The 57,671-nt window shown below is 45.5% G+C and carries 51 protein-coding genes and 1 rRNA gene (2 of these 52 running past the window's edge); 30 read left to right on the top strand and 22 right to left on the bottom strand.

Annotated elements, in window-relative coordinates; all coding sequences use genetic code 11:
* Positions 1–256, top strand: the end of a protein-coding gene (locus E4N65_RS07555; protein WP_253672579.1) for a tetratricopeptide repeat protein. 1,829 nt of this gene lie to the left of the window's left edge; the window shows 256 of its 2,085 coding nt (coding positions 1,830–2,085); its start codon lies beyond the left edge, outside the window; its stop codon occupies positions 254–256.
* Complete coding sequence (locus tag E4N65_RS07550; protein ID WP_253672577.1) at positions 253–2,067, top strand: S1C family serine protease; 1,815 nt, start codon at positions 253–255, stop codon at positions 2,065–2,067. The genes E4N65_RS07555 and E4N65_RS07550 overlap by 4 nt, the downstream gene beginning before the upstream one ends.
* 241 nt (positions 2,068–2,308) lie before the next feature.
* On the opposite strand, the gene msrB is transcribed toward E4N65_RS07550, so the two are convergent.
* The 3 genes from msrB to E4N65_RS07535 all read right to left on the bottom strand — a co-directional run bounded on the left by msrB (position 2,309) and on the right by E4N65_RS07535 (position 6,526).
* Positions 2,309–3,406: a peptide-methionine (R)-S-oxide reductase MsrB gene (msrB, locus tag E4N65_RS07545; protein ID WP_044015814.1), complete on the bottom strand. Its 1,098-nt coding sequence runs from the start codon at positions 3,404–3,406 to the stop codon at positions 2,309–2,311.
* Between the two features lie 137 nt (positions 3,407–3,543).
* A complete protein-coding gene (locus E4N65_RS07540) occupies positions 3,544–4,401 on the bottom strand; it encodes an SPFH domain-containing protein (RefSeq protein WP_253672575.1) in 858 nt (285 codons plus the stop codon).
* Between the two features lie 22 nt (positions 4,402–4,423).
* The gene (locus E4N65_RS07535; RefSeq protein WP_253672573.1) at positions 4,424–6,526 is read right to left on the bottom strand and encodes a methyl-accepting chemotaxis protein; all 2,103 of its coding nucleotides are present in this window, start codon (positions 6,524–6,526) and stop codon (positions 4,424–4,426) included.
* 434 nt (positions 6,527–6,960) lie between these two features.
* Here E4N65_RS07535 and E4N65_RS07530 point away from each other — a divergent pair, with 434 nt between their 5' ends.
* From E4N65_RS07530 to E4N65_RS07455, 16 genes are all read left to right on the top strand, one after another.
* On the top strand, positions 6,961–7,956 hold the full coding sequence (locus E4N65_RS07530) for a 2-hydroxyacid dehydrogenase (RefSeq protein ID WP_253672571.1): 996 nt from the start codon (positions 6,961–6,963) through the stop codon (positions 7,954–7,956).
* A gap of 51 nt (positions 7,957–8,007) precedes the next feature.
* The gene (gltS, locus tag E4N65_RS07525) at positions 8,008–9,216 is read left to right on the top strand and encodes a sodium/glutamate symporter (protein ID WP_253672569.1); all 1,209 of its coding nucleotides are present in this window, start codon (positions 8,008–8,010) and stop codon (positions 9,214–9,216) included.
* 156 nt (positions 9,217–9,372) lie between these two features.
* Positions 9,373–9,684 carry an OadG family transporter subunit gene (locus E4N65_RS07520; RefSeq protein WP_253672567.1) on the top strand — a complete coding sequence of 104 codons (312 nt, stop codon included), beginning with the start codon at positions 9,373–9,375 and terminating at the stop codon, positions 9,682–9,684.
* Positions 9,685–9,706: 22 nt separating this feature from the next.
* Entirely contained in the window at positions 9,707–10,105 is a 399-nt protein-coding gene (locus E4N65_RS07515; protein WP_253672565.1) for a biotin/lipoyl-containing protein, read from the top strand.
* 10 nt (positions 10,106–10,115) lie between these two features.
* A complete protein-coding gene (locus E4N65_RS07510; RefSeq protein ID WP_253672563.1) occupies positions 10,116–11,258 on the top strand; it encodes a sodium ion-translocating decarboxylase subunit beta in 1,143 nt (380 codons plus the stop codon).
* 125 nt (positions 11,259–11,383) lie between these two features.
* Entirely contained in the window at positions 11,384–12,349 is a 966-nt protein-coding gene (gctA, locus tag E4N65_RS07505) for a glutaconate CoA-transferase subunit A (RefSeq protein WP_044015830.1), read from the top strand.
* 1 nt (position 12,350) lies between these two features.
* Positions 12,351–13,151: a glutaconate CoA-transferase subunit B gene (gene gctB / locus E4N65_RS07500; RefSeq protein ID WP_044015831.1), complete on the top strand. Its 801-nt coding sequence runs from the start codon at positions 12,351–12,353 to the stop codon at positions 13,149–13,151.
* A 383-nt stretch (positions 13,152–13,534) separates the two neighbouring features.
* The gene (locus tag E4N65_RS07495; RefSeq protein WP_253672561.1) at positions 13,535–15,292 is read left to right on the top strand and encodes an acyl-CoA carboxylase subunit beta; all 1,758 of its coding nucleotides are present in this window, start codon (positions 13,535–13,537) and stop codon (positions 15,290–15,292) included.
* Between the two features lie 223 nt (positions 15,293–15,515).
* Complete coding sequence (locus tag E4N65_RS07490) at positions 15,516–16,766, top strand: sodium/glutamate symporter (RefSeq protein ID WP_253672559.1); 1,251 nt, start codon at positions 15,516–15,518, stop codon at positions 16,764–16,766.
* Positions 16,767–16,886: 120 nt separating this feature from the next.
* Positions 16,887–17,681: an acyl-CoA dehydratase activase gene (locus E4N65_RS07485; protein ID WP_044015835.1), complete on the top strand. Its 795-nt coding sequence runs from the start codon at positions 16,887–16,889 to the stop codon at positions 17,679–17,681.
* 108 nt (positions 17,682–17,789) lie between these two features.
* Entirely contained in the window at positions 17,790–19,115 is a 1,326-nt protein-coding gene (locus E4N65_RS07480; RefSeq protein WP_253672557.1) for a 2-hydroxyacyl-CoA dehydratase subunit D, read from the top strand.
* An 11-nt stretch (positions 19,116–19,126) separates the two neighbouring features.
* Positions 19,127–20,275 (top strand): 2-hydroxyacyl-CoA dehydratase subunit D, encoded by a 1,149-nt coding sequence (locus E4N65_RS07475; protein WP_253672555.1) that lies wholly within the window; start codon positions 19,127–19,129, stop codon positions 20,273–20,275.
* 12 nt (positions 20,276–20,287) lie between these two features.
* Positions 20,288–20,881 carry a leucine-rich repeat domain-containing protein gene (locus E4N65_RS07470; protein ID WP_253672554.1) on the top strand — a complete coding sequence of 198 codons (594 nt, stop codon included), beginning with the start codon at positions 20,288–20,290 and terminating at the stop codon, positions 20,879–20,881.
* Between the two features lie 235 nt (positions 20,882–21,116).
* Positions 21,117–21,521: a Fur family transcriptional regulator gene (locus E4N65_RS07465; protein ID WP_044015842.1), complete on the top strand. Its 405-nt coding sequence runs from the start codon at positions 21,117–21,119 to the stop codon at positions 21,519–21,521.
* A 109-nt stretch (positions 21,522–21,630) separates the two neighbouring features.
* A complete protein-coding gene (locus E4N65_RS07460) occupies positions 21,631–22,590 on the top strand; it encodes a hypothetical protein (RefSeq protein ID WP_253672552.1) in 960 nt (319 codons plus the stop codon).
* Between the two features lie 3 nt (positions 22,591–22,593).
* Entirely contained in the window at positions 22,594–23,310 is a 717-nt protein-coding gene (locus E4N65_RS07455; RefSeq protein WP_044015847.1) for a LysM peptidoglycan-binding domain-containing protein, read from the top strand.
* A gap of 64 nt (positions 23,311–23,374) precedes the next feature.
* On the opposite strand, the gene E4N65_RS07450 is transcribed toward E4N65_RS07455, so the two are convergent.
* On the bottom strand, positions 23,375–23,941 hold the full coding sequence (locus tag E4N65_RS07450) for an NUDIX hydrolase (protein ID WP_044017285.1): 567 nt from the start codon (positions 23,939–23,941) through the stop codon (positions 23,375–23,377).
* A 63-nt stretch (positions 23,942–24,004) separates the two neighbouring features.
* On the opposite strand from E4N65_RS07450, the gene E4N65_RS07445 reads away from it, so the two are divergent.
* From E4N65_RS07445 to radC, 8 genes are all read left to right on the top strand, one after another.
* Positions 24,005–24,826 (top strand): cytidylate kinase-like family protein, encoded by an 822-nt coding sequence (locus tag E4N65_RS07445; RefSeq protein ID WP_253672550.1) that lies wholly within the window; start codon positions 24,005–24,007, stop codon positions 24,824–24,826.
* 122 nt (positions 24,827–24,948) lie between these two features.
* Positions 24,949–25,437: a ferritin gene (locus E4N65_RS07440; RefSeq protein WP_144389683.1), complete on the top strand. Its 489-nt coding sequence runs from the start codon at positions 24,949–24,951 to the stop codon at positions 25,435–25,437.
* Between the two features lie 54 nt (positions 25,438–25,491).
* A complete protein-coding gene (locus E4N65_RS07435) occupies positions 25,492–26,430 on the top strand; it encodes a PhoH family protein (RefSeq protein ID WP_253672548.1) in 939 nt (312 codons plus the stop codon).
* Between the two features lie 54 nt (positions 26,431–26,484).
* A complete protein-coding gene (locus E4N65_RS07430) occupies positions 26,485–29,007 on the top strand; it encodes an HD family phosphohydrolase (protein ID WP_253672546.1) in 2,523 nt (840 codons plus the stop codon).
* 1 nt (position 29,008) lies between these two features.
* A complete protein-coding gene (gene ybeY / locus E4N65_RS07425; protein ID WP_044015857.1) occupies positions 29,009–29,470 on the top strand; it encodes an rRNA maturation RNase YbeY in 462 nt (153 codons plus the stop codon).
* Positions 29,471–29,472: 2 nt separating this feature from the next.
* Positions 29,473–30,243 (top strand): hemolysin family protein, encoded by a 771-nt coding sequence (locus E4N65_RS07420; RefSeq protein ID WP_044015859.1) that lies wholly within the window; start codon positions 29,473–29,475, stop codon positions 30,241–30,243.
* A gap of 10 nt (positions 30,244–30,253) precedes the next feature.
* A complete protein-coding gene (locus E4N65_RS07415; RefSeq protein ID WP_044015861.1) occupies positions 30,254–32,248 on the top strand; it encodes a tetratricopeptide repeat protein in 1,995 nt (664 codons plus the stop codon).
* A 366-nt stretch (positions 32,249–32,614) separates the two neighbouring features.
* The gene (radC, locus tag E4N65_RS07410) at positions 32,615–33,283 is read left to right on the top strand and encodes a RadC family protein (protein WP_044017289.1); all 669 of its coding nucleotides are present in this window, start codon (positions 32,615–32,617) and stop codon (positions 33,281–33,283) included.
* Between the two features lie 57 nt (positions 33,284–33,340).
* Here the strand turns inward: radC and E4N65_RS07405 are convergent, their stop codons facing one another.
* The 4 genes from E4N65_RS07405 to metG are packed head-to-tail and all read right to left on the bottom strand — an operon-like array spanning position 33,341 to position 36,633.
* Positions 33,341–34,369, bottom strand: coding sequence for an alpha/beta hydrolase family protein (locus E4N65_RS07405; RefSeq protein WP_253672544.1), 1,029 nt, complete (start codon positions 34,367–34,369; stop codon positions 33,341–33,343).
* Positions 34,366–34,959 carry a CYTH domain-containing protein gene (locus E4N65_RS07400; protein ID WP_044015865.1) on the bottom strand — a complete coding sequence of 198 codons (594 nt, stop codon included), beginning with the start codon at positions 34,957–34,959 and terminating at the stop codon, positions 34,366–34,368. Before E4N65_RS07400 ends, E4N65_RS07405 begins: the two co-directional genes overlap by 4 nt.
* A gap of 36 nt (positions 34,960–34,995) precedes the next feature.
* A complete protein-coding gene (locus E4N65_RS07395) occupies positions 34,996–36,225 on the bottom strand; it encodes an FprA family A-type flavoprotein (protein ID WP_044015867.1) in 1,230 nt (409 codons plus the stop codon).
* Positions 36,226–36,282: 57 nt separating this feature from the next.
* Positions 36,283–36,633 carry a methionine--tRNA ligase subunit beta gene (metG, locus tag E4N65_RS07390; RefSeq protein ID WP_016523396.1) on the bottom strand — a complete coding sequence of 117 codons (351 nt, stop codon included), beginning with the start codon at positions 36,631–36,633 and terminating at the stop codon, positions 36,283–36,285.
* Positions 36,634–36,855: 222 nt separating this feature from the next.
* Here metG and E4N65_RS07385 point away from each other — a divergent pair, with 222 nt between their 5' ends.
* The gene (locus tag E4N65_RS07385) at positions 36,856–37,530 is read left to right on the top strand and encodes a hypothetical protein (protein ID WP_044015870.1); all 675 of its coding nucleotides are present in this window, start codon (positions 36,856–36,858) and stop codon (positions 37,528–37,530) included.
* 110 nt (positions 37,531–37,640) lie between these two features.
* On the opposite strand, the gene E4N65_RS07380 is transcribed toward E4N65_RS07385, so the two are convergent.
* Together E4N65_RS07380 and E4N65_RS07375 are read right to left on the bottom strand one after the other, a co-directional pair.
* Entirely contained in the window at positions 37,641–39,065 is a 1,425-nt protein-coding gene (locus E4N65_RS07380; RefSeq protein WP_044015872.1) for an AMP-binding protein, read from the bottom strand.
* Positions 39,066–39,120: 55 nt separating this feature from the next.
* Positions 39,121–40,785 carry a Na/Pi cotransporter family protein gene (locus tag E4N65_RS07375; RefSeq protein ID WP_253672542.1) on the bottom strand — a complete coding sequence of 555 codons (1,665 nt, stop codon included), beginning with the start codon at positions 40,783–40,785 and terminating at the stop codon, positions 39,121–39,123.
* A gap of 204 nt (positions 40,786–40,989) precedes the next feature.
* Here E4N65_RS07375 and ppdK point away from each other — a divergent pair, with 204 nt between their 5' ends.
* Positions 40,990–43,752 (top strand): pyruvate, phosphate dikinase, encoded by a 2,763-nt coding sequence (gene ppdK, locus E4N65_RS07370; protein ID WP_253672540.1) that lies wholly within the window; start codon positions 40,990–40,992, stop codon positions 43,750–43,752.
* Between the two features lie 415 nt (positions 43,753–44,167).
* On the opposite strand, the gene E4N65_RS07365 is transcribed toward ppdK, so the two are convergent.
* From E4N65_RS07365 to E4N65_RS07325, 9 genes are all read right to left on the bottom strand, one after another.
* Entirely contained in the window at positions 44,168–44,524 is a 357-nt protein-coding gene (locus E4N65_RS07365) for a hypothetical protein (RefSeq protein WP_253672538.1), read from the bottom strand.
* Positions 44,525–44,592: 68 nt separating this feature from the next.
* Positions 44,593–45,018, bottom strand: a complete 426-nt coding sequence (locus tag E4N65_RS07360; protein ID WP_253672536.1) for a hypothetical protein — start codon at positions 45,016–45,018, stop codon at positions 44,593–44,595.
* Positions 45,019–45,086: 68 nt separating this feature from the next.
* Complete coding sequence (locus E4N65_RS07355) at positions 45,087–46,121, bottom strand: S66 family peptidase (RefSeq protein WP_253672534.1); 1,035 nt, start codon at positions 46,119–46,121, stop codon at positions 45,087–45,089.
* A gap of 292 nt (positions 46,122–46,413) precedes the next feature.
* On the bottom strand, positions 46,414–46,989 hold the full coding sequence (locus E4N65_RS07350; RefSeq protein ID WP_253672533.1) for a histidine phosphatase family protein: 576 nt from the start codon (positions 46,987–46,989) through the stop codon (positions 46,414–46,416).
* A 14-nt stretch (positions 46,990–47,003) separates the two neighbouring features.
* The gene (locus E4N65_RS07345) at positions 47,004–48,038 is read right to left on the bottom strand and encodes a S66 family peptidase (protein ID WP_253672531.1); all 1,035 of its coding nucleotides are present in this window, start codon (positions 48,036–48,038) and stop codon (positions 47,004–47,006) included.
* 32 nt (positions 48,039–48,070) lie between these two features.
* Positions 48,071–48,535: a hypothetical protein gene (locus E4N65_RS07340; RefSeq protein WP_253672529.1), complete on the bottom strand. Its 465-nt coding sequence runs from the start codon at positions 48,533–48,535 to the stop codon at positions 48,071–48,073.
* Positions 48,519–49,160 (bottom strand): HEAT repeat domain-containing protein, encoded by a 642-nt coding sequence (locus E4N65_RS07335; protein WP_253672527.1) that lies wholly within the window; start codon positions 49,158–49,160, stop codon positions 48,519–48,521. Before E4N65_RS07335 ends, E4N65_RS07340 begins: the two co-directional genes overlap by 17 nt.
* A 20-nt stretch (positions 49,161–49,180) precedes the next feature.
* On the bottom strand, positions 49,181–50,098 hold the full coding sequence (locus E4N65_RS07330; protein ID WP_253672525.1) for a DUF4349 domain-containing protein: 918 nt from the start codon (positions 50,096–50,098) through the stop codon (positions 49,181–49,183).
* Positions 50,099–50,189: 91 nt separating this feature from the next.
* Complete coding sequence (locus E4N65_RS07325; RefSeq protein WP_253672523.1) at positions 50,190–51,233, bottom strand: threonine aldolase family protein; 1,044 nt, start codon at positions 51,231–51,233, stop codon at positions 50,190–50,192.
* A gap of 143 nt (positions 51,234–51,376) precedes the next feature.
* Between E4N65_RS07325 and thrS the strand changes: the two genes are divergently transcribed.
* Positions 51,377–53,137 carry a threonine--tRNA ligase gene (gene thrS / locus E4N65_RS07320; protein WP_253672521.1) on the top strand — a complete coding sequence of 587 codons (1,761 nt, stop codon included), beginning with the start codon at positions 51,377–51,379 and terminating at the stop codon, positions 53,135–53,137.
* A 210-nt stretch (positions 53,138–53,347) separates the two neighbouring features.
* Here the strand turns inward: thrS and E4N65_RS07315 are convergent, their stop codons facing one another.
* From E4N65_RS07315 to E4N65_RS07305, 3 genes are all read right to left on the bottom strand, one after another.
* A complete protein-coding gene (locus E4N65_RS07315; protein WP_253672519.1) occupies positions 53,348–53,710 on the bottom strand; it encodes a DUF1667 domain-containing protein in 363 nt (120 codons plus the stop codon).
* 11 nt (positions 53,711–53,721) lie between these two features.
* A complete protein-coding gene (gene pgk / locus E4N65_RS07310; RefSeq protein ID WP_253672517.1) occupies positions 53,722–54,978 on the bottom strand; it encodes a phosphoglycerate kinase in 1,257 nt (418 codons plus the stop codon).
* A gap of 216 nt (positions 54,979–55,194) precedes the next feature.
* The gene (locus tag E4N65_RS07305) at positions 55,195–55,806 is read right to left on the bottom strand and encodes an HAD family hydrolase (RefSeq protein ID WP_253672515.1); all 612 of its coding nucleotides are present in this window, start codon (positions 55,804–55,806) and stop codon (positions 55,195–55,197) included.
* Positions 55,807–56,642: 836 nt separating this feature from the next.
* Between E4N65_RS07305 and E4N65_RS07300 the strand changes: the two genes are divergently transcribed.
* Positions 56,643–57,671 (top strand): 16S ribosomal RNA (locus E4N65_RS07300) (it continues 521 nt past the right edge of the window).

The raw sequence follows: 57,671 nt of genomic DNA, 5'->3' as shown, positions 1-57,671 counted from the left end.
CGGCAAAACAAGTATGCCGCTGATAAAAGATCCTTCATATAATGTATACTGGCTCGAAATGCGCCCCTCTTTCTCGGATAAGGTCGCTGAAAAACTGATAGAGTTGTTTAAGAATACCGATTCCGATGTAGAAGGGCGGACGATGATAATCGGAAGCTATGAGCTCTATGCCGTCCGTTCCGAAGGCGCCGTGTTCGTTCAAATGTTGCGCGTTCCCGTTCGGGCAGCTCCTGTAACAGCTGAGGGGCAAAAGTGAGATTGAGCCGGTTTTTGTATAACATATCCGCGCTGATTGTACTTTTGGTTACTTTCGGCGCCTGTACCTCCGTTACTCCCTCTTTTTCTCAAAGCGTCAATTACACGGACGGACGCAGCGTGATACGGGAGATTGAAGCTGTCCGCGGTCTTATTGCAGAAAAACCGCTCGATGCCCTATTGCGGGCAAAGCGTTTAACACTGTATACCGAACGTACCGATGAAATAAATACGTTGTATCAAGACTCCAAGAGTGCTGTCGAAAAGCTTTTTTTTGAGGCTGTCGAAAACGGTACATGGGATGAAGCGCTCAAAATATTCCGGTCTCTCACCGCATTAGGGCATATACCTGCACAGTGGAGTGAGCAAAAACTTATGTCGGCGCAGCGGGATAAATGGAAGGAAAAGAAATTTGATGCGTTGATTCAGGATACTGCTCGATTCTCCGATGGCGTAAATGATGCGCCGTCGTTGGAAACGGTTCGAAAGATGATGAAAGGAACCGTAACGGTGTGGGTTGACCGCGGTATGACGATTGAAAAAGGGTTGGGGAGAGCCGACCGGATGATCGGTTCGGGCTTTTTTATCGACGCTAACGGCTATCTAATCACAAACTATCATGTTATTCAAAGCGAAGTTGATCCAGAATATGAAGGGTTTTCCCGTGTGTACATCAAGCGTGCGGAAAACCCTACGGTACGGATACCGGCAAAGGTAGTCGGCTGGGATACGACATTCGACCTCGCACTTCTTAAAACGGAGATTAATCCCGAAGTGTATTTTCAGCTTGGATCTTCGGAAGACTTAAACATCGGCAGTAGAATCTATGCGATCGGCTCGCCCGCCGGATTGGAGCAGACGCTTACTTCCGGTATCGTGTCGGCGCAAAATCGGCGTCTTCTGTCTTTAGGCAGCGTATTGCAGATTGATGCGCCTGTTAATCACGGCAGCTCAGGCGGGCCGATTATCGACGAGGCGGGCAGGGTACAGGCAATTGTGTTTGCCGGTCTTGAACGCAACGAGGGCTTAAACTTTGCGATACCGGTGGAACTGCTGCGGCTTATCCTCCCACAGCTCTATGCAGGCGGTGAAATCGTCCATGCTTGGATGTCTTGCTATGGCGTTTCCGTGAAGGAATCGCCGCAGCAGGCGGCAGGAACGGAACTGGTCTATGCAGTGCCGGGTTCCTCCGCGTCTGTTATTCCCGCCGGCGCCGTTATTACTCATCTGAATGGGCGGGCGGTTCCCAGCTTGGAAGCACTGCAGGCCGAGCTGATGCGGTTGAGCGCCGGTACTATCATTAAGGTTTCAGGCTATGCGCCCCTGCATACTCCTGCCGCGAATGCCGCTCGTACTACCGGTTCGGGTACCGATACAGCAGGCACTACCGAAAATGCAAATGCCGGCACTATGCCTGATGCAATCGGCAATATGGGCGGGGCGGAACAAGGCGAGCACCGTTGGGAAAAAATGCGGCAGGATTGGTACGTACAGCTGGAAGCCCGTCCCAAACAGCCTGCCGAGCTGGTGTATCGTAAGGATAGCCGTGCGCGGGCTATGCTGCCGGTGTATGGTATGTATCTTGAAAGTGCCGGCGGAAGAAAGGCTTTCAGGATAACGGAAGTTATTCCCGGCAGCTACGCCGATGAAACAGGCTTTTCCGCCGGAGATTATCTTGAAATCCGTGATATGGAAGTACAAAAAGCCGAGGATGCGCTGTTCACCCGGATTTATACCAAACGCCGGAAATCCGCTTATCTCGATACCTTTATGAACATCTGGGCATACCTAGACAATCCGTCATATTTTTAGAAATAAAAGCAACCGCATGAGAAATATTTAAAGCGATTGCTTTCTTCTTATGCTTTATGCGAAATTTTATCCAAAATTTCGCATTTTTTTCAACAGATGGGAAAACACATCAGGCAGAGTAAATCGGAATCGCAGAAGAATTGAGGCTGTGAGACCATTTGAACCGCGAAGAGGTTCAACTCTGGTTGAACAGCCTCAATTCTTCTGCGGGGTTGCTAAAAAACAGCCTAATGTGTTTTCCTTAGTCGGTTACGTATTGTTTATAGTCTCCGTAGCCGGCGGCATCCATTTCTTCGTAGGGAACAAATCGTAACGAAGCTCCGTTGATACAATAGCGCAAGCCTGTTTTATCCTGCGGGCCGTCGTCAAAAACGTGACCTAAATGCGCGCCGCCGGTTTTTGAGGTAACTTCAATCCGTTCCATACCGTGGCTGCTGTCGTGCGTAAAATCAACCGCCTGCGAGGTAATCGGTTTGGTAAAGCTCGGCCATCCGCAGCCTGCATCGTATTTATCGCTCGAAGAAAAAAGCGGTTTTCCCGTAACAACATCAACGTAAATTCCCTTTCCTTCAAACTTATCATACTCGCTGGTAAAGGGACGTTCGGTTGCTTTCTCCTGTGTTACACTGTATTGCAGCGGTGTCAGCCGTTCCTTAATCTGTTTTGCATCCGGCATTTTGAACTTCGCTTCGTCATGCAGGGGTAGGGAGGCAAGGCTTAAATTGATATGACAGTACCCGTTGGGATTTTTTTCAAGATAATCTTGATGATAGTCTTCCGCCAATACGAAGTTCCGCAGAGGTTCCGTTTCTACTGCAAGCGGGCGTGCATATTGTGTCTGCATCCGTTTTAAAAAAGCTTGAATAACCGGTACATCTTTCTTATCGGTGTAGTAAATGCCGGTACGGTATTGCCTGCCGACATCATTTCCCTGCTTATTTACGGAAAGCGGGTCAATGATGCGGAAATAGTGTTCCAATAGTTCTTCGAGTGCGATAACGCCGGTATTATAGGTTATCTTGACGGTTTCGGCATGATCGGTGCCGTGTATTTGCTGATAATTCGTCGTATCGGTAGTGCCGTTCGCATATCCCGTATCGGTTTCGACGACACCTGCGATACGGCGGAAGTATCCTTCAACACCCCAAAAGCAGCCTCCCGCCAAATAAATCTCTTTTATATTCCCCGCCGTTACCATAGCTGTTCCTCCGTTTTTGTTTTCATTCTGCAGTCTATGCCTTTCCCCTGCTTGTGCTTTCATACAGCTGCAGAGAGTTAGAGCAATGCAGAGCGGCAGTGCTAAATGAATACGTTTATAAATCATTATCTTGCTTTTCAGCTCCTTGTTATACCCAAGAGGGGGTATCCGATCGAAGAATGGTATGCCTTGGGGATGTCTTAAAAGTTGGTTACTTTTTCGATATCCCCAAAAGACAAACTAATTTTTTATAGTAGATAAAAAGCTGTAATACCGGGTTATTCTTGTTTTTTCTCCAGCGACTTTAAAGCATTGAGCGCCGCTTTGGAATCCTGCTGTGCAACAGCAATCAGTTCAATGATGTGCGGGTATTTTGCCAAAAAGTCTCCCCATTTTGTCAGCCGGTCTATCTGGAATTGTTCCGAAGCTGCGTATTGTGCTTCTTTTGCCGCAGTTTCTGCCAAAAGCATTTCGCGCTTCTGTTCATACGTGTTATAAGCCTGTTCTGCAATCTTATAAGTATGAATATCGGGGATGGTGAGTTTGGTTAAGGTAACGGCTTCGACAGAAAAGTCTTCACCGGTTGTTTTTATGAGTTCGTTTTTGAGCTTTTCCGAAAGTGTATGATAATCGGTTTTTACTTGCTGATATTCGTAGGGATTGTCGATCAGTTCCGAAACATACCGGTACATAATTGTCTGCAACGCCGCGCGTATATGCGAATCGATATACGAGTCAAGGGCTTCTTGCGTCTGTATGGTGTTTTTTTCGATAATTGATACCAACTTTTCAGGTTTCAGCGTAACGAGGGCATCGATACCGAATGCCCACGAAAAATTATCTTTTGTATTCAATATTTTAGCGTATCGGTCTGCCGACGGGAGCGAACCGTCCGCCGCGTAATTTACTTGCCGGGGCGTTAGGTCAAATACCAGTATCTGTGCATTCGTAGGAACAATCCGCTCCCATCGCCAGGTAAAATTTCCGGGCATAATCGCTTGGGGGTAATAGCCTCCCGACTTTGACAGCATGACACCGTATTTTCCCGCAGGAACTGAGAATTGCGTCCATCCGAAAAAGAACACTGCTCCTGCACACGCGAGTACAATTACTGTAATAATACTTACCTTTTTCATAGTCATCATCCTCTACAGCCGGCTAGACTTTAAACTTGCCGACTTCATCCGTTAAGTTTTCGATACTTCGTTTATTCTTCTGCGTTATGTTATTGACTTCTTGAACGGCGTTATTGATCTGCGCCGCTCCTATCGCCATTTCGTTCATGCCGTCGGTAATGATGCGGGTAAGATCATCCAGTTTTCGCATCTCTTCAGCAACGCTTTCCCCGCCTTTTAGCATCTCTTCGGAGCCTTCTTGTACTTCTATCGTTACCGTATTGATGTTCTTGATGGCGGTTAATACTTCTTTACTGCCGTTTTCCTGTTCACGCATTGCATGGGTCAGGCTATTGCTCATATCCTTCACTTGTCCTGCTAGGTTAAATATGGTATTGAATTTTCCTTCTACGGTCTTGGAAGATGCTGAAAGTGTTTCGATTTCTCCGCTGAGCATTTTAAGGGTCTTTGTAATATTTTTTCCTTGAGCCGCGGAATCTTCTGCCAATTTGCGGATTTCATCCGCGACAACAGCAAAACCTTTTCCCGCCTCGCCTGCATGAGCGGCTTCGATGGCCGCATTCATTGCGAGCAAGTTTGTTTGGGATGCAATATGCTGAATAACGCTCGATGCTTCCATCAGCGAGCCAGATTCTTCGGCTATTTTTTGTGTTACGGTATTCGAGGTTACAAGCGTTGCTTTACCGTCGTCGGTTGCGGTTGTCAGGCTTTTTACTGCACCGTTTGCCTTTTCGAGTGTATCGGTAATGGAGGCGATGTTGGCCACCATCTGCTCAATCGAAGATGAAGACTGTGCAACGCTTGCCGCTTGCGTTTGGATACTGGTGTTCAGCTGCTTAATAGTACGGACAATTTCCTCAACGGTTGCTGCCGTTTCGGTCACACTTGCCGCTTGGGTTAAAGTCTGCCGCTTTACACCTTCGATATTGACACTGATTTGATTCACTGCACTTGCGGTTTCTACCATATTATCTGCGAGTTCATTGCCAATCGTTTGCATCTCAGCGCTATTGGTCCCGATCGATTTTATTGCATGAGCGATCTTTTCAATGGTTTGGTTAAAAAATTCGGACAAATCGGTAATTTCATCATTTCCTGTAACCGGCAGTCTGACTGTCAAATTACCTTCGCCTTGTGAAATATCTTTTAATGCATATACCGCCGTTTGAATAGGTTTGACTAGTTTAGCGGCCACAAGATAAACGATGACCAGTGCTCCGAGGAGTATAACGAGCCCTATTGTTACCATAGAAACGGTCATCGAATTGACTGTCCCCATAAACTCCTGATATGGCGCATTAATAACAATTATCCAGCCTGATATCTTGCTTTTGGCGTATGATGCTATTTTTGAAATTCCTTTGTATTCATAATATCCGACAGCAGGCGTTTGCGCTTGTAATGCGATTTGTTCGAATGTACCAAGGCTGGTAAAATTCGAATCTGTTTTTCCCAATTCGGAGGCATTGAAAAAGTTTTCTACCAAAGAAGTGTCTCTATCGGCGATGGTGGTTCCCGTTAAACCGATAACATAGCAGACACCGCTTTTGCCCACGACAATATCTTGAATATTTTGCGTAAGCAGCAATCCGTTGACATCGGCGGAAAGAACGCTGTGTATATTATGATTTTCATCGAAGATCGGGACAGCAAGCGTGATAACAAGTGTTCCTCTCGCCCGTTCTCTATACGGCTCTGAAATAAACGGCGTCCCCGAAAGCGCTGTCCGGAACCATTGTCTGTCGCTTACCTGAACGGTATTTCCTACATAATAGAATGTACCGTCGGGAGCGGTTATATCCAGTTCAATGATCTTACTGTTTGCAGCAGCTTCTTTTTCCAAGAGGACAACCCGTTCTTGGTATGAATATGCAGGATCCGTTAAAAAAGGCATACGGGCAATACCGTTAAGAAGTTGAAAAAGTGCGGTTATTCTTCCGTCGATGATGTTTGCGACATCTACTGCTTTGTCCGTTAAATGCGTTTCGACTTTTTCGGTTACCGCTTTACGTGCAATCCAGTTTGCCAGCACTGCTTCGGTAATACCGGCAAACATGACAAGAAGGCCGAAAACAAGGATGAGTTTATAGCGGATTGAAAACCGTTTCGGTGTTGTTTTTGCCATAGTGCTAAGACTCCTTTCCAAACACGGATTTTATTTTTTTAACCGATTACAAATTAACGGGGTCTCACGGTAAAATTATTATCCGTCCGGCTCTATACTATCTATACTGTATAATAGTAGATGTATTCTAGTCCTTTTGCTTATCACTGTCTACGCTCCGCATGGTAATCTGCAGCGTAAAGACCTAAAACATGCGTGATTTATGTACCCGTTGTCCTGTAAAAATAAAAATAAATTTATTTATTTATTTTCTTGACAACACGGTAGAGGCATTGTAGGATTAAATAATACTGGAATGAGTATGAGCGTTATAGGCCAATATATCAATTATACAAGCAGTTATTATGTATACTTAGATAAGTGCTTGTATTGTTGGTTTGGTGCTGTTTTCGACTCTATTTTCAGGTTTATGTAATTTAAGGAGGCACTGTAGAATGAAAATTATTTTTTACGGCGTGCGCGATGTCGAAGTTCCTATCTTTGAAGCGGTAAATAAGAAATTCGGGTACAAAATGACCTTAATCCCCGAATATCTGACCGATGAGGCGACTGCGAAAAAAGCTGCAGGGCATGACGTAGTCGTATTGCGCGGAAACTGCTTTGCGACAAAAGAGCGGCTGGATATTTATAAAGAGCTCGGCATTAAATATGTATTAACCCGAACGGTAGGGGTTAATCACATCGATATCCCGTATGCAAAAGAATTAGGATTTAAAATGGCATATGTGCCGTTTTATTCTCCGAATGCGATTGCGGAATTGGCGCTGACGTTAGCGATGACTTTGTTGCGCAATGTTACGTATACCGGCAACAAAACAAAAGATAAGAATTTTATCGTTGATAAGCAGATGTTCTCGCGTGAAGTACGGAATTGTACGGTCGGCGTACTCGGTCTGGGACGAATCGGTATGACAGCCGCTAAACTGTTTAAAGGTTTAGGCGCGAATATTATCGGATTTGATATTTTCCCGAAAACCGGTGTGGAAGACATCGTAACACAGATGCCGATGGATGAAGTGCTTGCAAAATCCGATATTATCACGCTCCATGCTCCGTATATCAAAGAAAACGGTAAGATTATCACCAAAGAAGCAATTGCAAAGATGAAGGATAATGTCATCCTCATCAATACCGGGCGCGGTGAATTGGTCGATACCGATGCGTTGGTAGAAGGACTTGAAAGCGGAAAGATCTACGGCGCGGGTATCGATACCTTGGATAATGAGGTAGAAATCTTCTTTAAGGATTTTAAAGGAAAGACCTTGCCTGTTCCTGCATTTGAGAAGCTGATCAATATGTACCCGAAAGTCATTATTACGCCGCATGTCGGTTCTTATACTGATGAAGCCGCTCTTAATATGATCGAAACAACCTTCGATAATGTAAAAGAATATCTTGACACCGGAGATTGCAAAAATAAAATTCAATAATTGACTGCTAGTGTGCAACAGTAAATGCATCTTATGAGGAGGTAATGAAAGATGTTTACATTTACGTTTGATATGTATCTAACGTTGGGGCTTGCTATTATACTGTACCTGTTGGGAAGCGGTATTAAAGCAAAAGTTGGACTTTTTCAGAAGTACTACATTCCTGCGCCGGTTATCGGAGGAACACTGTTCTCAATTGTAATGTTAGTAGGCCATAATATGGGGCTGTTTACATTTACATTTGACGGAAATTTGAAGAATTTCTTCATGGTTGTGTTCTTTACCAGTGTCGGTTTCTTGGCAAGTGTTTCGGCATTGAAAAAGGGCGGTATTGCAACACTTCTGTTCTTGGCCGCAGCAGCGGTACTCTGTGTTGTACAAGACGGTGTCGGTATTGCCTTGGCAAAGGTGTTCGGGCTTAACCCCGGTATCGGTTTGGCTGCAGGTTCTATCCCGTTGACCGGTGGACACGGTACATCAGGTGCCTTCGGTCCTTATTTGGAAGAACGGGGAGTTTCAGGTGCTACCGTTGTTGCAATTGCTTCGGCAACCTACGGGTTGGTATCGGGGTGTTTACTCGGCGGTCCGATTGCAAAGCGTTTAAAGGATAAGCACAACCTCGTGTGCAAAGAAGTCAACGCAAAAGATGCTCAACAGCAAGCTGAAAACGAAGAGACCCTTGCTCAGAAAGCTACCATGACTGAGAAATCCTTCTTTAAAGCAGCCTGTATGATCGGTATTTCAATGGGTGTCGGCGGCCTTATCACTCCGCTTATTAAAAAAGCAGGACTGTCTTTACCGGCATATCTCATCCCGATGCTCATCGCCGCTATTATGCGTAACGTTGTCGATAAGACTGAAAGCAAAACTCCGATCGATGAAATCGGTATTATCGGAAGCGTATGTCTGTCCTTCTTCTTGGCTATTGCATTAATGTCGATGAAGCTGTGGGAATTGGCAGACTTGGCAATTCCTCTTATCGTAATCCTGTTGGTACAGACCGTCGTTATGGGATTGTTTGCCTATTTTGTAACCTTCAATATTATGGGACGGGACTACGATGCTGCGGTTATGGCGACCGGTCACTGCGGCTTCGGTATGGGCGCTACCCCGAACGCTATCGCAAACATGGAAGCGTTCACCTCGGTAAACGGTTTCTCGACAAAGGCTTTCTTAGCTGTTCCGCTCGTAGGTTCACTGTTTATCGACTTTGTTAATGCGTTTATTATTCAGGCATTTACCAGTATCTTTGTCGGCTGATTTTGAATAAAACAGATTTGCTACCATATCTCAATACTATCTAAAAATAGCTAAAAAAGTGCTTTGCTGTCTCGACAGTAAAGCACTTTTTGTATTATGATAGGACTATTATCCAGGATGCTTTTTCAAGCTATTTATTCCTTATAGGAGGTATGAATGATTACAACAGAGTACATAAGCTTTGTTACAAGCTTGTTGTCATCTCTGCTTGGGCTTGGCATTGTGTTTTTATCTCTAATCTTCTTAGCGATTTACGTTATGATCGTTTCGAAAATTATTTCAGGCTTAGAGAAAAAATTACCTGCCAAACCTCAAGCAGCCCCTGCGGCAGCGGCATCTACAGCCGTCAATGCGAAGCCTGCAGCGGGTACCGAAGCGGTAAAGGTTGCGGTTATTGCGGCCGCAATCAGCGAAGAAAGGCGCGAGCCTTTAAATTCATTCGTAATTACGAATATTAAGAAACTATAAATCACATAAAGGAGTGTTTAGTATGAACTATGTAGTCACTGTGAATGGTGAAAAATATGAAGTTGAAGTCGAGAGAGTCGGCGGCGGCTCTTCCTCTTTGTCCAGACGCCCCCCTGAGCGGGTATCCCACACTGTTCAAGCTGTCCCCGCAGCTCAGCCTGCAGTTGCTCCGCCGCCTGCTGCCCCGGCACCTGCAGCTTCGGGTTCTGCCGGTTCCGTTGTCAGCCCGATGCCCGGTACCGTTCTTGATGTAAAAGTGAAAGAGGGCGATGCGGTTGCCGTCGGTCAAGTGGTCGTTATTTTGGAAGCCATGAAGATGGAAACCGAAATCGTATCCGAAGTTGCCGGTTCCGTAGCTGCTGTCAGGGTAAAGAAAGGAGATGCCGTCGATACTGATACCGTACTGGTAGAGGTTAAATAAGGGGCACCGCATGGAATTCATTAAGGTTATAGGGACGATGATGCAACAATCAGGCTTTGCTGCGTTGACATGGCAGCAGCTTGTGATGTTTGTCATCTCGTTCGTTTTAATTTATTTAGCAATCGTCAAACAGTTTGAACCGTTGCTGCTGTTGCCGATTGCTTTCGGTATGTTTTTGACGAATTTACCGTTAGCGGATTTGATGAAGGAAGCGGATCCTTGGTATACGTCCGGTGTACTGCGGATTATCTATAGCGGTATCAAAAGTAACCTCTTCCCGTGCTTAATATTCATGGGAATAGGCGCAATGACTGATTTCGGACCGCTTATCGCCAACCCCATCAGCTTGCTGCTCGGAGCGGCAGCGCAGTTTGGTATCTATATTACCTTTATGGCTGCCAGCGCCTTACCGATTTTTACGGCGAAGCAGGCTGCCGCTATCGCTATCATCGGCGGAGCTGACGGTCCTACTTCTATTTATATTGCAAACAACTTGGCGCCCGAACTGCTTGCACCGATTGCCGTTGCAGCGTATTCGTACATGGCGCTGATTCCGTTGATTCAGCCGCCGATTATGAAGCTGTTAACCACCAAAAAAGAGCGGGCGGTTAAGATGAAGCAGCTGCGGAAGGTGAGTAAGACCGAAAAGATCGTATTCCCGATCGGAACCGTTCTATTTACTGCGCTGTTGCTGCCATCGGTTGCTCCGTTGCTCGGTATGCTGATGTTGGGCAATATCTTTAGAGAGTCCGGTGTCGTACAGCGCTTGTCCGATACGGCACAAAACGCTTTGATTAACATCGTTACGATTATGCTCGGCGTTACGGTTGGTGCTACCGCTAACGGAGAGCTGTTCCTGCGGGTGCAAACGATTACCATTATCTTTATGGGCTTGTTTGCGTTCTGTATGTCGACCGTCGGCGGTGTTCTGCTCGGAAAGGTGTTGTATGTCGTTACCGGCGGGAAAATTAACCCGTTAATAGGGTCTGCGGGTGTTTCAGCAGTACCGATGGCTGCGCGCGTTTCGCAAACGGTCGGTTCTGCAGAAAATCCTACGAACTTCCTGTTAATGCACGCAATGGGACCTAATGTCGCGGGTGTTATCGGGTCGGCGGTTGCAGCCGGTTATTTTATGCTGATTTTCGGCAAGTAATAATGCAGAGGGAATACCGATGTTATCGGCGTTCCCTCTTTGTATGATAGAATGTATCGCTGAAGAGTGATTTCTGCGATACATTCTATCTCATTAAAGTACATATAGTTGGAAGGAGATGTATTATGAGTAAGGTTATGTCATTGCATGATGCAATCAAAACGTACGTAAAATCGGGCGATGTTCTTTGTTTCGGCGGTTTTACGACAAACCGCAAGCCTTATGCGGCGGTAAACGAGATCTTGCGTCAAGGTTTAGGTGATTTTATCGGTTATTCCGGCCCTGCCGGCGGCGACTGGGATATGCTGATTGGTGAAGGAAGGGTAAAGGCCTTTATTAACTGCTATATTGCAAATTCCGGCTATACGAATGTAGCACGCCGCTTCCGCCACGAAATAGAAAAAAACAAAAAAATGCTGCTGGAAGACTATTCGCAGGATGTTTTAATGCTGATGCTCCATGCTTCATCTCTCGGTCTCCCGTATCTGCCGGTACGGCTGATGCAGGGTTCCGACTTGGTAAACAAGTGGGGAATTAGTAAGGAAGAACGTTCAAAAGATCCTCGTCTTCCTAACGATAAATTGATAGAGATGGACAATCCCTTTAACCCCGGCGAAAAAGTGGTTGCCGTACCGGTACCGCGCTTGGACACCGCAATTATCCACGTGCAGAAGGCTTCTATCGAAGGGACATGCTCTATTGAGGGCGATGAATTCCACGATGTCGATATCGCAATTGCCGCAAAAAAATGTATCGTAACCTGCGAAGAACTCGTAACCGAAGAAGAAATCAGAAGAGATCCCAGCAAGAACTCAATTCCCGAATTCTGCGTCGATGCAGTTGTTCACACTCCCTACGGTGCTCATCCCGCTCAGTGCTATAACTATTATGATTATGATGCGAACTTCTTCAAAATGTACGACAGCGTTACCAAGACCGAAGAAGATTTTAAAGCGTACCTGAATGAGTGGGTATACGGCGTAAAAGATCATAATGAGTATATCGATAAGTTAGGCGCGAGCAGATTGGCGAAGCTCCATGTTGTGCCGGGCTTCGGCTATGCGGCAAAGCTTGTGAAGGAGGATAAGTAAGATGGCGAAGAATTATAAGAATTATACCAATAAAGAGATGCAGGCGATTACAATCGCGAAGACCATTAAAGACGGTCAAATCGTTATTGTAGGGACGGGGCTTCCTTTAATCGGAGCTTCGTTGGCAAAACGGATTTTTGCTCCGAATTGCAAGCTGATTGTAGAAAGCGGTTTGATGGACTGCGCTCCGATCGAAGTACCGCGCAGCGTCGGCGATAACCGGCTGATGGCTCACTGCGGAGTGCAATGGCCGAATGTCCGCTTTATCGGGTTTGAGGCAAATGAATGGCTCAACGATAACGACCGTATGATCGCCTTTATCGGCGGTGCTCAGATTGACCCCTACGGAAACGTAAACTCAACCTGTATCGGCGATTATCATAATCCTATTACCCGGTTTACCGGTTCGGGCGGTGCAAACGGTATCGCAACATATTCCAACACTGTTATTATGATGCAGCATGAAAAACGTCGCTTTATCGACAAAATTGACTACATCACCAGCGCCGGATGGGGAGACGGCCCCGGCGGACGTGAAAGACTCGGTCTTCCGGGAAACAGAGGTCCGATCGCCGTTGTTACCGACCGCGGTATCCTCAAATTTGACGATAAGACCAAGCGGATGTACTTAGCGGGATATTATCCGACTTCTTCCCCCGAGGACGTACTGGAAAATACCGGTTTTGATATCGATGTTTCTAAGGCTGTTCTGCTTGATGCGCCGAGCGAAGATGTCATTAAGATGATTCGCGAGGAAATCGATCCCGGGCAGGCATTTATCAAGGTTCCTGTCGAAGAGTAAGTATCAAGGTAGGGTAAACACATCAGGCTATTTTTTAGCAGCCCCGCAGAATAAGGAGGCCGTTCAACCTTGCCTTTTGAAAATATGCATACCGTTTACGGCGTTGCTGCACAAAAATAAATGCTCAACGTACAACAAGTACGTCTCCGCTTTGTTTTTGTTTGCGCCTTGTATCCGGTGCCGCTATTTTCAAAAGGCTGACGGAAAGGCTAGTTTTAGACGCCATAGCCACAATTATTCTGCGATGTTAATCTACTCCGCTTGATGTGTTTACCCGTCTGTTAGAAAAAATGTGCGAAATTTTTGATAAAATTTCGCACAGAAAAAGAGCATTTTCCGTGAGCTTCGTGCTCGCGGAAAATGTCGTAACCGGAGGAATAGATATGGGTGATTATTCAATGCCGGGCTATTTCCAAAATATGGAACAAGTTGGAAAAGCATTGGCACATATTGATGAAGAAAATGAGAAGCTGATTAAAGACGTTGAAGAAGAAATCGGCAGACTTGTAGATGAGATTCATGAAGCAGGAACACCGACGGAGGCTATCAACGAAAAAGGGCAGATGACCGCGCTGCAGCGGATCGCCGACCTGATTGACGAAGGTACATGGTGTCCTTTAAACAGCCTCTATAATCCGCAGGACTTTGAAACCGCGACCGGTATCGTCAAAGGCTTGGGACGGATTAACGGAAAATGGGCGGTTATCGTTGCATCCGATAATAAGAAGATTGTCGGTGCATGGGTTCCCGGACAGGCGGAAAACTTACTGCGGGCTTCCGATACGGCAAAATGCCTCCGCATTCCGTTGGTCTATGTATTGAACTGCAGTGGTGTTAAGCTCGATGAACAGGAAAAAGTCTACGCGAATCGGCGCGGCGGCGGTACTCCGTTCTATCGGAACGTAGAGCTGCAGCAGCTCGGTGTTCCCGTTATCGTCGGTATCTATGGAACAAACCCTGCGGGCGGCGGTTACCACAGTATCAGCCCGACCATCCTTATCGCGCATGAAAAAGCGAATATGGCAGTCGGCGGCGCCGGTATCGTCGGCGGTATGAACCCGAAAGGCTATATCGACCAAGAGGGCGCCGAGCAGATTATCGAGGCAAGCAAAAAATCCAAGGGTGTCGATGTGCCGGGAACGGTATCCATTCACTATAATGAAACAGGATTTTTCCGCGAAGTGTACAGCGACGAAATCGGTGTATTGGACGGCATCAAAAAATACATGGACTACCTGCCCGCTTACAATTTGGAATTTTTCCGCGTAGATGAGCCGAGAGAGCCTGCGCTTGATCCGAATGATCTTTATTCCATTTTGCCGATGAACCAGAAGAAGGTATACAATATCTACGATATTATCGGACGGCTGGTAGATAACAGCGAATTTAGCGAGTTCAAAAAAGGCTATGGCCCCGAAATGGTAACCGGTATTGCGAAGGTAGACGGCTTGTTAGTCGGTATTGTGGCAAACTTCCAAGGCTTGCTGCTGAAATATCCCGAATACAAGGAAGGCGCTGTCGGTATCGGCGGTAAGCTCTATCGGCAGGGACTTATGAAGATGAATGAGTTCGTAACGCTCTGCGCTCGCGATAAGATTCCGATTGTCTGGCTGCAGGATACCACTGGTATCGACGTCGGAAACGATGCGGAAAAAGCGGAATTGCTCGGTTTGGGACAGTCGCTTATCTACTCCATTCAGAATTCCAATATTCCGCAGATGGAAGTTACGCTGCGTAAGGGAACTGCTGCGGCTCACTACGTATTGGGCGGGCCTCAGGGCAACGATACCAATGCGTTCTCGCTTGGTACCGCGGCAACTGAAATCAATGTAATGAACGGGGAAACTGCCGCAACCGCGATGTATTCACGCCGCTTGGTTAAGGATAAGGATGCGGGAAAAGATTTAACGCCGACCATTGAAAAGATGAACAAACTGATCAATGAGTATAAGGAAAAATCCATTCCGCAGTATTGTGCCAAGACCGGTATGGTCGACGAAATCGTCAATCTGTATGATATACGGGCGTATATGATCGCGTTTGCAAACTCGGTCTATCAGAATCCGAAAGCAATGTGCGCATTCCATCAAATGCTGCTGCCGCGGGCAATTCGAGAATATAATACCTTTGTAAAGAAATAAGCCAACGCTTAAAAACTCATGTGAGTTTTTAGGAATGACTTGATGGAATGAACAAAACAAAAAAAACGGTACCGGTTAGTTGCTGTAAGCAATAAGACCGGTATCGGTTCAGTTGAGAACCGTTCAAACAGATAGAAACTGTGCTCAACGGCTCTCATTTATGCGTTGTTAAATCCCGTAATTTTTATACGGAAATACAAGCATTATCAGGAGTTATCGGTTTATGGAAAGAATTGTTTTAAAATTAGGTATGTTTGAAACACTCATGGTTGCCGTTATTGCAATCTATGTAGGGGAGTTCTTGCGTAACAAGATTCCCGTTCTCAAAAAATATTGTTTACCCGCTGCCGTTGTGGGCGGTACCTTATTTGCGCTCCTTTCGTTATTGCTCTATTCGGTCAATATTTTTGAACTCAATTTTGATTATAAAACAGTCAATCAGCTGTTCTATTGTCTTTTCTTTGCCGCAAGCGGCGCTGCTGCGAGTTTGGCATTGCTGAAAAAAGGCGGCAAGCTGGTAATTATTTTTACCGTACTGGCAGCTTTGCTTGCCGCGTTGCAAAACGCCGCCGCTATTTCGGTAGGAAGCCTTTTTAACATCAGTCCGCTTATTTCGTTGATGACTGGCAGTATTCCGATGACCGGCGGTCATGGAAATGCGGCTTCGTTTGCTCCGATTGCCGTAGAAGCGGGTGCAAGCGCGGCTATGGAAGTTGCGATTGCCGCTGCAACCTTCGGATTGATTTCAGGTTGTATCTTGGGCGGTCCGTTCGGTAACTTTATGGTAAAGCGTTTCCACCTTGAAAACCCTGAATTGGACGGCAAGGAAGAAGCGGCGGAATTAAAGGCTGAAGGTTCTGGCGGTACAGCCGGCGCTTTGGTAGATAAAGCCAATGTACTGCAGGCAGTGTTTATGCTTTGTATTGCGTGCGGTATCGGACAAGTTTTATTTTTAGCCTTGAAGTATTTCAAGATCAACTTCCCCATTCACGTATGCTGTATGTTCGGCGGAATCGCTATGCGCCTTTTGTTGGATTTAACTTCAAAAACTAATCCCGCAAAGCACAATGTATTATATGATGCATTCGATATCGTCGGTGAGTTTTCGCTCGCGTTATTTGTTTCGATGTCGATTGTTTCAATGAAACTCTGGCAACTCGCAGGCTTAGGTACCGCACTGGTTGTATTGCTGCTTGTACAGGTTGTGTTAATTCTTATTTTCTGTTACTTCCTTACGTTTAACCTGTTGGGAAGAAACTATGACGCGGCGGTTATGGCGGTCGGTCATATCGGGTTCGGCTTGGGTGCCGTACCTGTTTCGATGACGACAATGCAGACGGTATGCCGTAAATACCGCTACTCAAAGTTGGCATTCTTTGTCGTGCCGGTCATCGGAGGTTTTATCAGTAATATTACCAATGCAATTATCATTACAAAGTTCTTGGATTTGGCTAAGCACATGCTTGGACTGTAATGTATAAGCGGTTTTTGCCGCAAGTAACGGTAACCGCTGACTGAAAAGCAGTTACCTGAAAATTGCCCGTAATCGGGGATTTTTGTATATTTTTATCGGCAAGGGAGCGGATATATCGTTATGAGTATATTTACTATGGGCGTAGACGTCGGTTCTACAGCTTCCAAGTGTGTTATTATCAAGGACGGGAAGGAAATCGTCGCAACGGCTGTCGTTCCGGTGGGGACGGGAACAAGCGGGCCGGCACGGGTAATGAAGCAGGCGCTTGATCAGCTGGGGTTTACCTCGATGGAGCAGCTTGACGGAGCTATCGCAACTGGCTATGGGCGTAATTCGTTAAAGGAAGTACCGGCACAGATGTCTGAACTGTCCTGCCATGCAAAAGGCGCTTATTTCTTGTTCCCGCGTGTTCGTACTATTATCGATATCGGTGGGCAGGATTCTAAGGCGTTAAAGCTTAGCGATAACGGTATGCTTGAAAACTTTGTTATGAACGATAAGTGCGCTGCCGGTACGGGACGCTTCCTCGATGTTATCGCAAAGGTTCTGGAAATCAATTTGGAAGACCTTGAAAAGCTTGATGAACAGTCTACCAAAGAGCTGACAATCAGCTCAACCTGTACCGTATTTGCCGAATCGGAAGTTATCTCTCAATTGGCAAGCGGTGCGAAAATTCCCGATATCGTAAAAGGAATCCACACTGCAATAGCGAGCCGTGTCGGCAGTTTGGCCAAGCGGGTCGGTATTCAGGATGACGTCATAATGACCGGAGGAGTAGCCCTGAATAAGGGAATGGTACGGGCATTAGAAAAGAATATAGGATTTAAAATTCACACGAGTGAATATTGCCAGTTAAATGGCGCAATTGGAGCCGCTCTGTTTGCACATCAAAAGTGTATGCAGGCGGGAAAATAAGTAAGGCTTTACGCCGGTTAATGCAAGGCCGGTGCAAGCCTGAATGGCATCTTTTAGAGAACCTGCCGGTTTTTTTGAAGATGACCTTGAGGACATAGGAGGAAACAAATGGCCCAAAAAATGGAAAAGTTACCCAACAAAACGCCGCGGCCGATTGAAGGTCATAAGCCCGCAGCAGCTATTTTACGCGATGTCGTAGATAAGGTCTATGCGAATGCGTGGGAGGCAAAGCGGCGCGGTGAATTAGTCGGATGGAGTTCTTCTAAATTTCCAATTGAATTAGCGAAAGCTTTTGATCTTAACGTTGTGTATCCCGAAAACCATGCAGCATCGACGGCTGCTAAGAAAGACGGATTGCGCCTCTGCCAAGCGGCGGAAGATATGGGATATGATAACGATATCTGCGGTTATGCCCGTATCAGTCTTGCCTATGCCGCGGGAGAGCCCACCGATTCGCGCAGAATGCCGCAGCCCGACTTTTTGTTGTGCTGTAACAATATCTGCAATATGATGACCAAATGGTACGAAAATATTGCACGTATGCATAATATTCCGCTCATCATGGTCGACATCCCGTTCTCCAACACGGTGGATGTTCCCGAAGAAAAAGTGGATTATCTTATCGGACAGTTTGACCATGCCATCAAGCAGCTGGAACAATTGACCGGTAAAAAATTCGACGAAAAGAAATTTGAGGATGCCTGTGCGCGTGCAAACAGAACCGCCGCGGCATGGTTGAAATCCTGTTCATTTATGTCATATAAGCCGTCTCCGTTAAGCGGGTTTGACCTGTTTAACCACATGGCAGACATTGTCGCCGCCCGCTGTGAGGAAGACGCCGCTGTCGGTTTTGAACTCTTGGCACAGGAATTTGAACAATCGGTAAAAGAAAATACCTCTACGTGGGAATATCCCGAAGAGCATCGTATCTTGTTTGAAGGTATTCCGTGCTGGCCGGCGCTCCGTCCCTTGTTTGATCCCTTAAAGGATAGCGGTGTTAACGTAACCGCTGTCGTATATGCTCCGGCATTCGGCTTCCGTTATGAGAATATCCGTGAAATGGCCGCCGCATACTGCAAGGCGCCGTGTTCCGTCTGTATCGAAACCGGTGTTGAATGGCGCGAAACTATGGCAAAAGAAAACGGTATCAGCGGTGCATTGGTTAACTACAACCGTAGCTGTAAACCGTGGAGCGGCGCGATGCCCGAAATTGAGCGGCGCTGGAAGGAAGACCTCGGTATTCCGGTTGTTCACTTTGACGGCGATCAGGCTGATGAACGTAACTTCTCTACGGAACAGTACAAAACACGTGTACAGGGCTTGGTAGAAATTATGGACGAGCGCAAGCAGAATAAACTGGCGAAGGGCGAGGACGTCTATACCAACTTTAAAAACACCAAAGAGACCGATTGGTCGAAGCCGACGCTGGAGTAGGGGAGGACAGTATGGAAACAATCAAAGAATTATTGGAACAATTTAAATATTTGGCAAACAATCCGCGGAAGCAGCTGGATAAATACCTTGCGGCAGGGAAAAAAGCCGTCGGTATTTTCCCGTACTATGCACCCGAAGAAATTGTCTATGCGGCAGGTATCGCACCGTTCGGCGTATGGGGCGGTCAAGGCCCCATCGAGCGGGCAAAGGAATACTTCCCGACATTCTATTACTCGCTGGCATTGCGCTGTTTGGAAATGGCCTTGGACGGTACCCTCGACGGGCTTTCCGCTTCAATGCTGACAACGCTGGATGACACGCTGCGTCCGCTTTCTCAGAACTACAAGGTGAGTGCCGGACGGAAAATTCCGATGATCTTTATCAATCACGGTCAGCACCGCAAAGAGGACTTCGGCAAGAAGTACAACGCGCGTATCTTTACCAAGGCGAAGGAAGAGCTGGAAAAAATCTGCGGCGTTAAAGTAACCGATGAAAACTTAAAGAAAGCGTTCAAAGTGTATAACGAAAACAGGGCTGAAAAGCGCCGGTTTATCGCGCTTGCCGCGGTTCATCCGCAGAGCATAAAGGCTTCCGACCGCTGCTATGTGCTGAAAAGTTCATACTTCATGCTGAAAGACGAACACACCGAACTGCTTAAAAAATTGAACGCCTTACTCGAAGCTCTACCGGAAGAAAAATGGGACGGCGTTCGGGTGGTTACCAGCGGTGTTATTACCGATAACCCCGGCTTGCTGGATATCTTAGATTCCTACAAGGTCTGTGTTGTGGCCGATGACGTTGCGCATGAATCTCGCGCGTTGAAGGTTGATATCGATCTTTCTATCGACGATCCGATGCTGGCACTTGCCGATCAATTTGCCCGCATGGATGAGGATCCGCTGCTCTATGATCCGGATTTGACAAAGCGCCCTGCGTATGTGGTGAAACTGGCAAAGGACAACAAGGCTGACGGATGTCTCCTCTTTATGCTCAACTTTGATGATACGGAAGAGATGGAGTATCCTTCGCTTAAGCAGGCCTTCAGTGAAGCAAAAATCCCGTTGATTAAAGTCGGTTATGATCAGCAGATGTCGGACTTCGGGCAGGTAAAAACACAGCTCGAAACATTCAACGAGATTGTACAGCTCAATCGGATGTAAGGGGGTAGCAGTATGAGTGAAAATGTATGGGAAAATGATGATTTTATTTTTAAAGGTGCCGAATTAAAGGGCATGACGCAGAAGGGAAAGGATAAGGTAAAAACACAAGGGCTTACCGATTTGACTATCCCTGCGGTTGCTCCGGACGGAACTCCTATTACACGGATCGGTGACAATGCCTTTTACCGCAGAGGCTTAACCTCCGTTGTTATCCCCGACACGGTAGAGAGCATCGGCTATGATGCGTTCGGCGTATGTAAATTAACTTCGGTTAAACTGCCGAGTGCGTTGAAGGACATCGAAGGCTTTGCTTTTTACCGGAATGGTCTTAAAGAAGTTACCTTCGGGGGTAAGGAAACAAAGATTGAGCCGAGCGCCTTTGCATTAAATGCGTTGACGGAACTCAACTTGCCTGCAACCCTTGAGCTGATTGATACTTCATCCTTCTACAAGAATGAGCTGACGGCGGTCAAGATTCCTGCATCGGTGAAGAAAATCAATATGTATGCTTTTTTGAAGAACAACATCAAAGAAGTGGAAATCCCCAAATCCGTGGAATTTGTGCATGCACACGCATTTGAACCGACTACCGAAGTAAAAAAATAAAAGCTCTTCTATGAAAATGAAAAAATAGAGGAAAATCTATGCCTTCAGTATATGTAAGTTTCTGTGCATATACTGAAGGCGTCTAGTGTATTATCAGTTATCCCCTTACAAACTATCGAATAATCATATTTTAGTATTGATTTTGCCGAATGTGAATATTGACAGTACCGCTTCTGAAATTGTAGTATTCATTATGAATTTAGGCGTTGCGCTTTGATACGAGGAGTTATTGTATATGAAAAAAGCTGTGTCATACAAGTATTCAAAACAGCGGGAGGCATTGTTTAACCTATTATGTTCTACTCATACGCATCCTACGGCTGCGTGGCTGTATGATAAACTTCGGAAAGACTTTCCTCACTTGAGTCAGGGAACTGTCTACCGTAATTTAAATATTCTTGCGGAACAAAAACGAATCAAGGTTATTAATGTTGACGGTACCTTTGCTCATTTCGATGCGGATATGAGCGCTCATAATCACGTCATCTGTACCCGGTGCGGCAAGGTAGAAGATGCGTTTATGCCGTCCGATGAAGATTGTGAGAAAAAGGCTGCGGAGATGAGCGGCTATCGCATTGATTCACATCGGTTTGATTTTTTCGGACTGTGTCCTGAGTGTCAGTGTCTTGAAAAGGATTGAGTTCTATAGTAATTTATTCATGCGAAAAACTTTCGCACTAGACAAACTTCTTTAAGAGCTCTATGAGTTTTTTAGATGTCTGGATATCCGTTTAGAAATGGAGGTTGTAATGAATAAAACACTGAAAACATTGTTTTATATTCTCTGTGTTTGTGTTCTGTTATTCGGTTTCGGTGCTTGTGCATCTAATAAACCTAAGCCGGAGCAAAAACCTGAATCGGTAAAGCCTGCTGATTCGGAGAAAAGCGAAGAACAGGTAAAGACAGCTCGTCTACTGGATGAGATGGCAAAGGCTCGTACCGAAGCGGTTAACGTCAAGGCAGATACGACTTATCCTGCGCAGTTTAAATCAGCCGACGATACGGCGGCCGAAGCAAGAAAGAGTTATGAATCAAATAACTTTGCTGAAGCACAGGAAAAGGCTCAAAGAGCTACCGCTCAGTATCGTACTCTGGCTAACCGAATGAAGATCGCCGAGTTAAAAGCAAAGATCGACAAAAATAAATTTGCTGCCTATGATGCGGAAAGCTATAAAAAGGCTCAAGATTTATCTGCAAAGATACCCGCTCTTTATGAACCTGATCCGGCAAAAGCTTTTGAAACCTCTGAAGAAGCACTGAATTTCTATGAGAAGGTAAAAGAAGCCGGTTTTGCTTCAATGATGGGTGATGCAAAAAAGAAGGCCGATGAAGCACGTTCCCGCGCAGATTCGGTTAAAGCGGCTACGGCGATGAAAGACCCGTATACAAAAACGGTGAATCGTTACCGCACAGCAGGAATTGCCGCCGGTAATAAGAAGTATGAACAAGCGTATACGGGCTATATGACCGCTTCCGATGAGTTTAACGATATCTACGAAAAGGTGAAAGTTAAACGGGCACAGGCAAATGATGCAATGGAACGGGCAAAAGCTCGTCAGGATGCCAGCAGCAAGCTTGCAAAAGAAGCCGACCGCGAAGCGCCGTTGCCGGAAAATGCGGAAGGTTTTTCCGAAGAGCCGGTTAATCTTGACGAATTACAGCGTTCTACAAATACCGGCAATACAACGTCATCCGGTAACGGGAGGTAACCCATGAAAAAAACAGCGATTCTCTGTACCGTATTCTTCGTATTAGGAGCTGCGTTACTATTTGCCGTATCGTATGATAATAATGAGTATCAGCGGAAGAGCCGCGCTTATTCCGAATTGGCACGGCGGGCATATAGCGAAGGTGATTATGACGCTTCTATAGAGTATTCACGGCTTGCCGAAGAGAATGCTCAAAAATCGGCTGATTATATTCAATATATGCTTGCGCGTGTTGAAGCTGAACAAGCAATGAATAGAGCACGCACCCGCTATACATGGGCGAAAAACAACAAAGCTGAAGAGAAATATCCTGAAGCATTTAAGACAGCAACTGAGGCTTTAAAGGCAGGAAATACCGCATTTGGAAATAAAGACTTTGACGTTGCGGTTGTCTGCGCAAAAAAAGTTTTGGATGCACTTGCTGTCGTTACCGGTGATGAATCCGGTTTCACAACGCTCCCGGCTCAATACCGTATCCGCACATGGCGCGGTGAACGGGACTGTTTATGGAATATCGCAAAGGATAAGGCTATTTATGATAATCCGTATCTGTGGCGGAAGCTGTATGAAGCGAACAAGAATAAGTTGCCCGATCCTAACAACCCTGATCTGGTTGAACCCGGTATTATCTTGACAATTCCGAGCCTCCGCGGCGAAAAACGCAGCGGTATGTACGATCCTGCGGTAACCTACGAAAAATTACCGCCGGCTAAAAAGTAAGAAATAATCATCTGCGAACCTCTAAAAACAAAAGTTTTTAGAGGTTCTTTTATATTCCCGTCCATCAGCGGCAAGGATAAGCTCGCTGATAAAAGAAAAGTGCCGTGCACATAAGCGCGTGGTCGTAGGATCCCGTTCCCATTTTGTTCAATACCTCTTCTACGGGAACCGCCTCGGCTTCTAAAAACTCATCTTCATCCAAATGCTGTGCCTGCGTATCCGATTCACAGTCTGCAAAGTAGATATGGCTTTTATTTCCCATAATTGCAGGGTTGGGATACACTTCACCGAGCAGCGTTAAGTTGCGTCCTGTTTTTCCCGTTTCTTCCAGCAATTCGCGCCGTGCTGCCTGCTCCGGCGTTTCTCCTTCATCGACTACACCACCGGGAAATTCGATCGATAAGTGCGCTGAACCGTGCCTCCACTGCTTTACCATCAAAAAATAATGCTGCCCCTTCCCATCGGTGATACGGGGAATAACGATAACCCATTCCGGTGCGGACAATGTCGAAAACGTCTTTGTTTCGTTGTCGGGCGAAAGACTGGTAATTTCGTTGACGGTAAATACCCGTGTGGTGCATATTGCTTTTGTAGAAACGGGTTTCCATGAAAGACTAGGATTTTTTTGCATAAAAATAGAACCTTCCTTTGACATAATGAGCATTTAGCCTTATTCTATAGAAGAGGAGGCTTTATGGCAATTATCACAATTTCACGGCAAATAGCTTCTTACGGCGATGAAACGGCTTTAGAGTTGGCAAAATCGCTTGGCTACGAGTTTATCGACAAAAAAGACTTGGAGAAAGATCTGATTGACAGGGGTGTTTCAAAAGAGTGTCTTGCTCATTATGACGAGCGGAAACCCGGCTTTTGGGCATCGCTTTCCCGTAACCGCGACGCCTATTTCGATTATTTACGGGAAATCGTGTACGGATATGCGCTGAAAGGAAATAGTATCTTTATCGGCCGCGGCGGTTTTGCGTTATTACGCGGTATCCCCGGTTGCTATGCAGTACGGCTGGTAGCCTCTGATGAGGTGCGGATTGCGCGGTTGATGAAAGAGTTCGATTGGTCCGAAAAAAAAGCCCGTGCTTTGATGGCAGAAAGCGATGCCAACCGCGAAGGATTCCATAAATGTTTTTTTGACATGAAGCCGGAAGACCCTACCCATTACCGCCTTGTTATTAATACCGATTTTGCTACCGCACCGCTTGCCGCAAGTATTATTACTCATGCATGCAAGGATGCTATTTCTCCTGAAGAAGAGCAGGAAGGGCTCAAGCGTATTTCGGAACTGTTACTGGGACAGCGGATTGTCAATTTGATTGCATTTAAGGAAGAACTCCCGATTTATTTTTTGGATGCGGAAGTGTCCGATACACAGATTGTGCTGCATGGAGTTGCGGACTCTGTTGCCTGTATCGACAAAGCGCTTAAAATAGCCGAAGACTTAGCTCAGGGACGTTCGGTATCAACACAGATCAGCATTGTTAACGAATATAAGCCCTATCCATAGCTGATGCGGTTGCTCCGGGAGTTTCCGTTCTCTTGACTATCCCTTATCTTCATTGTAGACTTATTCCGTTATATCCGGTGGGCGGTCGTTTGATCTAAACATCGGATAGAAGGAGATACACTATGATCAGTAAGAAATTGGAAGACGCTTTGAACGACCAAATCAACAAAGAGTTCTATTCGGCGTATTTATACCTTGGGATGGCAGTGCATTTTGAAGCGGAAGGTCTTAAAGGCTTTGCCAAGTGGATGAGGGTTCAGGCAGGCGAAGAGCAAGGCCATGCGATGAAGATATACGACTATCTCTTTTCGGTCGATGCAAAGCCCGTGTTAAAGGCGATTAAGGAAGTGCCGGTGCATTATGCCAAGCCTCCGGTAGAAGTTATTCAGGAAGTGCTCAAGCACGAACAGTTTGTAACCGCTTCCATTAACAGTCTGTACGAACTCGCCCTTGCGGAGAAAGACTACAAAACGCAAACTTTCCTGCAGTGGTTTATCAACGAGCAGGTGGAAGAAGAAGAAAACGACCGGGATATCCTCGATACCTTTAAATATATCGACGGGAATGCCGGTTTGCTTATTCTGGATAGAGAACTCGGCAAGCGGGAGTAACTCCATACGGGGAGTTCGCTGCCGTCAAGTGTGAAAAGTTGGAAAGGAGTGTTTTTGGATACCTCATATACAATCGTGTTGGAAGATCAGACCGTATTGTCTTCCTTATGCGGCGCAAATGATGAGAATTTACAGGTTTTTGAAACCTATTTAGGTGTTCCCGTTATCTGTCGGGGAAATGAAGTAACGGTGTTAACTTCCGACCAAGCGGTTTGCAATAGGTTTCAAAAACTCATCGACACTCTTTTGAAAAGCCCAGAAATTACCTCGGAAAGTTCTGCCGAGTTTATCGCCTCCTGCGTTGCTAATAGTGTGCCGCAGGGGGGGGCTTTTTGTCCGCAGTGTATTCATATTCCGCGTGGTATAAAATCCGTTTATCCTAAAAATAGAAAACAGGCAGCGTTGATCGATTCGATCTATACTAATGATATAACGTTCGGACTCGGCCCCGCCGGTACAGGAAAAACCTATATTGCAGTTGCGCTTGCATTAAAACTGTTGCTGTCGCACAAGATGCGCAAGCTTATTTTAACCCGCCCTGTCGTAGAAGCCGGCGAAAGCCTCGGGTTTTTACCCGGCGACCTTGTTCAGAAAATAAACCCGTATTTGCGTCCGCTCTTCGATATTATGGAAACACTGTTGCCTGCCGATGTGCTGCGTAGCATGGAAGAGTCCAATACCATCGAGGTGGCGCCGCTTGCCTATATGCGCGGGCGGACACTGCACAATGCCGTTGTCATTTTGGACGAAGCACAGAATACCACGAAAGAACAAATGAAGATGTTTTTGACGCGGATGGGCGAGGGTTCAAAGCTGATTATTACCGGCGATCCATCCCAATCGGATATCCGCGGAAGATCGGAATCGGGGCTTGTTCACGCCGTTTCTTTAATCCGCACCATTGACAGAATTGGAATCGTTGAATTTTCTGCGGATGACGTAGTCCGTCATTCGCTGGTACAAAAGATAATTAATGCGTATGAAAAACAATAACACCGTATTTTTAAGGGATAATCCAACTCTTGCGGACTATAGCGGAGTCATCGAATGAAAGACGAAAACAATTCCGGATATATTAAAGCAGTAGTATTGCCGTCTATCACGGGTTTTTTCTGCAAAATTAAAGACGGTTTTCGAACGGAAAAAGTTTTTTCCATTCTGTTTATTGTAAGTTTTTTTGTTGTTATTGCAGCGATGCTGTTTACGACGCTTGACCGCGGCGGGCTTGCCTACCTAAACCTTGATGAATTTGCCGTAGGAAGAGTGGCTGAACGCGATGTTATTGCAGGCAGGGATATTTCCTACACGGATCAGTCTGCGACGGAGATAAGAAAAGCTGCCCGATTACAGACAGTTACACCTATTTTTAGGCAGGATGCCGAGCTGGTATCCGAAACGCTCAAAAAATATGATGAGTTTGTTTCCTTTATGCTTGCCTTACACAATGATACCGAAGCGATCTTTGAAGCGCGGATACAGGAAGAATATCCGGGCTTTTTTGACGCGCAGGTTTTGAAAGATTTACAAAAGGTAAAGCAATTTGAAGGGATCTTATCCGCCGCGCAAGCTGTCGTCAAACAAATGATGGCAGTCGGTATTGCCGAATTTCCCGAAAAAGGACTCGAAGGGTTTAATCAAACGGAAATGACGCTATTGGTACAGCGCGGAAATAACCGCGAGTACATCAACATTCAGACAAGTTCTGTTATTAAAAAAGAGAATCTCGATGCATATATCAAAAATGCAATACGCTCCTTGAGTGCACGATTTGATGCTAACATCATAACAGCGCTCATTAAGCCGTTTTTGCAGCCGACCATCATTTACGATGAAAAAGAAACAAACCTGCGGGTACAGGAAGCGCTTAAACAGGTTCAGCCGGTGATTGTAACCATCCAGAAAAGTCAAAAGATTATTAAACGGGGATTTATTATTACCACGGAAAACTACCGGCAGCTGCAGGCCTATGCAGATGCGGGAAATTATATTGATATCAATAAATTTTTAGGGCTTTCGGCCTTTATTCTGTGCCTCTATATCATCGGTATCTTTATGTTTTCGGCACAAGCAATAGGGGATCGGTTAAAAGAAAGCCGAAAAATCTTTTTATTGCTGATTTCGCTTGCCGTGTATCTTATCGTCCTCTTTACGGCAAAGGCGCTATCCCTTGTACAGGCACTTGATATTATTCCATTTATTCCCGCAGCACTGACCGCTATGCTGGTAGCGACGCTTGTTTCCTCACAGATTGCGATACGGATAGTGTTTTTGATCATGCTGATTGTGCTGACGGCAACCGGTTTTAAACTTGAACCGGCGCTCTTTGCGCTGTTCTCCGGCTTGTCGGCTGTCTCATTGATGAATTTAACCGGACGGCGGATGGATTTAATTAAAACAGCCTGCCAACTTGCGGTCATTCACCCGATTATTACCTTTGTACTGTGCGCGGTATTTCCGGACTCATACAGTGACTTTGTCTTTGTGCTGCTCGGCTCGGTCATAAACGGCTTTATCAGCGGCATCTTTGTACTCGGCTTCCTGCCTATTTTGGAAGACCGGCTGAATACGCCGACCTGCTTCCGCTTGATGGAACTTTCCGACCTTAACTCTCCGACGATGAAGCAGATGCTGTTGACGGCTTCCGGTACCTATAACCACACGATGATGGTGGCAACATTGGCGGAAGCAGCCTGCCGCGAAATCGGGGCAGACGCGCTATTGGCGCGGGTCGGGGCATATTACCACGACATCGGCAAGATGGCAAACAGCGAATACTTTGTCGAAAATCAGACTTCGTATAATAAGCACTTGGATTTAAACCCGCGGCTTTCGGCGGCCATTATCCGCAGTCACGTAAAAATCGGGGTGGAAAAAGCGGAAAGTATGAGGCTGCCCCGGGAAGTTATCGACATTATCGGACAGCATCACGGTAATTCTTTGGTACAGTATTTTTATGCTAAGGCGAAAGAACTTGACCCCAATGTCAGCCCCAAGGATTTTTCGTATCCGGGGCAGCCGCCGCGTACCAAAGAGGCCGCCGTAGTGATGCTTGCCGACGTGAGCGAAGCCGCCTGCCGGACGTTAGACCATCCGTCGGTGCCTCGGCTCGAAAAGTTTATTGCAAAACTCGTTAAAGGTAAAATGGAATCGGGGCAGCTTGATAACTGCGATTTAACACTGCGGGAATTGCGCATTATTCAAGAATCTTTTGTAACGACGCTTGCAGGGTATTACCATTCCCGTATTAAGTATCCGAATCAAAAAGATCCTGATGAAAAAGAAGGTGCCGGCGGCAAAATTCCCGATGAAAAAGCTGCATCCCAGGATACTGCGGCTGACAAGACTGCCGATGACAAATCGATACAACAGGGAACTCCGGCGGTAAAAGAAATTTCGCCGGGAGTAAAAAATTACCTGCAGATAGACCTCGGATTAGCAGCATCTGAAAACACAGTCGATACACCGGCATCAGAACCACTGGCAACAACGCAGTCATCAACCGTGACATCGGAACAAACTACGGGAGTAAAGCAGGGGCTGCCGGATAGGAAGAACAACAAGGAAGAATAACATGAATACTATTGCGATTACGTGGCAGGATATCCCCGAACCGAAATGGGGTGCGCAGATTTTGCCTTTTTTAGAGGCGGTACTTACACAGCTTGAACACACGAATTGGGATTTATCCGTTGTGTTTTGCCGAGATGCGTTTATTCATGAGCTGAATAAAACCTACCGGCATATCGACTCGCCGACTGACGTACTTTCTTTTGAGCAGGGCGACGAATACGATGATGAAGACGGGAGTTTGCGTTTTAATGCAGGAGATATTGTAATTAGCCTCGATAGTTTGCGCTCAAATGCCGAAACTTTTAATGTAACGATGAATGAAGAATTAAAACGGTTGCTGATACACGGTATTTTGCATCTGAGCGGTATGGATCACAGTGATAACGATCCGCAGCAGGAAATGCTGCAATTACAGGAAAAAATACTCAAGGAATATAGTAATACGGTAATCTATCAGGAATAAGTATGGGGATATTTGATAAACTGAAAAAAAAGCGGGCGGTATCCGAGATTTTGCAGGATTCGCTCAATGAAGAAAAAGAAGATATGATACGCGGTGTGGTAGATCTTTCCGACACCGCAGTAAAAGAAGTGATGATTCCGCGCATCGATGTCGATTTTATTCCGTTGGATATGGAAACGGAAGAATTGCTGAAACGTGTCGCGGAGAGCGGTCATTCACGGTTTCCCGTCTATGATGAATCCATCGATAATGTGGTAGGTATCCTGTATGTGAAGGATTTAATCAATTCATTTGCAAAAAAAGAACCGATCGATTTGGAAAGAATTATCAGAAAGCCGTTTTTTGTACCCGAATCCAAGCGTATCGACGGCCTATTACGGGAATTTAAACGCCGACACGTGCATATTGCAATTGCAGTTGATGAATACGGCGGTATTTCGGGTATTGTCTGTATGGAAGATATTATCGAAGAGATTGTCGGTGATATCCAGGATGAATTCGATAATGAAGGGGAAGATATTTCTTCTATCGGCGAGGGACTCTGGCTCTGTGATGCCCGTGTCGATATGGACGATTTAGCGGAATGTCTGCACACGGAACTGCCGTCCGATGAGTTTGAAACGCTCGGCGGTTTTGTTTTTGACTTATTTGGAAAAATTCCCGTGCGTTACGAAAAAGTACGGTGGAAGAACTTTGATTTTATCGTTCAAGATATGGACGGGCATAAAATCAATACCGTGAAAATTGCTGCGGTCAAAGATGAGGATCAATAAAGGAAGATTTATGCGTAAAAATAGTCTGTTTAGTGTATTTCTGCTCTGCGTTGCGCTGCCTCTTTTGGCTTCTCCTATTCAACTCTTTGAGAAAGGAAAGGAGCTGCAATACCATGAAAACTGGTACGGCGCTATAGAACTCTATCAACAGGCGTTAAAAGAAAATCCCGCCTATAATGCCGTGTATCGAGGCTTGGCCGAATGTTTTTACGCACTGGGAGAATATGATCAAGCTATTGTCTACGCGGAAAAGGCACGCCGCTACTCTCCGCAGGATGTCGATATCGAAAACCTCTATGCATTTATTCTGATCGGTATCGGGCGTATCGAAGACGCACAAAAGATTTTTTCGAGTATTCTGAACCGTTACCCGAACAACCTTGACGCACGCTTCGGGATGGCGGAAATCGAGGTAACGGGCGGCCGCTTAACCAATGCTTCGGAACTGTACACCGCCGCGCTCCGCCGCCAAAGCGAAAACCGCAAAGCGCTTCTGTCGCTTGCGCTGCTCAGCCACGAAACGGGTAATAACAAAGCGGCTGAGAGTTACATCAGCCGCGCCCTGCAATACCACGGGGATAACGCGCAGGTGCATTACTTTGCCGGTTACCTTTCCGCCCTTGCAGGAAACCTGAACGAAGCGGAAGGACGTATCCGTGCGGCGCTGACTATAGACGAAGACTATGATAAGGCGCGAGCGCTGCTCTGCTCGCTTTTATATAGCTCCGGCCGTTACCGCGAGGCGATGTCCGTAGCCGATTTGCGCATTGCGGGCGACCGTAAGCGTGCCGATGCCTGGTATGTAAAAGCGCTCTGTTTAATGAAGCTGACGCAAAAAAAGCAAGCATTTGAAGCCGCGCAAATCGGGCTTTCCGTCGATACCGAAAACGAACTGATGCGTACCCTGCTTGAGGATATCGCCGTTCAAACCTTTGAGTTTGAAGATACGCAGCGGAAGGAGCTCGCCGGCGCACACCGCATAAAGGGCGATGCCTTTTTAAACCGCAACATGACCGACCAAGCCTTATATGAATACCGGCGTGCTCTCAAGGTGTATCCGTATGACACGGAAAGCCGGCAAGCGTATGCCAATATCCTGATGCGGCAAGGCTTTTACGAGCGTGCCATACAGCAGCTTGAATTTATTCAGTCCATCGAAAAAAGTACCGCCCGAATCAATGACACGGTAGAGGCTTACAGCAAGATGCTCGACCACTCGGTGCGGAACCGCTGGAAGATCGATCCGCTGTATTTGAATAAGGCTCACCTTTCTATCGGGCTTTTTTATCAGGTAAATGCAGCCAATGTGTTTCACCCCGAAGCGGAAAAACTCACCGCAGCGCTGATAAACGATATTCTTTCTTACAACCGCCGTTTTGCGGTTTCCGCCCATCTGGATAGCCCCAGTTCTTATATGGAAGCGTTCAGACAGGCGCGCACTGCCGGAAACGATTATTTCGGTATCATCAATTTGCAGGAAAACGAGCGGGATATACAGATTACGCTCGACCTTTATGTCGGACGTACCGGTTCAAAAGCGGAAACCTTAACGGTGTACCGGTCGGGTAATGATCGGTTCGGTAACGCAGTCCGCCGTATCATCGGTCTATTTAATCAAGCAATGCCGGTTATCGGCAGTATTGCCGGGCGCTCCCAAGCGGAAGCGGTTATCGATATCGGTTCGGGCGACTGCGATTTTACCGATTATACTATCGAAATCGTCAAAAAGGGAACGCTCACGATTGCGAATGAAGGCATCGGACTCTTGTACAATGAAAAAGATGTACTCGGTACATTCACGATAGGGCGTATTTCGGAAGATCTTACTGAAGGAACACTTACGCGGAAGGGGTACTACGATAGAATGACGAAAGGCGATATGGCGGTGCTTATTTACACCGATCCGGCAAAGACCGGCGGGAAAGCCGAAAAAACCGTCGACGGCACCGATCCGCGCGGGCAGCAGATGTCGCAGCTGTTGTCGCTCTTACGAAGCATCCGCTAACCTTTTGAAAATATACGGCATATCTACTTCGTTGCTGCGCACAAATTAATCCTCAACGTATCAAAGATACGCCTGCGGTTAATTTGTGCTCGCGCCTCGTATCTACGCCGTCTATTTTCAAAAGGCGCTGGTTCAAAAATATCCGGTGCATCTGCGTTGTCGCTTAACAAAAAACAGTCCTCGACGTACAAAAAGTACGCCTGCGGGTGTTTTTTGTACGTTCCTAGCATCTACACCGTCTATTTCAAAAGGCGCTGGTTCAAAAATATCCGGCGCATTTACTTCGTTGCTGCGCACAAATTAATTCTCAACGTATTTTTCTTATTTTCCTTGCCAAAATGATTACTCGTGCGCTATATATCGGGTATGACTATACATTCAAATGTACGGGAAAAACCGGATATACGGGAGCGCCTTTTGGCGCATGGAGCGGAACAGCTGAGCGATGTTGATTTGCTTGCAGTTCTTTTACACACCGGTATTGTGAATAAGCCGGTAACAAAACTTGCCGAAGAGATTATCCGACATATCGATACACGTAAAACGGAAAGTATCGAAGCGGCGTTAAAGACTATTAACGGGATAGGAGCTGCGAAGTTATCGACGATACTTGCAGCGTTTGAGCTTGGCAGGAGATATTACGGTGTCGGAGGTGAGAAAGTCCGGCATCCGAGTGATATTGTTCCATTCTTACGGCATTATTCGGTGCGTAAGCAAGAGCAGTTTATCTGTGTATCGCTGAACGGGGCGCACGAAATTTTGGCAATCCGTGTGGTTTCGGTTGGGACGCTGACCCATACGCTCGTGCATCCTCGTGAGGTATTTGCCGATTCGCTTGCAGACAGAGCTGCCGCAGTTATTCTTGCCCACAACCATCCGTCAGGTGCTTTAACGCCTTCTGCTGAGGATTTAAACTTGACAAAGCGACTCTGTGAGGCCGGACGGCTCTTAGGAATTGAGGTGTTGGATCACATCATTCTGTCGCCGAACGGCGAGTACATGAGCTTTATCGAAGCTGGCTTCCCGCTCATATAAGGAAGCGGTGTAGGTACTACACAAGCAGATGCGGGGCTGCTTTTTGCAGCGGTACTCTTACCGGCGCAAAAAGTTGCGGAAGGCGTAAGCAGGATAACATTTTGTGTTACCGGAATAAAACCAGCCTTTTATTGCTTCAAACGCAGCAGGGTATAAGTAGGGCATAGAAGCTTCTGATATTTTCTGCTTTAAAAACAGATCGAGCCATCCGAGTATTAACAGTCTGTAGCGCATATAAAGTTCGATATCGAACCAACCTGAAAGCATATTGCCTTTGCTATCGAGTCCGCTGCTATGAACACCGTTCTTAACGGCAAAAAAAGCCGTGGGCGCAGATGTATTGCAGTGTTCGTAAAATTTAAAGGTTTTTTCGGGATATGCAACATTATCCTTGTTGCCGGTAATAATAAGAACGGGAATGTGCAGAGCTGTTAGATCGGTACCGAGAACCTCATTTTTGCCTCCGACTCGTTCTACCAAAGAAGATGCTCCGTTATACGGATTCAATGCAATCACGGCACCGATATCGGGGATTGATTTTGAAAAGTGCAGCGCCGCTGTTCCTCCCATAGAGTGACCGATTATTGCTATTTTTTGCATATCCATCCGCTTAAATAAACAGCTTTCGGTATTTTCGTTTGCCGTTTTTAAAAGTGTATATGCCGATTTAAATGCAGCGATAAACTCTTCGGGGTAACTTTTCTCTTTTGCCGACAGAATCGCTGCGACATATCCTTGAGAAGCAAGATAACGGGCAAGGCTTGCATTCGGCTTTTTTGAAACATGCCAGCCATGGCTGATAATAACGAGTGGGTAGGTTCCCTCAAGTACCGGATAAAAAACCGTGAGCGGAGTATCTAAAACACCTTCATCGGTTAATTCAGGCGCTGAAAAAGCATGATTGAGTTCATAGTTATAGATGCGGTTATATTTTTTGAAGGACTCAGGGTTTAATACGGCAACTTCATATTCGAGCTGTGCGTCACCGGTTTGTGCATACAGCACAGCTCTTCCGTTCATCGGAAGCAGTAAGACAAAAAAGAAAAATATACGCGGTAAAAAAAATATTGTTTTATATGTTTTCATAACATCTGAAGAGCCAGCAGCTTATCGTACGGGCGTATTTCGATAGCCGATTGCGGAACTGCTAAAGCATCAAGCAGCGTATCGAAAATAATCTGTGCATTACGGATATGCCGTTCGTAAGCGGCAGTATCGGAACCTTCATCGGGGTAGAGAACCTCGATTTCTAAAAAATACCCGATCGGATGTATGAAGGATAGCTCCGCCGACACCGATCGAGTATCTTCAAGTATGTCTGCAGAAAACAAGTTTGAGTGTGGAACAAAAACTTTTGTCTCCTTTTGTTTCTTTGTGGTACAGGTCATACCGAGGCTTTCGAGCATTTCGGTAAATACCGGTACGGACACAGCTGCAAGCTCAAATTCGAGTTCGCGGTTGGTTTCTATCGTATCGGTATAGTGTTTCTGCTTATGCGTTACGAAAACCGTTTCTTTGTCCCTAATCAGTTCCCGCCGTACCCGTACCGTTTTTTCTCCGAGTGTCCAGTACCGGTCGGTCTTGGTGCAGCGGAGTGAAAAATCTGCGATACGGGATAACAGCGCCTCGGTTTTTTCAGGATGCTCAAGATGCGCTTTTAATTCGATTTCGTGCATACGCTCATCTGTGCCAATATGGAAAGCGGGCTGACGTTACGCTTGAGTACCTGTTTTAACCGCACGAGCAAGTTCGGCGCCTCGTTCTTCAAGCAGCCGAATATCTGCGTCGAGCAGCTTGCCCTGCCATTCATATTGCTCCAGCTGGTTCCATTTCAGAGCGGCTATTTTTTGCTCGTATTCTTTCTTTGCGCCGCCCGACCATCCCCAGTTTCCGATACGCAGTACCGTTTTATCGGTAATGTGCTTGCGTTCAAATAAATCCAATACATACGCCATCGGCGGGAACATCTTGTATTCATAGGTAGGCATCGCAAGCACCAAGCCTGCCGCCTTGTACGCATTACCAAGTATGTAGGATACGTCCGTGTCGGGTATGTCGTGGATGGTGTAGGGGACTTGTTCGGCTTCAATTCCTTTGATGACGGCATCGAGCCCTTGTTTGGTATATCCGTACATGGAACCCCAAATAATACAGATTTCTTTTTCGCATTCGCCGCCGGTGTTGTAACCTGCAAACCGTTTGTAAAGGGAAAAAATACGATCGGGATGGGAACGCCAAATAAGACCGTGACTCGGCGCAATACATTTGATATCCAGCGCTGCAAGTTTGTCCAACGCCTTTAAGACGAATGTACTGAAACTTGCGACGATATTCGAATAATAGCGCAGCGCTTCGGATTCGTAAAACTTCAGTTCTTCCTCCGAATGCTGATCGTCAAAGATCTTTTCGCCGATAGCGCCGTACGAGCCGAATGCATCGCAGGAAAAGAGGATTTTAGTGGCAGGCTCATAGGTCATCATTGTTTCAGGCCAGTGTACATTCGGTGTTTCGTAAAATTGGAGAACTTTTCCGCCGCCAAGGTCAAGACTATCTCCCGTCTTAACCGCACGGAGGTTTCCCTGTACCTTAAAAAACTTTTCGACTATCGCCAGCCCCTTTGACGTACTGATAACTTCCGCCTGCGGATTACAGGAATGGACATATTCAATCAGATCGCAATGGTCGGGTTCCAGGTGATTCAGAATAAGGTAATCGATGTCCTTGAACGAAAGCCCGATGGATTCCAGTTGTTCCGTATAGCTTTTTAACGAGCCGTCCCAATCACGAACAATGTCGATCAATGCGGTCTTTTCGCCTTTTACAATATATGAATTGATGCTTACTCCTTGAGGAAGCATCCACAAACCTTCAAAACGGCTCGTGCGTGCACAAATATCCGCATGGATACAATATATGCCTGTACTTATTTCTTGCGCTTTCATAGTGCCCTCCATAACGTCTAAGGAAAAACTCTCATTTGAATTGAGGCTCGGTGAGCATCAAGTGATATTGGTACCGGCGGGTACCGGCGTTTCGGGTTTTAGCAGAACGCAGATCGATGAATCTTCGGATTCCGCGCAGAGCAGCATACCTTCGGAAATATGCCCGCGCATTTTAGCAGGCTTGAGGTTTGCAAGCACGATAATCTCTTTGCCGACCAATTCTTCGGCAGTGTAGTAGTCTACTAAGCTCGAAACGATTTGGCGCGGCTTTTCTTCGCCGAGGTCTACCTGTAAAATGTAGAGTTTTTCCGCATTTTCAGCTTTTACACATTCCAAAACCTTGCCGGTTTTCAGCTGCAGTTTTGCAAAATCATCATAGGTAATTATTTCAGTTGTGTTTTCACTCATGCTGCTTAGTATATGAGAAAGAGCCGAAAACTGCAAGCCGAGGAGAGTGTAATTGCATCGGACTTTTTTTTCATTTTTTTAATATTTGTGCTTGACTTTAGGGGGGGGGGGGGGGGGTAATATAGAAGAGAAGTTATGCACAATGTGTAACTTACGTTCGCCGTATGGCGGACGTATTTTCAAAAACGTAATGCATTATTGCATTATGTAAAGGAACGAAAGATGAAAAAACTTTCATTACTTGTAGCACTCACCGTGCTTGTCGGGAGCGCCCTGTTTGTTACCAGCTGCGGTGGAAAGATACAGGCTGATACTGTTTGGCAAAATAAAGCCGACCCCACTACGTATTATTGTTTTTGTGCGGATGGACAAATGATTACCGCTTATAAGTACGGTGGTACGCTTACAAAGGTTTCTACATTATCAGGTAGCTATACTGCAAAAAACGGAAAAATTAAAGCTCCGATAACCAGCCATCTTGAGGCTGACTATAAAATTAGCGGCGAAACGATGACGATATCAATGTATGGTGTAACGATGCATGAATTAAAGAAGGTTTCTAGCCCTACAGTAGCAGAGATGAAAGCCTTGTTTGTTACCGGTGTTGCCGACGATTCTGTTTGGCAAAATAAAGCCGCCCCCACTACGTATTATTGCTTTGGTGCGGACGGAAACATGATTGTCGCCTCTAATGCACTGGGATCTCTTGTAAAGGTTCCTATGCTGTCAGGTTCCTATACTGCAAAAGGCGGAAAAATTAAATGTCCGCTTACAGGCGGTCTTGAGGCTGACTATAAAATTAGCGGTGAAACGATGACAATCTCACTGAATGGTGTAGAGATGTATGAACTAAAGAAGGTTGCTAGTCCTACAGCAACAGAAATGAAAGCCCTTTAAAAAAATACGCTTAACAATCTTGCGGCTGCTTACCGTTCAGGCAGGCAGCTGTTTTTTCCCGCATCCTGCAAGTACTATAACAAATAAAACTAGAAAGAAAAGAATCTTTTTCATATTATCTCCAGCTGCGAATACAGCGTTTTACCCGCGGGATTCTTAGGGATAGCCTCAATAAAAAAGATGTGGAAGACCTTTGCAGGGAGCCGTGTCGTTTGGGCGAGGTATTCCGATACTGCACGATGCTGTTCTTCGGTTTTAAGCGTTGTATAAACGCAGAGAAGGTCGTCTTGTCCGATACAAGCGAATTCGGCATCGGCAAAGGCGGCAGACAGCAGCCGTTCGGTATCGTCTAAATTAACCCGATTACCGAATACCTTGATGAACCGCTTTTTCCTTCCGACGATAAAAAAATAACCGTCTGAATCCCGTTTTGCCATATCTCCGGTATGGAGCGTTCCCTGCCACTCGTCGCCTTTCGCTAAATCGGCAGCGCATTCCGCATAGCCCATCGAAACATTTGGCCCGCGGTACACCAATTCACCGACAGTATCGGACGCAGTGATTTCCGCACCGATTTCGTCGATCAACTTTAGTTTACCGCCGGGGATTGCAATACCCATACTACCGCATTTTTCCATTGTCTTATCAGGCGGCAGATATGCCATGCGCGGTGCGGCTTCGGTTTGTCCATACATCACAAAAAAGCGCCGTCCGGTGTTCAGGCTCCATTCACCGAATTTTTGATGCAGCTCGTATGGCAGTTTACCTCCCGCCTGCGTCAGTGTTTTGAGCGCCGGCAGCTCCATTTGGGTCAGCCGTAGACGGGAGAACATTTGATAGGTATAGGGGATTCCCACAAGCGAACTGACGTTCTCTTGCTTAACCCGTTCCCAGAACGCAGCGGTTAAGATATCGTGCCCGGTCAATATGACGGTTGCACCCATAAGAACATGGCTGTTAATAATGGACATTCCGTATGAATAGCTCATCGGCAGCATGGTTACCGGACGTTCTTTGTCGGTAATGTGCAGGTATTCTGCAATTGACCGTGCGTTTTCACAGATATTACGGTATGTCAGACGTACGAGCTTGGGGCTGCCGGTACTTCCCGATGTAGTGAGGAGCAGCGCTAAATCTTGAAAAAGCTCCGGCCCTTTTTTATCCGAACGGAGTAGTACACTGTCTGCTATCGCTGCAACGGGCTTATTCATCGGAAGTATTTTTTTTGTCTCTTCCGGTAAGTCTTGCGGGATATAATAAAAGGCGGGATGGTAGGTTTGAATTAAATGGTGCAAAAGATCCGGTGCAATATGTGCGTCCAACAGGAGCGGTACAGCTCCTGCTTTTAAGCAACCGAGGTAGCCGAGCAGCGTCCCGGGTGAATTTCTACAGAGTAGGAATACCAGTTGATGCGCGGCCTCTTTTGGAAACGCAGCTGCAGCCGTATTGATTTCGCTGTAATGCAATGTTTCGCCGCTATCGGTTATCGCCAATACCCGATGCGGATCTTTTTCGGCATATCTCAATAGTTCCATATTTCACCTCATTACCCATAGGATAACTGTATTGGAGTACCTTGCCGGTAAACTGTTACATCGTTTTGCTGAGTGTTTCGGAAATACTGAACGCGCAGTCTCCGACCTTTTCAATTGTCCGTACCATATCGATATACAAAAGCTCTGCCTTAACATTACCGCCTTCTTCCAGACGGTTCCGTGCGAGCTTTTTCAGATTACTGCGCATTGCATCGATTGTTTGTTCCATTTCATCGGCAAGCGCGAGTTGATCCTGTGCCAGCGGTTTATTTAAGTGATCGTGTACAAAGTGAATAAATTGATTGACGACGCCGAGATAGGGCAAGAGCTTATCCATATCCTCTTTCGGAATATCGAGCTTCTTCTTCTTGCTTTTTTCGATATGCAGACCCAATTCATAGATATGATCGGTCATGTTTTCGAGGTTATCGACAATAGTCAGCATCAGCCGTACGTTATGTTCCGCTTTAGTGCTGAGGGATAGACGGGATGTTGCAATCAAGAAACGGGATAACTCTTCCTGCATTTGGTCTGCATAGTCCTCTTGCTGTACGAGCTGTTCAATAACGGCTTCAACGGAGCCTTTGTGTTCGTCCTCCAACAGGGGGCGGATTGTGTCGAACATCCTGCGCACAACCATAGACATCATGCTGATTTCCCGCTCAGCTTGCAGAATGTACGCTTCAATATTTTCTTTAATTGCCGTTTCGTTCGGCATAACCAGCTGATACCGTTCAGGCGATTCGTCTCCTTTGTCTTTTACAAGCCATTCTACGAATCGTGCAATGTACGAAACAAACGGAAGTGCAATCAACGTATTGATGATATTGAATAACGAGTGGAAGAGTGCAAGACGAATAGTGATGTCTGCAAGTTTTCCGCCGTCGGGAGTTAATCGGTATAGTAATACAAGTGAGGGCTTAAAAAAGATTAAGAATAACAGTGCCCCGCAGACATTAAAAAGGACGTGTACCGTAGCGGTTCTGCGTGCGTTGAGTTTGCTACCGATTGCCGCGATAACAGCATCGATTGTGGAACCGACGTTACTGCCGAGTACGCTTGCCGCTGCAAATTCCATACCGATTACTTTGCCATAAGCCATGGTTAAAATAATAGCAGTGGTTGCCGACGAAGAGTGCAAAATGACCGTTAAAAGAAAGCCTGCGACAAAACCGACTATAATGCTGTAGATACTGCCATCCGCTGCAAATGATAAGAATGAAAGGTTGTCGGCGGAAAGATCCGGCATAAGCGAAGAGAGGATTCCGAGTCCTGTGAAAAGGAGTCCGAAGCCCATAATACCTTCGCCCAAACTTTCCTTACGGAACTTTTTGAAGAAGGTAAGAAAAAAGCCGATGCCGAATGCCGGTATCGCAATTTCGGCAAGTTTAAGTTGAAAGCCGATCAGTGCAACAATCCATGCGGTAACCGTAGTACCGATATTAGCGCCGAAGATGACGCCGATTGCTTGTGTTAGTGAAAGGAGTCCTGCATTGACAAAGGAAACGGTCATAACCGTGGTTGCGCCTGATGATTGGACAATAGCAGTAACTGCAAAACCGGTGATTACAGCAAGAACTCGATTACCGGTCATCATATTGAGGATTCGGTGAAGACTCCCTCCGGCACTTTTTTGAATACCTTCGCTCATCAATTTCATGCCGTACAGAATGAATCCGAGGCTCCCCAATGCTTGCAGCAATATTACAACTATTTTCATGCCGACAGCATAGCAAAAGGTCATGTATTTTGCAATGATATTCACGGTTTTTATCAAACCGGTTTGATGATGTTGCCCGCAGCTCTGCTCGAGCCTCTGATCGAACCGTTGACATAAACTATCGTACATTATACAATAATTGCATTATTCATACGATAGGTATCTAATCTATTTTTACCTACTTTATTTAAAAGGAAGGAAATCATGGCAGAAGAAAAATATGTCTATTTCTTCGGGAACGGCAAAGCTGAAGGCAACGGCGAAATGAAGCAGCTGCTGGGCGGTAAAGGTGCCGGCTTAGCCGAAATGACTCGTGCAAAGTTACCTGTTCCCGCTGGTTTTACAATTACCACTGAAGTTTGTCAATTGTATTATTCAAATAATAAAAAATATCCTGCCGGCTTGGAGCAGTCTGTAAAAGAAAACTTGCAGAAGCTTGAAAAAAGTGCCGGTAAGAAGCTTGGTGATCCCAATGATCCGCTTTTGGTTTCCGTCCGTTCAGGTGCTCCCGTTTCGATGCCCGGTATGATGGAAACGATTTTGAACCTCGGTTTAACCGATAAATCGGTCGAAGGCTTAGCAAAAAAGACTTCAAACCGCCGTTTTGCGTTGGATGCATACCGCCGTTTTATTATGATGTACGGTTCGACGGCAATGGGTATCGACCGTATTAAGTTTGATGACCTTTTTGATGAGGTGAAAGAAAAGCATACCCGCGGACGCTTGAATATTGCCGCGAGCAAGAAAGTCGGCGATACGGATGTAAATGAAGACGAGCTCGCAGAAGTTATCACAAAATTTAAGGCACTGTATAAAAAAGAAATTAAAAACGACTTCCCGCAGGATCCGATCGAACAGCTTTGGGGTGCTATCGGAGCGGTATTCAATTCTTGGATGGCTGAAAAAGCTGTTACCTACCGCCGCGTAGAAAACCTCGTCGGAATTAAGGGCACTGCGGTCAACGTTATGCAGATGGTATTCGGTAACAAGGGGAATACCTCCGGTACCGGTGTCTGCTTTACGCGTGACCCCAACAGCGGCGAAAACATATTTTACGGTGATTACCTCTTCAATGCACAGGGTGAAGACGTTGTTGCAGGTATCCGTACGCCGATTAAACTCTCCGAGTTTGAAAAAGAAGATAAAAAAGCCTACGACCAGCTCTGCAAAGTCCGCGCTCTATTGGAAAACCACTACAAAGATATGCAGGATATGGAGTTCACTGTAGAAGAAGGTAAGCTCTATATGCTTCAGTGCCGTACCGGTAAGCGTTCTCCTGCCGCTGCGTTCAGAATGGCTGTCGATATGGTAAATGAAAAGCTCATTACAAAAGAAGAAGCTATCATGCGTATTAAGGCAAGCGATATTGAAGGTATTTTCTATCCTGCCATCGACTATAAGCAGCCAAACTTAAAATCCGCGCTATTCGTCAGCGGAATTGCCGCAGTTCCGGGTGCTGCCGCAGGAAAAATCTGTTTCTCGGCAGCTAAGGCAGAGGCTCTCGCTGCAAATAAAGAAAAAGCAATTCTGGTGCGTAAGGAAACCAGCCCCGAAGATGTCGGCGGTATGCACGCTGCACAGGGTATTTTGACTGCGACCGGCGGAAAGACAAGCCACGCAGCTGTTGTTGCTCGCGGTTGGGGTAAATGCTGTATCGTCGGATGCGAAAAACTCGTGATCGATTATGAAAAAGGCGAATGCAGCTATAACGGTAAAGTTCTTAAAGAAGGTGATTTTATCACCCTTGACGGAACAAAAGGCGATGTGTATATCGGTGAATTAAAATTGGTACAGGCAAAACAGCCCGAATCATATAAGACCTTGATGAAGTGGGTTGATGAAATCCGCACTATCAAAGTACGCACGAATGCCGATCAGCCTGAGGATGCAAAAGTTGCAATTGAGCACGGCGCTGAAGGTATCGGTTTGTGCCGCACCGAACACATGTTCTTTAATGATGAAAAACGCATTCTTGCAATTCGTGAGATGATTGTTGCGGACAGCACCGAAGGACGCAAAAAGGCCTTGGCGAAGCTGCTCCCGATTCAGACAAAAGACTTTGAAGGTATCTTTAAAGCTATGGACGGAAAGGGCGTTACCATCCGTTTAATTGATCCTCCGCTGCACGAATTTGTACCGCACGATAAAGAAGGTCAGCAGAAATTGGCCGAAGCGCTCAATATCAGCTTTGCAAGCGTAAAGGAGCGGGTAGAGCAGCTCCATGAAGCAAACCCGATGCTCGGTCACCGCGGCTGCCGCTTGGCAATTACCTATCCTGAAATTCTCGAAATGCAGGTAACCGCTATTATTACTGCGGCATGCAATGTGCATAAAAAAGGCATCACGGTACTGCCCGAAATTATGATTCCGCTTACCATCGATCCTAAAGAATTTGCGATTCTGGAAGCGAGAGTTCGCAGCGTTGCCGATGCAATTCTGAAAAAGCATGAGGCGAAGATTAAATACTTGGTCGGTACAATGATCGAAACTCCGCGCGCCGCTTTGTTGGCTGATAATATTGCAGAACGGGCAGAGTTCTTCTCATTCGGAACCAACGACTTAACGCAGATGACGCTCGGTATCAGCCGCGATGATGCTGCAAAGTTCTTGCCTGAGTATGTCGATGAGCAAAAAGCGGGAGTATTCCCTGCCGATCCGTTCCAGTCTTTGGATCAGGCCGGTGTCGGGCTGCTCGTAAAAGAAGGTATTGCAAAAGGCCGTTCGACCCGCCCCGAATTAAAGGTCGGTATCTGCGGTGAACACGGTGGTGATTTGGAATCCGTTAAGTTCTGCTGCCGTGCCGGTATGTCGTATGTTTCGGCATCCCCCTTCCGTGTTCCGATTGCCCGCCTTGCTGCTGCACAGGCTGCAATAGAGGATAAAAAGGCCGGAGCTAAAAAAACGGCAAAAACTGCAAAGACAGCTAAAACGGCAAAATCTGCTAAAACCGCAACGAAAAAAAAGTAAATAATCGTTAGTTGATATATAACTTGCGACTAGAAGGCTGTCCGAAAATCTGAGTTTTTGGGCAGCCTTTTTATTTTATAGTTTGATACCGGACATCATAATATATCGATATTGTAGAAATAGAGTCGGATGTAGTTATACGAGCAAGGTAATTATTATGGGAAGATATAGAACAATATATACCGAAAATCAAAATGGTGACGGATATGAGGCTGAAAAAAACAAAACGGAAAAAATACGGCTGCATACTCTACCATGCAGACTACCGGATGGACGGTCGTCCTTAACGCTCCTGAGTTGGAATTAACTGGAGCTGCAAAAAAGTTTACTAGTATGGTCGTTGTGACAAGTGTCCTTTTCCTCGTAGTTGCAATAACTATTGTTGGTGTAGCAATACGGAAAATGGTATAATTCGCTATTTTATCGCTTTTAATACATATTTTTTTAATGTCTTTGTCGGTATATCCATGTTTAGATATTTCAAAGAATGTATATTTTTAAAAATTGCAAACAGCGTTACAGGAATGCCGAATGGAAGGCTCCAGATTCCGCAGCATAAAGACATGACATTTGCTTTTTTTACTTTTTCTTTTAAACACTCTTTGCAGCCGATTTCAATGTTTGTATGGTGGAACGTTAAAATCAATATACTGAAAGCGGTATTTATGGTTAATGCATTTATACCTTTCCTTTTATTACATAGCGGACAAAAACAATCTAATAACTGTTCTGCATGAGTATTAATAATTTCTGTTATTTCTTTTTTAGACATACTTTTTAAATCGACTGCATTTTTTATCTCTTCTAATTGTTCGGAAAGATATTTTCCGGTAAACTCTTTTATATTATATTTTTTGACTCTGTATCATATTCACTTATCAGTCCGCTGAGAAAATAGAGGGCTTCTTCAGTATAGAGAAATTCAAATATACCGGCTCTTGAATTGATATAAACTGTTTTTCTCATCGTAACAAAAAAGAGAATAGTCAGAATTATGGCAGGGATAAAATAAAACAAGAAGTTATCGATTGTGTTTGAATTAACATAGATGGTTATTATGATAAATCCTGCCAAGAGAAAAAGTATAGCAGCAATAATTCCAATGCGCCAATCTTTATATACCGATTCATATACTTCATCATCAAAATCATAGAGGTTGCATTCCTTTGAAATTTTTGAAAGCAACCTCTTTTGTGTATATATTAATTTTCCGTTGCATATTTCCGCTTCAAGTTTATATAAAAAAGCCTTTTGGATTAATTTCATACGTTTATCTTTAATAGTGTAAGTCATTAATTATCGACGGAATCATGCTTTAAGATAGATGATGAGAATTAGGCAAACCGTATAACCTGTTCATTTGCATCAACCATCGCCTCAACGCCGAGGGGGATAATACACCGCGGTGTTGCGTGTCCGATATTAACGTTGTACACAATCGGCAAATCCGGTTTGTTGATTTCGCTGATTAAAAGGCGCTTGTAGTCTTCATAATATGCTTCGTCCATAGGCTTGCCGACAAGGATGCCGTTTATAACTTCAAAAATGCCGGTAGTGTTTAATACTTGTAACATCTTTTGATAGAGCTCAGGTTTTGTACGTTCTTCGCTCGATTCCAAAAGCAGTATTTTACCGTTCCAATCGTCAATGCTCGGAAAGAGATTATACCGGCGGCACAAAGCAGGGCTGTCACTATGGCGGGTGTTGTCAAACATATCATACATTGTTTCAATACAGCCTCCGAGTATTTTACCGGAGAATACGGACTTCCCTTGTAATAATTCAAATCCATTGTTCCGGTGCCGCATTCTTTTTACACCGATCTGTGATTCATCAAATGCGGTACGCTCGCCATACCACATATCGCTCGGGCGGATTTCTTTTATTGTGCCGGTTGTAAGCAATTCTTCAAAATACTTTTTTGAATACGGCAGCATTTCATCTTCAAGTTCACAGATATCCGCCACAAACGACTGACCGTAAAAAGTATTCACGCCTACGTTATGCAGCATAAAATGATTCATCGTTGTATCGGAGAATCCGAGGAAAATCTTTTTGCTATGCTGTACCGCCTTCCGTAATTCATCATGTTCAAATAAATACGGCAGCAGCTTGTATGTGTCCTCTCCGCCGATTGCGCACAGGATCATATCAATAGACGGATCGGAGAAAGCATCCAATAAATCCTGCGCACGGGCTTCGGGATGACTTTGAAGAAAATCAATTCCTTTACAGGCATTTGCAGTAGTAACGACTTCTATCCCATACGCACGTAAACGCCTAAAGCCCAATTCTTCCGCGTGCTTAATAAACGGCTCACCGAGCAAGCCCCGTGAAAGACTGATGATCGCTATCTTTTTTACCGCCATAGTTTTTACTCCTCATATCATTTTTTTTCGGTATGTAATGCTTTCGTTTCTTTTATTCATGCGGAGGGTTTAATACCTGCCGTTTCTCGGCAACGCTTTGCGTCGTAACAAAGGGTATGAAAGCCGACTGCAACTACCTTATAGAACACACAGTGCGAAACGTTGAGCACTGTGCCCCGATGCTCGCGTCGGGGGTGTTGATTTGTTTCCAAATCTATTTTACGTTCTGATTACGGTCAGAATATTTTAAATCACTTTTCTGTTTTTATCAATTCCTGTTGTTTAATGTGAGTTATTTATATTCTTTTTTGATAATAAGTTCCTCAGTCATTCCGGCGTACTGCGCTCCGTCAAATTCAATTTTTACAATATACGGCATATAGTCAATTATTCTCATAAAACTATCGCAGCCAAATGCCGGATTATAATAATTGAGAATGGTGCTTAAAGCGGTGCCATGGGGTCCTATTACGATATTTTTATCCCGATAGATTTCTATTATTTCCTTAAGCGCTTCGATATTTCTTTTTTGCACGGAATAAAGCGATTCCCCATCCTCTTCCGCGTAATTTTTATCCGCCCATTGCTTTTTGAACAGTTCAAACGTATTCCCGTTTTTGCCTGATTTTCGTTCCCTCAATCTTTCATCGGTTTTTATTTGTAGATGATAATATTCGGCAGCTTTTGCGATCGTGTCATAGCTTCGTTTATATGGACTTGAAATGAACACATCAATGTTTTTATCTTTAAGATAATGCAACACTGCGTGGGAGTCCTCAAGTCCTTCCTTCGTCAGAGGCCGAAATTGTTCATCGCCGCTTTTCGTATGATCCGATTGGCAATGCCTCACAAAATAAATACATGTCATTTTTAGCTCCTCCTTTACGCAAACCGGATAACCTGCTTTTCTGCATTAACTGTTGCTTGAACGCCAAGCGGGATAATGCACCGCGGTGCTGCGTGTCCGATATTGACGTTGTACACAATCGGCAAATTCGGCTTATTGATTTCGCTGATTAAAAGGTTTTTATAGTCTTCGTAATACGATTCGTCAATCGGTTTTCCGACAAGGATGCCGTTTATGACTTCAAAAATGCCGGTAGTGTTTAATGCTTGCAGCATCTTTTGATAGAGTTCAGGTTTGGTACGATTTTCACTTGATTCCAAAAGCAGTATTTTACCCTTCCAATCATCAAGTGAGGGAAAGAGACTATACCGGCGGCACAGAGCAGGGCTGTCACTATGGCGGGTGTTGTCAAACATATCATACATTGTTTCAATACAGCCTCCGAGTATTTTACCGGAGAATACGGACTTCCCTTGTAATAATTCAAATCCATTGTTCCGGTGCCGCATTCTTTTTACACCGATCTGTGATTCATCAAATTCGGTACGCTCGCCATACCACATATCGCTCGGGCGGATTTCTTTTATTGTGCCGGTTGTAATCAATTCTTCAAAATACTTTTTTGAATATGGCAGCATTTCATCTTCAAGTTCGCAGATATCCGCCACAAACGACTGACCGTAAAAAGTGTTTACGCCTACGTTATGCAGCATAAAATGATTCATCGTCGTATCGGAGAATCCGAGGAAAATCTTTTTGCTATGCTGTACCGCCTTCCGTAATTCGCCGTGTTCAAATAAATACGGCAGCAGCTTGTATGTGTCCTCTCCGCCGATTGCACACAGAATCATATCAATAGACGGATTGGAAAAAGCATCCAATAAATCCTGTGCACGTGCTTCGGGATGACTTTGAAGAAAATCAATTCCTTTACAGGCATTCGCAGTAGTAACAACTTCTATCCCATACGAGCGTAAACGCCTAAAGCCCAATTCTTCCTCGTGCTTAATAAACGGCTCGCCGAGCAAACCCCGTGAAAGACTGATAATCGCTATCTTTTTTACTGTCATGTTTTTTCTCCTATTATCACCATATACAGATATCAAAAAACTTCTATTACCCCTTTGTATGCACACGCTTTTTGTATCAATGACCCCTTTGCACCCATAGTAAAAGCAATATCGCTGCTTCGGATTGCCAACAATTTGTCTCCGGGCTTAATATCCAATGTTTGCATCAAAGACGGCGAAATATGAACTCCGTTATCTTTCAAGGTAAGCCAGCCGTATTTTCTTCCCTTATATGAAATCAACTCACCCTCTTTTAGTGTCCTATCCGCCAAACGAGGGTTTTCTTTTAAGATGTGATTGAGTGTTGAGCGAGAAAGCAGAGGCTCGCTCATCACACAAAATCCGCCCGTCTGCTTACTGCCGGAAACGATGTAAATATATTGCTCTTGGTGTAATTTATATTCTTCCACTGCCGGTAGCGGAAAGATGACCTGCCCGTTGTCGCGTATTAATGCCCAGCCAAAAATATATTTTCCGCCTTTACTCATCTGTGACATGTTTACTTTCCTCCAATGCTTTTTTCGTTATGCGAATTGCGCCGCTGCTGTGAATACGAACAACAGGATGCGGATCATGTTGTGCAAACCATTCCAGTTTTTCCAAGTACGGTTCTACAGAATGCGGCAGCCGTTTTCCCATTACCCGAAACATTTCAGGCGCCTCAATTCGTACGCGCTCTCCCTTATCCGATATCAACTCATAGAATAAATCCAATGTGTCGCAAAAAAGTTCCGGTGCGCCTGTTGCAATATTTTCACAAGCCCATACAAACGCAAGCCGTACCGCTTCTGCTGTGTCGGAGCGCATATTCATCATTGTGTCAAAATAAGGGAGAATCAAATCCTTGTTTGCCCTGCCTATTCGTCCCAATGCGTTTATCGAGCGCTCCCGCAGTTTCGGATTACCGTCTTTTAAATAGCCAGCAATTTGTTCAATATACGGCTGCACCGATAACGGATATTGTAATCCCATTTCACCGAGAAGCCACAACGCTTTTGCTTGTACATCCGCTGAATACTGTTCGCCGAGTTTTGCTGCGACATCATCAATCGTTGTGTTCCAATGCACCTTGTCTTTTGTGATTACGCTTAATTCTTTCAGTATCTCTTTGTCTGTCATCATACCTATTCACATAAAATTTTCTATTGTGCTTTCTCAGCCTTATCCTTCCGCCGCCGTTTCCGTAGACGCAGTATGATAAGCATTGCGGCTATTCCCAACGCGATAAATACCCAGCCGTACAACAGTGCAATACAGACCGCGGCAAAGGCCTGTACTCCGCCTTTTATTGCATCCCATACCGGCATAAAAACTGAACCGGTTTCCGATGCGGCTTCTATCTGTTGGTACATACTGATATGCAGCGTACTGAAATTAACGGAATTTTTCAGATATCGAAGTCTGCCTTCTATCGATTCTATATCAGACCGTATGTCCTGCAGCTCATTTTGAATATCGAGGATATCTTTGATTGTTTTTGCTTGATTGAGTAACCGCAGGTATCCTTGTTCCGTTTCTTTTTTGACGGCAAGGCGTGCGGTACTATCGATAAACTCTTCCGTTACATCCTGTACGGTAATGGATTTTTCATCGATTTTTTTAACGCCGCCGGAAAGCTCCGTTACGAATACATCAAAATGAGTCTTAGGAATTCTGACGGTCATATTCTGATATATCCGTGAAGAGCTTGCGCGCTCATCTTCTTGACTGATATACGCGCCGTATTTTTGAACGAGCGATTCGATGTGCTGACGGGTTTCCGCTATATCGTGCGTTTCAAAATTGATCGAGCCTTCTTTTATGAGCTGCCGTTCGAGTATGACATCGGAACCCGAGGGCTGCATATCGGCTAAGGCATTGTCTTCCATATAGGCGGTATCTACATCAGTAGTGGTTGCATCTTTTGCGTATGCCGCATTTTTTACCGCTCCTGCGGGATGTTCAGCTTCGGCATATACCTGTCTAGTTGAAACCGAATCGCTTTTTTTAGCACATGAGCTGAAGACGACCGTTCCTGAAAAGATAATAAAAAAAGATAGAAAAATACAATGACGATTCATATAATGATACTCCTTACATCAAGTCTGTATTATATCATAATGAGCGCATCTCTAAAAATCCAATTGACTTTTTTATATAGACCTTTGTCGTTTATGCAAGCGCTTGTAAGAGTTTTTCTACGTTTTCGGGCGTAGTTGCCCAGTCGGTTGCGATGCGGACAACAGTGTGCGAACCATCTTTCTTTTCCCAAAAACCGAATGTGATTTTTTTTGAGAGCTCTGCATAGCGTGTATTTTCAAGGACGATAAAAATCTGATTTGTCGGCGCCGTAAAATATTGTTCATACCCGTGAGAGTCAAGAAAGGTACGAATGGTATCGGCGGCTCGGATCGCATTTTCCCCGATACGGAGATACAGGTCATCGGTAAAAAGTGTTTCAAACTGAATACCGAGTAAGCGGCCTTTTGCGAGTAACGCGCCGTGTTGTTTCATAATGGTAAAAAAATGCGGGCTACGTTTCGGATCGGGAATAACAACCGCTTCGCCGAAGAGTGTGCCGCATTTCGTGCCGCCGATGTAAAAGACATCGCAGAGTGCTGCAAGGTCGGCAAGCGTTACATCGTTTTCTTTGCAAGCAAGCGCATACGCAAGCCGTGCTCCGTCAACATACAGCGGAATATGATACTCACGGCACACCGTACTGATTGCACTCAGTTCTTGCTTGCTGTAGAGCGTTCCGTATTCAGTCGGCTGCGAGATATACACCATTCCCGGATGAACCATGTGCTCATAGTTTCCGTCAGCATAAAAATCCTGTAGATACTGCTTAACCGATGCAGCGGTGATTTTACCTTTGTCGCAGGCAAGGGTGAGTACTTTATGCCCGCCGAACTCTATCGCTCCCGCTTCGTGTACGGCAACATGCCCGGTCTGTGCCGAGATAACACCCTCATACCGGTTAAGGAGTGCATCGATAACCGTTGCGTTTGTCTGAGTACCGCCGACCAGAAAATGCACCGCCGCCTCAGGGCATTCGCACGCTTTTCTGATAAGGGCACGTGCCCGCTCACAGTATTCGTCGGTACCGTATCCTGCCGTTTGTTCCATATTTGTTTGTACGAGGCGTTGCATAATTGCAGGATGCGCCCCTTCCATATAATCCGAAGCAAAAGAAAGTTTGTGTTGAGTTTCCATGCTGTAAGATTATCGGATAACAGATTTTTCTGCAAGATTTTTTGACTCGCATTTATGCAGACAGTTTTATGGTATCTTGACAGTCTAAAAATTCGGCGATATGCTTTCTTTTATTGTATATATTGGATATCTTGGGAGGTCTTATGAATTATTCATTACCGAAATCGGAAAAATTACCGTTAATACGGCACAGTATTGCACATATAATGGCGGAAGCCGTTATGAATTTATTCCCCGGAACAAAGGTGGCCATTGGCCCTGCCGTTGAACATGGATTTTATTATGACTTTGACCTTCCGACACCGATCACTCAAACTGATCTTGAGCGCATTGAAAAAGAAATGCGCCGCCTTTTATCAACACCTCAAAACTTTGTAAAGGAAGTTGTCAGTAGGCAACAAGCGCTTGAGCTTTTTAAGGATCAACCGTATAAGTGCGAGCTTATCAATGATTTACCTCAAGATGCGGAAATCTCGATTTACCGGTCGGGTAATTTTGTCGATTTATGCAGAGGGCCGCATGTTGCCAATTCAAAAGAAATTAACGCTCAAAGTTTTAAGCTGCAAAAAATTGCGGGCGCCTATTGGCGCGGCGATGAAAAACGTCCGATGCTGACCCGTATCTATGGTACGGCATGGGAAACGCCGAATGACCTTAAAACATATCTGACTATGCAGGCGGAAGCGGAGAAAAACGATCACCGCAAGATAGGACGGGAACTTGATTTGTTCCATATCGAAGAAGACAATCCCGGCGAAGTATTCTGGCACCCGAACGGCTGGACGCTCTATTTAACCGTACAGCAGCATGTACGCCAGAAGATTAAAGAGGACGGCTATGTTGAGGTAAATACCCCCTTTGTTATGCCGCAGAGCCTTTGGCTTCGGTCGGGACACTGGGAAAAATACAAGGAAAATATGTTTATCACCGAAAGCGAAAAACGGGTGTTTGCGCTTAAACCGATGAACTGTCCGGGGCATGTCGAAATCTTTAAACAGGGAATTAAAAGCTACCGCGATTTACCGCTGCGTATTGCGGAGTTCGGCTCCTGTACGCGGAATGAACCGTCCGGTTCGCTGCACGGTATTATGCGGGTGCGCGGTTTTGTGCAGGACGATGCGCATATTTTCTGTACGGAAGAACAGATTTCCTCCGAAGTGTGCAAGTTCTGTAACCTGCTCAAGTCGCTCTATCGGGATTTCGGCTTTGACGATAAAGCCATACTCGTCAAGTTTTCTACGCGGCCTGAAAAACGGGTCGGCGACGATGCAACATGGGATAGGGCAGAGAATGCGCTTGCGGAAGCGTGTAAAGCCGCCGGTCTTGAGTACGAGATTGCCCCCGGAGAAGGTGCGTTTTACGGGCCGAAGCTGGAGTTTACGCTTGTCGATGCGCTTGGCCGAGAATGGCAATGCGGTACCATACAGGCGGACTATCAACTGCCCTCTAAAGACCGGCTGAATGCCGAGTATATCGGAGAGGATAACCAAAAGCATCAGCCCGTCATGCTGCACCGCGCGGCGCTCGGTTCGCTGGAGCGGTTTATCGGTATTTTGATTGAACAATTCGGCGGTGCGCTGCCTCCGTGGCTCTCTCCGGTGCAGGCAATGGTTATTCCCGTTGCTCCCGTATTTAACGAATATGCCGAAAGTATCGCCGCTTCTCTTTCAAAAGCCGGCTTCCGCGTAAAGGCTGATATTGATACCGACCGCATGAACGCAAAGATACGGAAGTATCAGGAACAAAAAATTCCGTATCAGCTCGTTGTCGGCGAAAAGGAAAAGCAGAACAACAGTGTTACCGTCCGGCTTTTGAAAGGAGTTCAAAAAACGATGTCCGTCGATGAATTTACCGCTTTCTTAAAACTCAAGACCGATACTGTTGCAACAAGCGCGGAATTTTAACGGAAAGCCATGCTGATGAGGTATCTCTAAAAGTTATGCCTGAGTTTTTTTTCAGATGCCCTAGAGATGTTCGACCTGTTTGACAACGAAGTTATCGAACAGGTCTAGTATGTATAAATGACAACGGCCGGTAGTTCAACAAGAATTACCGGCCGTTTTGTTATAGGCTCGTGATTGAGCGGCGCGTTAAAACCGGTACCGCATCATAAACTACTCAGCGCGGCACGGCATATCACGGGTTGCAACAATGTCGATGCCCGTATGCAGCACGTCGGGAATAATGACTGCTCCTATCTTTACCGGTGCCGCTACCCTGATTTTGTTGATCTCTTCCATCACCTGAAAAATCATGCCTTTCGGAATAGGCGCCACTGTTTTAACGGGGAGCGCCGCTAAAAAGCCGTTTTCAATGCGCACCGTCGAGCTGATGTTCCTTCGAGGATCTTTCATTTCCTGCAAGCCGTACTCAAGTCCTCGCTTACAGCTATATCCTTCTATTGTGTAGGCGCCGTCTTTTTCGATTGCTCGGAGCCTACAGCCCATAGGACAGGAAACACAGGTAAATTCTTTCATCGCTGTTTTGTTTATGCATCAAGGCAGGCGATTCCGGGCAGGGTTTTTCCTTCCAAGAATTCGAGTGAGGCGCCGCCGCCGGTAGATACGTGGCTCATCTTATCGGCAAGATGGAACTTGTTGACGGCCGCAACGGAATCCCCGCCGCCGACTACCGTTACTGCGCCTTTTCCGGTCGCTTCGGCCACAAGGCGGGCAACCGCTTCTGTTCCGTGGGAGAAAGCTTCAAATTCAAACACGCCGACCGGGCCGTTCCACACGATAGACTTCGCGTTTAAGATTTCCGTCTTGTACAATTCGATGGTTTTAGGTCCGACATCCATTCCCATAAGCGAATCGGGGATGTCGCAGCCGTCCACGCTTTCCGGTTTTGCATCGGCGCCAAAAGAAGCGGCGCAAATATGATCTACCGGCAGGATTATTTTAACGCCCTTTGCCTTTGCATCGGTTAAAAGTTTTTTTGCTGTGTCGATAAAATCATCTTCGACTAAGGACTTCCCGATTGAATGGCCTTGCGCTTTAAGGAAGGTATAGGCCATGCCGCCGCCGATAATCAGCGCAGCGGCATTTTTCAAAAGACTGTCCAGTACGGCAATTTTTGAAGAAACTTTTGCGCCGCCGATGATGGCGACCATCGGTTTGGGCGGATTTTTTACCATCGGTTCAATATATTTAACTTCTTTTTCCATTAAAAAACCGGCAACTTTTACCTTCATAAATTTCGCGATGGTCGCCGTAGATGCGTGAGCGCGATGTGCGGTACCGAAGGCATCATTAACGTATACATCGCCGTAGGAGGCAAGCTCTTTGGCAAGTGTTTCCTGTTCTGCAGTATCCTTCGAGGTTTCTTCGGGATGGAAGCGCGTATTTTCCAGCATCAAGATACCGCCTTCGGGAAGTGCATCGACTACCGCTTTTTGCCCTTTGCAGGAATCGGCAAGCCGAACGGGCGTACCTAACAGTTTTTCCAAATAGGCCGCTACCGGCTTCATCTTATGCTTACCGGCGATGTAGACCTCTTTATCAAACGGTTTACCATCTTTAGCCGCTTTTTCCTCAGCTTTCTTTGAATCTTTGGCAGGATCGCCGAGGTGGCTCATCAACACCAGCGAGCGCGGCTTTTGCTCTAAAATATATTTGATAGTCGGTAGTGCCGCAACGATTCGCGTATCGTCCTGCACAACACCGTCCTTCATCGGAACATTAAAATCGACCCGCATGATAACACGCTTGCCGTGAAGATCTACATCTCTTACCGTTTTAACCATTGTATTCCTCCGTTATGTGAGGGGCAGTGTTTGCATCTCAGTTTAGCCGACCCCTCGTCTTCCAAAATGATAGTACTTACCAAGAGTTTTATATCCGATAAAAATATACTCTGTTATATAAAAAAATGCAACAATGACCGAGGGTTGCTTCCTTCCAATAATTTTAGTGTATTTTTTTTGACAGTATTGTCCTCTTACAATGATAATTGGACAGTCTTACAGACAAGAAAGCCAATCTTTCTGCGCTTGCACCAATCCCGTCCATACAAATGCGCGGAACCCAAGTTTTTGAGCTGCTTCGATATTCCGTTCCAGGTCATCGAAAAAAACAGCTTCATCTGCACGGATGCCTAATCCTTCAAGACAGTTGCGATAAATTTTGGGTTCGGGTTTTATCAGATGTAACCGGCATGAAAAGCATGCGTAATCGGCGGCCACAAAGGGAGGAATTTCTTTTTCATATCGATCTAAAAATTGATACGGCATATTGGAAAGAATCCCCAGCTTGAAGCCTTGCTTTTGTATGTTCAATGCCCAATCGCATACAGCGTCATTTAAAGTTCTCCAAGCGGCTAAATCGATATCCACCATTTTTTTCAGTAGTCCGGCATCTTTAGCGGCTTCTTCATAACCGTTATTGTGCAGTAAGCGGCTGTACATTTCCTCACCGCTGATGATACCGCGATCAAAATCGCTGCGGTGTGTGCTGTAAAGATTTCCAAATGCTTCCACCGGAATACCGGTTTCAGCAGCCATTGCTTCATCGATAGCTTTCGTGTCGGTTAAAGAAATTACATTACCGTAATCCAAAATTAGTGCTTTAATCATAAGAAACTCCTAAGGTAACTCCTGAGGTATCTCCAAAAACTGCAAGTCGATCGGCTTGTTCTGTAGGAAATGCATTAAATTGCCCGCCTTGCGGATTGCGAATAGGTTTTTAGAGGTTTCTTGAACAATATACTGAAATATGATGATGTGAATAGTGGATAAGTTCTCATTTGATTATTTCGAAAGATTGCGGTTATTAAATAAAAAAACATATAGAGGTATTGACAGAAAAGCAAAATGTGTGATACTATCTTTTCCGTTGCATTTGTTACCTGCTATGCGGTAACAGCAGGCAATAAACATAAAAGTGTTTGGGTTTTGTTGGTTTCTTCTATTATTAGATTATTAGATAGTGTACAGTTGTATAAACTCCTCATGCTGATACGGTCTATCGGTTGATTTTTTTTAATGCTGGTATGCTTTGTGAGCAGTGACACTAAGATGTTGTTTTATGTTTTTTAGTTTATAATGCTTGCTGAATTGAGTGAAAAAAACTAAAAAAATAAATAAAAAAAAGAAAAAGGTGCTTGACAAGACTGAGTGTTTTGTGATACATTCTTTTTCGCTTGCGGCGCTCTAAAGCAGGGTTCCGATTAAGCAAACTGGTCTTTGAAATTAAAGGGAAGGGAAAGAAGAAAAAGCCAAAGAGCAAAATCTTTGGTAAGGAAATAAGCGTAGAACAAAGAATCAAGAGAAAGAGAGTGTGCAGGGTGATGAATAATTGCTTTGCATTATTATTTTCTTTCTCTTAAAGGTCAACGTTCCTAAAATAAAAGAAACGGGACTTGCTTTCAAAATTATGAATATCAGACGCCCTTCGGGGTGTTTGAAATAAAATAATGGAGAGTTTGATCCTGGCTCAGAACGAACGCTGGCGGCGCGTCTTAAGCATGCAAGTCGAACGGCAAGAGAGAAGCTTGCTTCTCTCCTAGAGTGGCGGACTGGTGAGGAACACGTGGGTAATCTACCCTTAAGATGGGGATAGCTGCTAGAAATAGCAGGTAATACCGAATACACTCGGCATTTCACAAGAGATGTTGAGGAAAGGAAGCTACGGCTTCGCTTGAGGATGAGCTTGCGTCCCATTAGCTAGTTGGTGAGGTAAAGGCCCACCAAGGCGACGATGGGTATCCGGCCTGAGAGGGTGATCGGACACATTGGGACTGAGATACGGCCCAAACTCCTACGGGAGGCAGCAGCTAAGAATATTCCGCAATGGACGGAAGTCTGACGGAGCGACGCCGCGTGGATGAAGAAGGCTGAAAAGTTGTAAAATCCTTTTGTTGATGAAGAATAAGGGTGAGAGGGAATGCTCATCTGATGACGGTAATCGACGAATAAGCCCCGGCTAATTACGTGCCAGCAGCCGCGGTAACACGTAAGGGGCGAGCGTTGTTCGGAATTATTGGGCGTAAAGGGCATGTAGGCGGTTGTGTAAGCCTGGTGTGAAATCCTGGGGCTTAACCCCAGAATAGCATTGGGTACTGCACAACTTGAATTACGGAAGGGAAACTGGAATTCCAAGTGTAGGGGTGGAATCTGTAGATATTTGGAAGAACACCGGTGGCGAAGGCGGGTTTCTGGCCGATAATTGACGCTGAGATGCGAAAGTGTGGGGATCGAACAGGATTAGATACCCTGGTAGTCCACACTGTAAACGATGTACACTAGGTGTTGGGGCAAGAGCTTCAGTGCCAAAGCAAACGCGATAAGTGTACCGCCTGGGGAGTATGCCCGCAAGGGTGAAACTCAAAGGAATTGACGGGGGCCCGCACAAGCGGTGGAGCATGTGGTTTAATTCGATGGTACGCGAGGAACCTTACCTGGGTTTGACATCTAGTAGAAGGTCTTAGAGATAAGGCCGG

It is taken from the genome of Treponema sp. OMZ 855 (assembly GCF_024181145.1).
GTDB lineage: Bacteria > Spirochaetota > Spirochaetia > Treponematales > Treponemataceae > Treponema.
The sequence above is the reverse complement of the archived record's forward strand: the minus strand, read 5'-3'. Positions and strand labels throughout refer to the sequence as shown.

Coding starts and splice junctions, on each gene's coding strand:
- E4N65_RS07365 (WP_253672538.1), bottom strand. CDS start 44,524: ATGTCTAAAAAAGAAATAACAGAAATTATTAATACTCATGCAGAACAG.
- E4N65_RS07540 (WP_253672575.1), bottom strand. CDS start 4,401: ATGAAAAAGGTAAGTATTATTACAGTAATTGTACTCGCGTGTGCAGGA.
- E4N65_RS07345 (WP_253672531.1), bottom strand. CDS start 48,038: ATGACAGTAAAAAAGATAGCGATTATCAGTCTTTCACGGGGTTTGCTC.
- E4N65_RS07400 (WP_044015865.1), bottom strand. CDS start 34,959: ATGCACGAAATCGAATTAAAAGCGCATCTTGAGCATCCTGAAAAAACC.
- E4N65_RS07375 (WP_253672542.1), bottom strand. CDS start 40,785: ATGAAAATAGTTGTAATATTGCTGCAAGCATTGGGGAGCCTCGGATTC.
- gctA (WP_044015830.1), top strand. CDS start 11,384: ATGAGTAAGGTTATGTCATTGCATGATGCAATCAAAACGTACGTAAAA.
- E4N65_RS07490 (WP_253672559.1), top strand. CDS start 15,516: ATGGAAAGAATTGTTTTAAAATTAGGTATGTTTGAAACACTCATGGTT.
- E4N65_RS07495 (WP_253672561.1), top strand. CDS start 13,535: ATGGGTGATTATTCAATGCCGGGCTATTTCCAAAATATGGAACAAGTT.
- E4N65_RS07395 (WP_044015867.1), bottom strand. CDS start 36,225: ATGAAAGCGCAAGAAATAAGTACAGGCATATATTGTATCCATGCGGAT.
- E4N65_RS07485 (WP_044015835.1), top strand. CDS start 16,887: ATGAGTATATTTACTATGGGCGTAGACGTCGGTTCTACAGCTTCCAAG.
- E4N65_RS07455 (WP_044015847.1), top strand. CDS start 22,594: ATGAAAAAAACAGCGATTCTCTGTACCGTATTCTTCGTATTAGGAGCT.
- E4N65_RS07315 (WP_253672519.1), bottom strand. CDS start 53,710: ATGAAAGAATTTACCTGTGTTTCCTGTCCTATGGGCTGTAGGCTCCGA.
- E4N65_RS07340 (WP_253672529.1), bottom strand. CDS start 48,535: ATGTCACAGATGAGTAAAGGCGGAAAATATATTTTTGGCTGGGCATTA.
- E4N65_RS07480 (WP_253672557.1), top strand. CDS start 17,790: ATGGCCCAAAAAATGGAAAAGTTACCCAACAAAACGCCGCGGCCGATT.
- E4N65_RS07520 (WP_253672567.1), top strand. CDS start 9,373: ATGATTACAACAGAGTACATAAGCTTTGTTACAAGCTTGTTGTCATCT.
- E4N65_RS07440 (WP_144389683.1), top strand. CDS start 24,949: ATGATCAGTAAGAAATTGGAAGACGCTTTGAACGACCAAATCAACAAA.
- E4N65_RS07330 (WP_253672525.1), bottom strand. CDS start 50,098: ATGAATCGTCATTGTATTTTTCTATCTTTTTTTATTATCTTTTCAGGA.
- E4N65_RS07530 (WP_253672571.1), top strand. CDS start 6,961: ATGAAAATTATTTTTTACGGCGTGCGCGATGTCGAAGTTCCTATCTTT.
- E4N65_RS07360 (WP_253672536.1), bottom strand. CDS start 45,018: ATGAAATTAATCCAAAAGGCTTTTTTATATAAACTTGAAGCGGAAATA.
- E4N65_RS07415 (WP_044015861.1), top strand. CDS start 30,254: ATGCGTAAAAATAGTCTGTTTAGTGTATTTCTGCTCTGCGTTGCGCTG.
- E4N65_RS07380 (WP_044015872.1), bottom strand. CDS start 39,065: ATGGAACTATTGAGATATGCCGAAAAAGATCCGCATCGGGTATTGGCG.
- E4N65_RS07475 (WP_253672555.1), top strand. CDS start 19,127: ATGGAAACAATCAAAGAATTATTGGAACAATTTAAATATTTGGCAAAC.
- E4N65_RS07460 (WP_253672552.1), top strand. CDS start 21,631: ATGAATAAAACACTGAAAACATTGTTTTATATTCTCTGTGTTTGTGTT.
- gctB (WP_044015831.1), top strand. CDS start 12,351: ATGGCGAAGAATTATAAGAATTATACCAATAAAGAGATGCAGGCGATT.
- pgk (WP_253672517.1), bottom strand. CDS start 54,978: ATGGTTAAAACGGTAAGAGATGTAGATCTTCACGGCAAGCGTGTTATC.
- radC (WP_044017289.1), top strand. CDS start 32,615: ATGACTATACATTCAAATGTACGGGAAAAACCGGATATACGGGAGCGC.
- E4N65_RS07450 (WP_044017285.1), bottom strand. CDS start 23,941: ATGCAAAAAAATCCTAGTCTTTCATGGAAACCCGTTTCTACAAAAGCA.
- E4N65_RS07430 (WP_253672546.1), top strand. CDS start 26,485: ATGAAAGACGAAAACAATTCCGGATATATTAAAGCAGTAGTATTGCCG.
- ybeY (WP_044015857.1), top strand. CDS start 29,009: ATGAATACTATTGCGATTACGTGGCAGGATATCCCCGAACCGAAATGG.
- ppdK (WP_253672540.1), top strand. CDS start 40,990: ATGGCAGAAGAAAAATATGTCTATTTCTTCGGGAACGGCAAAGCTGAA.
- E4N65_RS07335 (WP_253672527.1), bottom strand. CDS start 49,160: ATGATGACAGACAAAGAGATACTGAAAGAATTAAGCGTAATCACAAAA.
- E4N65_RS07465 (WP_044015842.1), top strand. CDS start 21,117: ATGAAAAAAGCTGTGTCATACAAGTATTCAAAACAGCGGGAGGCATTG.
- gltS (WP_253672569.1), top strand. CDS start 8,008: ATGTTTACATTTACGTTTGATATGTATCTAACGTTGGGGCTTGCTATT.
- thrS (WP_253672521.1), top strand. CDS start 51,377: ATGAATTATTCATTACCGAAATCGGAAAAATTACCGTTAATACGGCAC.
- E4N65_RS07535 (WP_253672573.1), bottom strand. CDS start 6,526: ATGGCAAAAACAACACCGAAACGGTTTTCAATCCGCTATAAACTCATC.
- E4N65_RS07510 (WP_253672563.1), top strand. CDS start 10,116: ATGGAATTCATTAAGGTTATAGGGACGATGATGCAACAATCAGGCTTT.
- E4N65_RS07325 (WP_253672523.1), bottom strand. CDS start 51,233: ATGGAAACTCAACACAAACTTTCTTTTGCTTCGGATTATATGGAAGGG.
- E4N65_RS07350 (WP_253672533.1), bottom strand. CDS start 46,989: ATGACATGTATTTATTTTGTGAGGCATTGCCAATCGGATCATACGAAA.
- E4N65_RS07305 (WP_253672515.1), bottom strand. CDS start 55,806: ATGATTAAAGCACTAATTTTGGATTACGGTAATGTAATTTCTTTAACC.
- E4N65_RS07355 (WP_253672534.1), bottom strand. CDS start 46,121: ATGGCGGTAAAAAAGATAGCGATCATCAGTCTTTCACGGGGCTTGCTC.
- E4N65_RS07515 (WP_253672565.1), top strand. CDS start 9,707: ATGAACTATGTAGTCACTGTGAATGGTGAAAAATATGAAGTTGAAGTC.
- E4N65_RS07385 (WP_044015870.1), top strand. CDS start 36,856: ATGAAAAAACTTTCATTACTTGTAGCACTCACCGTGCTTGTCGGGAGC.
- metG (WP_016523396.1), bottom strand. CDS start 36,633: ATGAGTGAAAACACAACTGAAATAATTACCTATGATGATTTTGCAAAA.
- E4N65_RS07445 (WP_253672550.1), top strand. CDS start 24,005: ATGGCAATTATCACAATTTCACGGCAAATAGCTTCTTACGGCGATGAA.
- E4N65_RS07420 (WP_044015859.1), top strand. CDS start 29,473: ATGGGGATATTTGATAAACTGAAAAAAAAGCGGGCGGTATCCGAGATT.
- E4N65_RS07405 (WP_253672544.1), bottom strand. CDS start 34,369: ATGAAAACATATAAAACAATATTTTTTTTACCGCGTATATTTTTCTTT.
- E4N65_RS07470 (WP_253672554.1), top strand. CDS start 20,288: ATGAGTGAAAATGTATGGGAAAATGATGATTTTATTTTTAAAGGTGCC.